Raw genomic sequence first — 57,671 nt, forward strand, 5'->3', positions numbered from 1 at the left:
CGGTATGCATAATTAAAGAAGTCCCATCTGCTTCTACCAATGCAAGCAAGTGGTTGTCTGCATTTTTCAATAACCCTGCTCGGTAAGGCTTGCAACCGAGGTTGAGTACAACAAGTTCACCTATCATTTTATGAAGTTGCTGATCGAGTGTACGGGAGAGTGACATGGACGAAGGTTGCATAGGGAAATGTTGTTTACTAAGGGAGTAGGGTGTGCTGTTAGTAGGTGAAGGAATAATATACTTCAGATGATTAATGGAAACATAGATAGAATGATATAACGGAGAGTAGAACATAAAGTAGTCATTCATAATATTTGTAATATAACCATGCAGTGTTTTCCCTCCGATGGATATTTCACTGAAACGTCCACGGGCGTTCATCAGCATTTTGCGGTAAGAGATGTTGGTGTGATCCATCTCGGGGTCAGGTGTTGGCACAATCATACTTGTATCATCTGCTGAGTGGACATGCATGGTTTGAACATGATGAAGTGGAATATAAACAAATCGCTGGTTTCCGTAGACTACAATCAGATCCTGGCCTACATCAATGATCTCACCCTGGATCGGTAGTTTACAGCCAGACAGCTCCAATTCGACGGATTTACCCAGCCAATGCGTAAGAAGTTCCACAGTATTCCTCCTCTCAATAGAGAATAGATGTCCAAATATATAGTGAAATTAGGCTAACAATTAGACTTATTGGTATCACAATAAAGGTAACTTTCATATACTGTTTCCAGGAGATTCGAATATGATGGGTCTTTAATATATACATCCAAATTAACGTTGCCAAGGTGCCAATAGGCGTCAGCAAGGCTCCGATATCACTTCCCAGAATGTTCGCAAGATATGCAAGATGCAGTTGAGATTCACTTAGTGGAAGATCTGTAACAGCAAAGGTCCCAATCATGACGGAGGGCAAATTGTTGAATAGATTGGAAAGCAGAGTGAGCATTAACCCCGACACAGCAATGATGCTGGCATTTCCTCCTTCTATTATAGGTTTCATCCACTGAATGATCCAAGCGGTCATGCCTGCGCGGTGAAGACTATCCACAATAACATAAATGCTGAAGGCAAAGAGTAGAATGTGCCAGGGCGTTTGTGTTATCACATCTTTGAGTCCAGTCCGGGTGCGATACCAACGCACAGCGAGCATGAGAATAACACCAGTGATTGCAACTACCTCCATGCGTATACCGACTTGCTCAGCTAGAAAATATCCTGCACGGATAAATACAACGATGCCTATACAGACACGGAACAGCCACCAGTCTACTTTATTCTCGGATTCAGTTGTCTGTAGCGGATGATATCCTGAACCTGATGAAGACTGCAGGGATATAGGGAAATGATGAATAACTTTGGGAATACTTCTGCGAAAATAATAGAACAGCAATACGGTCATCACCATAATCGCAAGCATGGATGGCACAAACATCATCTGAGTATAAGTATTGAGATTTAAGCCAACCATTTGCAAAGCAATCAGATTAGCCAGATTACTAAGTCCAATTGGCGCACTGGAAGCCGTAGCGATGAGGGCACCGGAGATCAGGTAGGGCAACTGTTGATGCATTTTCAGACGAAGTATAGAACAGATTCGAATAATAATCGGAGTTGTGATCAGAATACTGCCATCATTGTTGAAGAAGATGGTCATGAGAAAACAAAGTAATAGAATTAGCCAGAACAATCGAAAGCCGGAACCTCGTGCTTTCTCAATCATATTCAAAGCGATCCAGCGAAAGAAACCGATGCTATCTAGAATAATCGACATGACAATGGTAGAGAGAATTGTTACGGCTGCACCAGATACGATCCCGAAGATTCCAACAATGTGAGCATAGCTGCTCACTCCAGTTAAAATAAGAAGAAGGGCGCCAAGCGAGGTGGGTATAGATTCATTCAATCCGCCAGGACGCCACATCAGGAAAATGACAGTGATGATAAAGACCCCGAAGGTTAACCACAACTGGTAGTCAGGCATTTACTGTGATTCACCTCCCAGGGGGAGAAGTCCTGACGAAGCCTGAAGCAGATGTTCATGGGATGGAGTGGGCCTTCCTGGTGCAACGATCCAGTAAAAAGGCACACCAATCAAGATTAATGCGACGAAGATCAACATGATAATTCCCCCCTTTAAGCTGGTAGATAACTTAAGTTGTCAGTTTATTTCAGTTACTTCTTTTTACCGCCGGATTTGTTGCCACGGGACTGGTTGCCTTGATTGCCTCGCGACTTGTTACCACCAGATTTATTTCCTTGGGATTGGTTGCCTTGAACTCGTTGCCCCTGAGAACGATTGCCTTGGTTGCTCCGTGACTTGTTGCCGCCGGACTTATTACCCTGGGATTGGTTCCCTTGAGCTGCTTGGTTCCCTTGAGAACGGTTGCCACGAGACTGGTTGCCTTGAGCCGCCTGATTACCTTGGGCTGCTTGGTTCCCTTGACTTGTATTACTACTGTTATTGTTGTTGTTGTTGTTGTTGTTCCCACCACCACGTACGAGGGATACAGATTTCACATGTTGCATCGGAATACGAACAATCTCCTGATTTTTCAAAGTCATGATCAATTGGTTCTGGTTGGCATCGGCCAGGATGCCTTCCACTTTTTCAGGTCCTCCCCGGTTAATCTGAACACGGCGGAAGCGGAGTGCTTGCATAACGCCCAAAAACGTGTTGGAAGGAATAGGATTCCCCATGGCTGCATTTCGGTTACCACCGGAACGGCCTGTATCTGTTATGCTTTTTACATGTGATTCATTAACGTAGACAATTCCTTCTTTGCAGTTCATCGCCATGTAGTCCCAGCGTACGTCCGTAAGTGTACCTTGTACTGAATCAGGTCCTCCCCGGTTAATCTTAATCTCTCTTCCCAACAAACCTCTCATTCCTTGACCATTCATAGACATTGTGTTTGACCCCTTCCATGATATAAGTTCAGATGGACAAAAATGGTGGATGTGATTATGATCCCTTCCATTCGTCATTCGTGTCTGTCTGTAGTTTAAGCATATGTGACATGCCTCTTGGAGGGACTAGCCAGTTAACTATATTTATACCATTTCAGCTATAATCTATGAAAATGATGTAAATTTATAGATTAATAACCCTGTTATTCCGCATTATGACAAGTGAGTTTTGATGTGACAAGTATCAGCACTGTGCATTCGCCCGTACGACTTTCTGTGCATCTGCATAGGATGATGTAAGAGCCTACGGGCGAATCTTACAGGTACTCGAAAGGCGGATGGAAATGGCTCTACCTGTCTACCATATCAGCTTGTCTCCAACCGAATATCAACAGTTAACGTCCAATATATGGTCAGAGACGTTTGTGAACAGCACGATGCAGATGGACGGCAAGCCGTTTCCGATCCGGCTTCGATACCGTGGAGGACATACACGCGGTTATCCCAAAAAATCATTTGAGATTCGTACATCCAGCCGGACGTATCATTTTAATGCGGAGTATGATGATCCTTCGTTGTTGCGTAATGCACTTTCTTTTCGTTTTTTTGAGTCGATTCGTGTACCCGCACCGTCTACACAACACTGCGTACTCTATCTGAACGGGCAGCTTCTGGGTGTATACCTGAGGATCGAAGGAGTGAAATCCTTCTTTTTTCGCCAAAGGAAAATCCCTGTGCGCAGTATCTTCTATGCGGTGAATGATCATGCTGGTTTTACGATGAATTCGGATTCCTCTTCACAAAGTACCGATCTATTGTCAGGGTACAGCTTAATTCGTGGCAAAGATGTGGATCGCACAAGGCTACGTAACTTTATTCAGCAGTTGAACACAAAGTCCAGGCTGGAATTGTTTCGTTTTTTACAGTCGAGGGTGGATACAGACAATTATTTACGCTGGTTAAGTGGAGCTGTGCTTACAGGGAACTTCGATGGATTTCATCAGAATTACACATGGTATGAGAAAATCAAAAGTGGAAAATACGGCATCCTGCCTTGGGATTATGAGGGTACTTGGGGGAGGAACTGTTATGGAACACGAGTTGACCCCAATCTTGTTCGTATTCAGGGGTATAACAGACTTACCGGACGATTGCTGGCATTTCGCAGTTTCCGTCAACAATATAAGAAGCTGATGCGTCAGCATCTGATGAATGCTTTTACAGAGAAGCGAATTATGCCATTGGTGAATCGGTTACACAATGAGATTCGTGAAGATGTCAACAAAGATCCTTACATGAAATGGCCCATGGATGTATTTGCAGGTGAACCGGAAAGAATTCGCGAATATGTGGTGAAACGTCGGGAGCATCTAAGTGAAAAACTACGTCAGCTATAAGCACTTAACTAGCGTGGGGAAGGGAGACCTTCCTTTTTTTACTGCCAAAATGAAGAGAAGTTTATTGTATTGGGAAAAGTAGGGTAATAAGAATAGAAGCGGCATTGTAAAATACGCTATAATAACCATATGTGTACATAGAAATGATTACATATTGGACGCTGTGGAGAAAACAACATGTCTAATGGAGGCTCTGAGCTGGAACGTGTTATCGGTTTAGGGTGCTCCGAGCCGGAGGAATGCTTATGATCAAGCTGTTGTACTACTTGAAGAAGTACCGAGTTGCCGCGATTGCAGCCCTGGTCATGATGTTAATTGAGCTTGCGGTGGAGCTGGCTCAGCCTTATCTGATCTCCAAGATCATTGATAACGGGATTCAGCAGGGAGACCTTTCTGTCGTCTGGTTGTGGGGCGGTGTGCTGGTTGGCAGTGCTGTTGTGGCTTTTGCTGCCGGAATTGCGAGTTCGTTCTTTGCATCCCATGCAAGTCTGGGGTTCGGATACGATCTGCGGGAGAAGTTGTATGAGAAAGTGCAAACGTTCTCTTATGCGGTCTTTAACCGGTTCGCGACATCGTCCCTGATTACCCGATTAACGGGGGACGTGACCCAGGTTCAGGACACCGTCTTCATGAGTCTGCGCTTCATGACACGTGTGCCCCTGGTGGTGATTGGTAGCATGATTATGGCAGTGATCGTGAACCCGAGGTTGGGTCTGCTGCTGGTTGTCATGGTGCCTGTACTGCTCATTGTTGTAGTGTGGATGATCAAAAAGGCAGCGCTGCTGTTCCGCAATGTGCAGCGCAGACTGGATGCCGTCAATGGAGTCATCCAGGAGAATCTGACAGGCATTCGGCTGATCCGTGTCTTCGTACGGATGGGCCATGAGATCGAACGCTTTGCCGGATTCAGCGGCAAGCTGATGAAAGGCACAATCTCCGCGCTGCGCCTGACGGAGACCACGATGCCGTTCATGCTGCTGATGATGAACGTTTGTATCATCGCCGTGTTATGGTTTGGACGAGTCGACATTGCCTCCGGTAATGCAACCGTGGGTGAAGTGGTCGCCGTCATTAACTACCTGCTTCGCACAATTGGTGCCATGTCTGCGTTGTCATGGATTCTGGTAACCTTCTCCAGAGCAAGCGCTTCGGCGCAACGACTGAATGAAGTGTTTAATACGGAGGACACGTCGGAGACTGAACAGACGAAGTCGTTATCAACGTCTGCACCATCTGCTGGATCTATGAAATCTTCGCATTTTCCGCAATCTGTATACCCAGCAAAGAAACAGCGTGCTGTGCAGGGAGCGGTCGAATTCAGCAGTGTAGGCTTCAGTTATCCCAATAGTGAAATTACAGTACTGGATAACATCACATTCACGGCACAAGCGGGGGAGCGTATTGCCATTATGGGAGCAACTGGATCAGGCAAATCCTCGCTGGTACAGCTCATTCCGCGGTTATATACAGAGGATCAAGGAAAGGTACGGATTGATGGTGCCGATGCATCAGAGCTGGATCTGTCCATGCTGCGTGGTGCGATTGGTTATGTGCCTCAGGAGGTTGTCCTGTTTACCGGTTCCATCCGGGAGAATATTGCCTGGGGCCAGGAAGATGCTACCTTGGAGGAGATCGTGGAAGCCGCAAAGCGCGCGCAGATCCATGAAACGATTGAGAATTTACCAAACGGTTATGATACATTGCTGGGTCAACGGGGAGTGAATCTCTCCGGTGGACAGAAGCAGCGACTTTCCATTGCACGAGCACTGGTACGTAGACCAAGAATCCTGATTCTGGACGATAGCACAAGTGCGCTGGATGTAGCTACAGAAGGCAGACTGCTCGATGCGCTGGAGGAATTGTCGTGTACCACGTTTATCATCACCCAGAAGATCAGTTCAACCACTTCGGCGGACCTGATTCTGCTCCTTGATGATGGACAACTCATTGGGCAAGGGAAACATGAAGACCTGATGGAATCGTCAGAGCTGTATCGTCGAATCCATGAATCACAATACGGGGAGGGTGCACAGCATGTTCAAAGCATTCATTGAGCCTTTCCGTCAGCCGCCACCGCCGATTGATCCAGAGACGTTACGATCAGGTGGTGGTCGCAAACCCAAGGCACGGGCGAAGAACTGGTCAGGTACGCTAGGTCGTATCTGGACCTATCTGGCACGTCGCAAGGTTAAGCTGTCCATGGTACTGTTGATGGTGTTTGCCAGTTCCGCACTCGCTTTGCTTGGCCCTTACATGGTAGGGGTGGCCGTAGATGATTTCATCGCGGGGGAAGCCGGGGCAAGCTGGACTCGGTTTCTGATTGGATTAACCGCAGTGTATGTCTTGTTCTCTCTTACATCCTGGTTACAAAATATATGGATGATCGAAATTGCACAGGAAACTGTGTTCCGCATGCGGTATGATCTGTTCTCCCATCTGCACAAATTACCGATTCCATTCTTCGGTAAACGCCAGCAGGGGGAGATTATGAGCCGGGTGACCAATGATATCGAGAATGTCAGCGGTACGTTGAACAGCTCGGCGATCCAGATTTTTTCAAGTGTATTAACGCTGCTCGGAACGTTTGGGGTTATGCTCTGGCTCAGTCCGCTACTGACCCTGCTTACCTTTATCGTTGTGCCTCTGATGGCCATCGGCATGCGTTGGATTACGCGCAGAACGGGACCGCTCTTCAAGGAGCGGCAACGTAATCTGGGTGAACTTAACGGTTACATCGAAGAGACGTTATCCGGGCAGCGGATCATTAAGGCTTTCTCGCAAGAGGAGCGGGTGATTCGCGGTTTTGAGGAACGAAATACCCGCATCCGGATTTCCGGTTTCTGGGCACAGACGATCTCTGGTTTTATCCCGAAACTGATGAATGGATTGAACAACCTGAGCTTTGCGATTGTGGCGGGCATCGGTGGTATTCTGGCGATTCAGGGTTCGGTTACGGTCGGGGTAATTATAATCTTTGTGGAATATGCTCGCCAATTCACTCGTCCGCTCAATGATCTGGCAAACCAGTGGAATACGTTATTGTCCGCAATTGCGGGGGCTGAGCGCGTATTCGAGGTGCTGGACGAAGATGAGGAAGCGAAGGATGAAGGGGCAGCGGTATCTTTGGACAAGGTAGAGGGAGCCGTTCGTTTCGACAAAGTATCCTTTGGATACGATGAAGGACGTAACATTTTGCATGATATCAGCTTTGAAGCCAAACCGGGGGAGATGATTGCCCTTGTGGGCCCGACCGGAGCGGGGAAAACAACATTGATTCAGCTGTTATCCCGTTTCTATGATCCGACAGGTGGCACATTAACGGTAGATGGACGCGATATGACCACCATTCGGCGTGAAAATCTGCGGTCACATATGGCATTTGTACTACAAGATTCATTCCTGTTTCAGGGTACGATCCGGGAAAATATAAGATTTGGCCGTCTGGACGCAACGGATGAAGAGGTGGAAGCAGCCTCCCGGCTGGCGAATGCCCATTCCTTCATTGTGCGAATGAAGGACGGGTACGACAAAGTGCTCCAGGCCGACGGGAGCGGCATTAGTCAGGGGCAGAAGCAATTACTCGCCATTGCCCGGGCAATCTTGGCAGATCCATCCATACTCGTACTGGACGAAGCGACGAGCAGTATTGATACCGTCACGGAGATTAAAATCCAGGAAGGGTTACAACGTCTGATGCAAGGCCGTACCAGCTTTGTCATTGCCCATAGGCTGAACACGATCCGTCAGGCCGACCGAATTCTGGTGCTGAAGGATGGGCAGCTACTGGAGCAAGGCTCGCATGATGCATTGCTGGAACAAGGCGGTTTCTACAGCGAGCTGTATTACAGTCAGTTGCGTAAGAAAGCGCAATAGTCATTTTGGATAATAAGTGATATGTATTAGAAAAAAACTTGTAGGTATGTAAAAAGAGCAGGGATGAGGGCACGATGCTCCTCACTTCTGCTCTTTTTGCATATTTTATTGAATAAACGTGGGAAATGGAACTGTGATTGTATGTTAAAATAAGGATATATTGGAACAGGTCCGTTTTTGGAAGGTTGCCAGCGGTTTTGAAGCATGAGAATGAATTTTTACACGTATGCCTGTAGTCAGTCATGTGATGCATTAAAAGAGAGGAGGGCAATGCGGAATGGAATTCAAATTTGGGAATGCTGCTCTTCTTTTTCCCCCTTTACACATTACGATTATCGCACTCATTATTATTTTCATTCTAGTAAGGTGGAGCAAGCAATTAGAAACAAGACGTTTTACGGTTTTCTTTTACTTTTTGATTAGTACGTTCATTACTCCAATTTATTCTCAAAGTACAACAAATGGTGTCTTTGAGCTATGGATCCCCGCAGGGTTTATTTTGGTTTTCTTTTATTTGATTCGTAGCGAAAGAAATCATCCATCTAAAATGAAAGCGAGTATCTTAGGATTTTCAATAGCAATATATCAGTTAATCCTTCAATATGTCTGATAACGGGACAGGACAGGATAATTCAAATAAGAACAAGTAAGCAATAGGTTGAAAACAAAAGAGCAGATCCTGATCACAGGACCTGCTCTTTCTCATCTAACTTCCAATAACTTTCCAGTTATTCGCCTGTTCCACCGTTAATGGTTGGTGTCTGCGGATGTAATCCTCCACCAGTGCGGCCATATCAGTGGCACCTTCGTGCAGTACCTTTTTACCTGGATACATCGCATAATCCCCGCCGCCAGCAGCGCGGTAGCTGTTCATCACCACAGAGTATGTGCCATCCATATCCATGGGTTTGCCTTCACGTTCCAACTTCACAACTCGATTGCCGACAGGTTGGGAGATATCCAGTTCGTACTCTAGGCCAGCCCACATATCGTAATTATAATGTTGGGGTTTGGGTTCTATATAAGCCGGATTGACTGCCACCTCTCCAGAAGCATTCACTTCAAAGTAACGAGCCGTTTGTTCCAGTGCCTCCCGGATATCCTGACCACTCAGCTCCAGCACCGTCAGAGTATTAGGATAGATGAAGTTGGATAACACGTCCCGAACGGTGATGTGACTCCCGAAACCGCGAGCTTCTTCACTCAGCATGGCGGTATTGGAGAGCTGCGCTCCAGTCGCTTCCATCTGCACTTGATGCACAAAAGCAATGAATGGATGTGCCTTGAGTCGCAGAGCCGTAGCATTGGTGATGGATAAATCCCCAGCCACCTCGCCAATGGGTTGATCAAGCCATGCTTGTGCCTCAGTTTCCAGCTCTTCCGTCAGTTTCATGACGCTTGCATCAGGTTCAACCTCATGATGTTCATCCAGAAGTAACAACCGAGCCTTCTTATCTGTAATCTGCCACTTGCCGCCCGATGATTGTTCCAACTGAACGGATACATGCCCCGCACCATTTCCACTGAATCCCGGTTGAATGACGGTTACACCATGAATATTAGCGGTAAGCTGGCGATGCTGATGTCCGGTAAGCAACACATCGATGCCTTCGATGTCCCGGCAGATGGCATAGCCTTGATTTTCTCCAGTTAACCGTTCGGTGGGCTCGCCTGTCTCCAGATCACTCTCAAATCCGCCGTGATAACTGACAACCATTACATCTGGTTGTTCATGCTCATGGATATAGCTGACCCATGCACGAATCGTCTCCAAGGCATCAAGGAATTGTAACCCCTCAATATTTTTCGGATGCTCCCAGTTTGGGATGTAGTGCGTAGTTGCGCCCAACAGGGCAATTTTGACACCCGTAGACAATGTTTTGATTAGATACGGAGGACCGAAGGCAGGTACGTCTGGTTGCTCATCTTTTACAATATTGGCAGACAGCCAGGGGAAATTGGAAGCTTCAACTGCTCCGCGCAACAGATTCTGACCATAGTTAAACTCGTGATTGCCCATCACCGCAGCATCATAACCGAGTTCATTCAGTACTGTTATGAATGGATGTACTTCGTTTTTGGAAGCCTGTGAAGCTGCATAGGAGGCCAAGGGTGATCCTTGCAGCAGGTCCCCGTTATCCACCAGCATCAATTCAGGTGAACGTTCACGTTCCTTACGAATCAGGGAAGCCAGCAGGGCAAGTCCGGCTGGGCGGTATGCATTGGTATTGTAATGAATGGGACGGATGGCCCCGTGCAGATCACTGGTGAACAGAATGTCGAAGCTTGCCGTATGGTTTGTGGATGTCATTTTACAATCTCCTCTAATATATAAGTTCAGATATATGGAATTACCATAAAACGGAGAAGACAGAATAGGCTGAAGAACCGAAGTATATGCCGTTATCTCCGATGTTCTTCCTATATCTTCAACCATAATGAGCCTATTCTAACAGATACAAGTCCCGCTGACAGCCTGACAGGAAACTTTACAAAACTCCAAATTCCGTTTCACATCGCGCTAATATTTGGCAACTATAGTAGATAAGTACTGAAAAATAGAAACTCTTTGGAGGGTGTTCGTTTGAAGAAGTCTGCTTTATTTTTACCATTGTTGATTTTGGTTCTGTTTCTGAGTGCTTGTGGGTCTAGCAGTAGTACAACAGGTTCGGCTAACGGGGATAATTCGAGTTCGAATGCATCCGGTACGTCTACGGCAGAGACAGAGAAAGCTGTCGAAGGTTATGTGCCAACTGAATTGACGGTTCAATTTGTTCCTTCCCAGAACGCAGATACGCTTGAAGCCAAAGCGAAACCGCTGGAGAAGCTGCTTGGTGACAAACTGGGCATTCCGGTAAAAGTCAGCGTATCCACCGACTACAACACAATTATTGAAGCAATGGCTTCCAACAAAGTAGACGTAGGTTTCTTGCCTCCGACAGCTTATGTACTGGCTAAAGAAAAAGGCGCTGCGCAGGTTATTTTGCAAGCACAACGTTATGGTGTTAATGATGAGACTGGAGCTCCTACAGAGCAACTGGCGGATTCCTATAAATCCATGTTCATTGTAAAAAAAGATTCTCCGATTCAATCCATCGAGGACCTTAAAGGTAAAAAAGTCGCTTACCAAAACGTAACGTCTTCCGCAGGTTATGTATGGCCAGCAGGTCTGTTGCTGGACAGAGGGATTGATCCATTAAAAGATGTAACACCTGTAACGTTGAAAGGTCATGACCAAGGTGTTATCGCTGTATTGAACGGTGACGTTGATGCAGCAGCTATTTTCCAAGATGCCCGCAACACGGTAGCTAAAGACTATCCGACTGTATTTGAAGATACACGTGTACTGGCGTTCACTGAGCCTATTCCTAACGATACCATTGCCGTTCGTACAGACATGAATGCAGATTGGACTGCGAAGATCAAACAAGCCTTCATCGATATCGGTAAAGATACTGAAGGTCACCAGATCATCAAAGAAATCTATACGCATGAAGGTTATGTAGAGTCCGATGATAGCAAGTTTGAGATCGTTCGCCAGTATGGCGAAAAAGTGAAAGGTGAATAATTCTGATCCAAAAGTAGTTCGGGATCTGTTCACTTTGTAGTAGCTTTCTTGGATGGGAACAGCTTAATCGTAGCAATGGACAGGCCAGTTCAGCGTGATCTACGCTGCGCTGGCTTGTGCCATTATAGCAAGGACTCATGTATGGTTGATCATTATGAATGAAAGAAGGATATTGTCATGATTGAGCTTCATAACGTTACCAAAACTTACGCTAACGGCACCAAGGGCCTGGATAATATTAATCTGAAATTTGAGCAGGGTGAATTCATAGCTGTAGTGGGTCTGTCCGGTGCGGGTAAATCAACGCTCTTACGCTCCATTAACCGACTGCACGACATTAGTGAAGGCGAGATTCTGATTAACGGAAGTTCCATCACGAAGGCACAAGGCAAACGGCTACGCATGATCAGACGTGACATCGGTATGATCTTCCAGAGTTTCAATCTGGTGAAACGATCCAGTGTACTACGTAACGTACTCGCTGGGCGGGTTGGATATCATTCCACCATGCGTACCATTCTGGGTCGTTTTCCAAAAGAGGATATTGAACTGGCATTCACTGCGCTGGATCGTGTGAATATCTCGGAGAAAGCTTATTCCCGTGCAGATCAGTTGTCTGGTGGACAACAACAGCGTGTGGCTATTGCCCGTGTACTGGCACAGGAAGCAAAAATCATTCTGGCCGACGAACCGGTTGCTTCACTTGACCCGCTTACAACAAAGCAGGTCATGGATGACCTGAAACGCATTAATCAAGACCTTGGGATTACGACCATCGTCAACCTTCACTTTATTGATCTGGCGAGAGAGTATGCGACCCGTATTGTCGGATTGCGAGCAGGCGAGGTCGTATTCGACGGTCCGGTGGAAGAGGCAACGGATGAGCGCTTTGCAGAAATATACGGCAGACCGATTCTAGCTGACGAATTGTTGGACAAGCAGGCTGTGCATGAGCAGGGAGAAGTTGTGGTATGAAGGGGCAGTCCAACGTTCCACTTCAGAATTCAGGCGGAGTGGGGAAGGAACCTGGTTCCAGCCCGGCTCAGGTTGTGAATCGCCCAAAACCACCTGGGCGTACGAAACATTTGCTCACTTTAGTGATCATTCTGCTCCTTCTATGGGCCAGTGCCAAACAGACGGATGCCAGCTTTACGGAGTTGTTTGAAGGTTTTCCCAACATGTTGGATCTGCTAAAGGAAATGTTCCCACCCCGTTGGAGTTACTTTGATAATATCGTGCAAGGCATGCTGGAAACGATCCGAATGGCCCTGATTGGGACAACCATTGGTGCGATTATTGCGATTCCGGTCTCGATTATCTGTGCCGGTAATCTGATGCCAAGTCGCTGGATCTACTATCCGGCGCGCTTTCTGCTGAACCTGATTCGGACCGTGCCGGATCTGCTGCTTGCTGCTTTGTTCGTTGCTGTGTTTGGTTTGGGGCCAATCCCCGGAATCTTGGCACTGGCTGTGTTCTCGATAGGTCTGATTGCGAAGCTGACGTATGAGACGCTGGAAACCATTGATCAGGGGCCGCTGGAAGCGATGACGGCTGTTGGTATGAACCGGATTCAGCTCATTGTATATGGCGTGGTGCCGCAACTGGCTGCCCAGTTCACATCCTATGTGCTGTATGCCTTCGAAATTAATATACGTGCTGCTGCCATTCTGGGACTGGTGGGAGCCGGAGGAATCGGACTCTATTACGAGGCCACACTTGGATTCCTGGAGTATGACAAGACCAGCGTAATCATTCTGTTTACCCTTGTCATTGTTCTGGTCATTGATTATGTAAGTACTAAGCTGCGGGAGAAATTGCTATGATGAAAAATGAAACAAGCCGCATCCGGCCTAAACCACGGAAAAACCCGCTACGCTGGGTCATTGTGTTACTGTTAATCCTTATGTATGCCTGGGCGCTTGCCGGTGTACCGTTTACTGGTTTCAAGGAAACTGCCGCTCAGATTATGAAAGCCATTGTAGCCGGAATTTTCTCACCGGATTGGGATTTTGTATATTTGCCTGAAGGAGAAGACTTGCTGCGAGGATTGTTGGATACGCTGGCAATCTCTGTATTGGGTACCGTGATCTCAGCTGTGCTCTGTATTCCATTTGCCTTCTGGTCTGCCCGTAACATGAGTGGGCATCGTTCCATCTCGGGTGCAGGCAAAATGGTACTCAGCTTTATTCGCACGTTCCCTGAGATTATCATGGCCTTGTTGTTCATTAAGGCAGTAGGTCCCGGATCGTTTGCAGGGGTTCTCGCCCTTGGGTTACACTCCATCGGCATGTTGGGTAAATTATATGCGGATGAAGTTGAAAATATCGACTATGGCCCATCTGAGGCGCTGCTTGCCTCTGGAGCCAATCGCATGCAGCAGTTGTGGTTTGCCATCCTGCCGCAGGTTATGCCTGGCTTCCTGAACTATACGCTGTATCGTTTCGAGATTAATGTACGTTCCGCGACCATACTGGGTGTAATTGGAGCAGGGGGAATTGGTACACCACTGATCTTTGCATTGAGCACCCGGAACTGGCCGCGAGTAGGTATAATTCTGCTGGGTATTATCGTGATGATCACGATTATCGACTTGATCTCGGGGTATATTCGTAAGAAGCTGGTGTAGAGTTAATGTGGCGCTACGAATATATTAGATGATAAATTAAGATAAGTTGATAGCGTAAGAAGAGGGCTATTCGGTGCCAGAATATTGGCAGGGGATAGTCTTTTTTTGTGTCTGCAAATAAACAACGGTGCGTTCTTGTTGCTCTGCTAACCGTTAAGGAATAAGAGTGTTCAAAGAATATGCATCACAATGATTGAATTATTTTCCAAATACATGTAAGATTAATAGGTTTCTATATAAAGGGAATTAAGGATATTAATCAATACTCCTCTTAGATATCCATATTAAGAAGTGAGTTTTCAAAAGGAAGGTGACCTATGGAATTATTTCAATATATATGGATTGTATTTATGGTATTGATATTGCTGTACAGAATGATCTTTCAGAAGTTTAAAAAACATAACAGAGAAAATATTGGGCTCAGTGCAATCCTGATTATTTTCACGGGCAGCAGTTATACGTTTACACAGATGAACTTGATTTTTGTCATTAGTTTCATCGCCGTGGCGGCTTATTGTGCTGTATGGAACAGCATTCTATTTGTTAGAAATGGATATGAGCCTGAACGTTTGAAATGAACCCGTTCTGCATCGGCGATAAAGAATTTAAACAATGTAGCATAGCCTTGCGTGAGCTGGGCTAACGAACCTGAGAGTCCCTATTTTGCCTCACAAGGCATCACTGGAATTCTAACGAATCGTAGTGGCGCTATTTGTTGCGTTTTGCCCGAATTAACCTTTTGGCAAATGAAATGTAGTTAAATAGCGACGCTGAGGTTCGTCAGATTTTAAAATTTGTCCAAAATGGCCGAATAAGATCTGTCAGGTTCGTTAGCGCCTAGGAAGTGCAAAAATCTGGAAAGGCTGAAGCGGCATAACTATCATTAGTGCTGCAAGTGTCTACTTTCTGGGCAGAGGTTCTACATGTACGATTGTCAAAAAAAACGTGACTACTTCCCCCGTTTACCGACATATGTGCTTTCAACTAAAAAACCGAAACCAGGTTGCCCTGTGAATCAGGCAATGTTGGTTTCGGTTTTTTTTAGTTGCTTGGTTAAACGTTAGGCTTCTTTACTGAGACTTAGCTAGCCAAAGGCAATGCTTTAGTCACTTGAACCGTAATTGTCTCGGTGCTGGTTACGCCTGCAGCGTTGATTAGCTCAGCACGGTACGTGTACGTTCCGTTAGCGCGACCGGACAATTCAGTTGTAGCACTTTGGGAAGCTGGTGTTGCTGCGTTCAACGCTTGTGTATCAATCAATACATCATTCTCATAGAGACGGTATTCGGTTGCGTTTGTACCCCACCAGAGGTTCATGGATACGTTGTAGTTGCCGTCACCATCCCAGTTGTTTTGGGACAACGTAGCTTTGCCTGGAGCGGCATTGGTTACTTGTACCGTCAGCACGTCACTGCGTGTTGTGCCTTTGTCATTGGTCAGCTCAGCTACGTAGGTATACGTGCCGTTGGCTTTGCCTGTAATAGCTGTTTTGGAGGACTGAGCCGATGGTGAAGCCGCAGTCAACTTCTGCGTATCGATCAGAACGCCATTCTCATACAGTTTGTACTCAGAACCGTTTTCGCCCCACCAGAGGTTCATGCTTACGTTATACGAGCCTTCGAACAGGCCTGTGGTATATCCATTATCAGAAGAAAGCACCGGTTTACCCGGTGCCCCTTCAGCTGGAGTGGAAGGTGTTTCCCCTCCACCTTGATTTTCCGCAGGTACAAAATCATTCAAGCTTCTAGGTTTCAATTGATATACGTCTTTGAAAATAGCCGAAACGCCTGTGATATCGATTTTGTCACCAGCAGCATAAGGGAAGGAAGTCTCCGTCACACCTGTACGGGTGTCTACACGGATATGTGTGCTTGTTCCATCTGCTGCTACCGCGTCGAATTCAAAAGATCCAACTGGTGTAGCACTGATAATATTCTCAATCGTTACATTTTTCAATTGAACCAGTTGACCTTGGTTCGCATCTGTAATTGCAGTAACCTCGATTGGAGCAGGTACGGAAGCCGTACCTGTTTTCTCAATCGCAACGATATCGGTAAGCTCGAACTCGCTGTTATAGATGGTTGTTGCTGCCGTTACTTTCACTTTATCACCTGCATGGAAGCCGCTAGTATGCTGGAATACGTAGATTCCAGCAGTTTCATCTTGAAGATAGAAGGCTTGTCCACCAAATGCACCCGGCTCTGTCGTCACAACACCTTCGATAGTTACGGTAGTGCCAACGGCTTTGGTACGTGCTTCAGCAACTGTGATAGCTGCTGGAATCGGTCCTTCTTCTTCCGGAAGCTGTTCTGCTGGCACGTTGCCAACAGTCACGGCATTGGTGATCAGGTTGCTGCCATTCAGACGCAGACGCAAGCTGGCAGCGCCAGTTGTACCCGGTTTAATACGGACGTTCAGATCTTTGATCCCGCGACCTTGGCTGTCCGAGGTTACACTGAATGTGGAGCTATAGCCGTACGAAGTCGGCCAAGTACCACTTTCATTTTGGATCATGGCTACCTGGGTTCCGCCAGTCAGATAGATACCGGCACTATAACCGGATACGGTTGTGTTTGGAGCCATGTTCTCCACAACTACACGAATTTGGAAGTCTTCTGCATTGGGAAGGGTATCCTGTTTCACGAAGCTGTAAGCAGCGTTTGCGCTGGATGCAGGTCCACCGTAAGAACCAGCCTTAAACGTGGAACGATCATACCACTTGTATCCGGCAGCAGGTGCAGACCAAGGTTCAGCTTGTGGTTCTGTGGAAGCAGCCGGTTCTTCGAATGGCAGCAGCGCTGTAGCTGTGTCCAGTTCAAGTCCGTTCACTTCAGTTAGGCTTGTGTAGTTCTCTTGTGTAGCAAGCCAGTTTACGGTGTTCACGAGCAACACGGCATCATTGGCTTCTTTAAAACCGTCATATGTTGTTTTGCGTGTGCCTGTCTCTTCACGCAAGTATTTTGGTGATGCATCTTCTACTGGAGAGGAGTCACCGATGAAAGCAGCCTTACCTGCGCCCAGCTTGGATACAGCCACGTAAGGACCTTCTTCAATCCCGCCGCCGTTGTAGACACCTTGGTCCACCGCGTTATTCCATTTTGCGTTGGTTTTTGGCAGGTACACAATACCTTTTGCCTTTTCCGGATCGGTGATTGCAAGGGTTGAACCGGCGTGCATGGCTACAGCCGATACTCCTTCTGTGATGCCAAAGGCTTGATCTGCCGGTACAACGATATTGGCGTTGATATCGCCAAGTGCGTTATAGCGGAAACGTACGCCGAAGTTATCGGACAACCAGTCCGTGCTAGTTACATTTTGCATGGCATCCGAGTTACGCTCATCGGTGCTCATACCTTTGGCCGGATCTTCAAAAGCTCCCCGACGGTAGCCGTTGATGACTTCAGAGCCATCCCAGCGGTTTTTGTTACGGTCTGCATTATAGTGATCTCCAACAAAGAAAATGCTGCCGCCCGTTTCAACATATTGTTTCAGTGCTGCTTGTTCGGATGTTTTGAAAGGAATTTGAGGCTCTGCAATAACGAATACGTTATACTCTTTCAGATCATCATAGGTAAATGGAGTTGTCTTGCGAAGTTCTTTGACATAGTAACCATCATTCGCTAGTGCATTCCCGAAGTCGGAGAAACCTCCATCAATGACCCAGTCTGCAGCTCCAGCCGTTTGGCCGTGAGAGTTGTCGAACAATACTTTTTTACCTGCATTTTGGTTCACAACCTTTGCCTGGATGAACGGTGCCGGGTCTGTCGGTCCTTCCGCATGAACCGATGCATCTCCGTTCCATAATCCGACCTGAAGCGGCAAAGCCATGGACAATGCCAGGAGTGATTTTAAAAATACTCCTCGCATACCTGTTAATTTACCCAACCAAATCCCTCCCAAATATTAGTTGATTCATGAGTTCGTCCATATTCTACCACATGAAAATCTCACATAGTCATAACAATTTGTAAAAATTAACTCGATATTTGTAAAATTGGGTCTTTTGACATATCCATAGGTATTTCGGTCCCGTCATAATCCATTCATTTCTGCGTGTATATTGATTTTACGCAAATAAAAAGCCATCTCTTATGAGATGACTTTGGCCCGAATTCGATTGACGGCATGGAAGACAGAGGATTTAATCATGCCTTCACTGCGATTCACCAGCTCTGCCGTTTCCTTAATCGAGTATCCATGGATGAGGCGAAGTTCTAATATTTTACGATGTTCGGTGTTGTTAATATGGGAGACAAGATCATGAACACCTTCGCTAATTTCAAGGTGGGATGTATCGACGTGATGGGTAGGTACCTCCAGACGGCTGTCTCGTCTGAGTGTACGGGTCCGCCTGCGGAAGCTGTCCATCGCCAGGTTACGGGCAATGCGTTTGAGATAATAGAGAATGCGATCTTCAGGAATATCCACGGTAACGTTCATTAGTCGAATGAAACAATCCTGTGCCAGATCTTCTGCATCTTGCGGTTGTTTGACGATATGGGATAGATACCTTGTGATTTCTGATTTATAGTTGACATAAGCATCATTAATTTGTGTGCTGTTCATATGATGTGAATCCCCCTTGATACAGATCAGGCTTGGGTCCGGTCTGGTATGAGTCTCTTATGATCCAAGTATATCGGGAGGTTGTTTCCAAAAGGTTCAGAGTTGTATCGGAGTTGTAACATTTCGTGCTTCCCTCTATTCAAGCATACGGCTTGGGATACAAAATAAAGGCAGATGAAGGAAATTCATAGAGCAGGGAGATTACGAAAGTATCATGAGACAAAAAGAGATTTTAATTATTGAGGACGAGGAGTCCATTCGCGATATTTTGTCCTATTCGTTACGTAAGGAAGGATTTGAGATCAAGGAAGCAGCTACGGGAAAAGAGGGGCTGGATCTGCTTCGGGATTCGAAGCCGGATCTGATCCTGCTGGATCTGATGCTGCCAGATATGAGCGGTTTTGATGTGTGCAGGCAACTATCTGTGAACTCCAAGATACCTGTCATCATGATCACTGCGAAGTCGGACATGCTGGACAAGGTACTTGGCATGGAACTTGGGGCGGATGATTATATCACGAAGCCTTTTGATATCCGTGAGGTGGTTGCGCGCATTCGGGCGATTTTTCGCCGGATTGATCTGATCAGCGAGACACTGGAGAATCAGTCCTATGAGGTGGTAAGGCTAGGCAAACATATTGAGATCCGCAAGGATGAACGGGAAGTGTGGAAAGACGGGGAACGAGCCGGACTCACGAATAAGGAATATGACCTGTTGTTATTTCTCGTAACCCATCATCGTAAGGTGCATACACGTTCTGAACTGCTGGATAAGGTATGGGGATTTGATTTTGCAGGGGACACTCGAACGGTGGATATTCACGTGCAACGGATTCGCAAGAAATTGGATAGTGGTGTGCAAGGCATTTCGATGATTGAAACGGTATTCGGTGTGGGGTACAAGCTGAATATTCAGGTACAGACATGAAGTGGACGATCCAGTTCAAAATGGTGGTGTTATTCTCGGTCATTGTATTTATCGGATTCTCCGTCCTGCTGATTCTGTCCAATAAGGTAGCTCAAGAGAATATGTACCGGGAAGTGCATGAGGATATGGTGCAATCCAAAAGAAATCTGGACATCGCGCTGAATCAGTACTTCCTGATACATAACAAACGTATGAGCAGAGACTCGCTCGAAGCAGGCAGTCGCGAGCTCGCGGAGCAGATTGGATCAGCCGTTGGTGGGGAGATTATAGTATATCGCCCCGATGCTTCGCCATACGAATCTGTTGGCAGCGAGGTTAACGTTGCTAAGCGGTCTGACCATCCTGATGTGGAGGAAGCCGTACATTCTCGGATTGCTTACACCACAGTTGTGGACAAGGGTCGGGTCACAGCCAGTCTGTCCTTCCCGCTCCAGATGGATCAACAATTGATTGGAATCGTACAGATGAAGAAGGATTATACGGAATTGTTCAAACGCAACCTTCGTTTTCAAAATACGATCAAGTTTTTTGCAGCGGTTATTTTCGTATTTGTATTTATCGCATCCATCTTTATTTCCCGGAAAATTACACAACCCATCCGTGTACTCACGAAACGTTCTGCGGAAGTGGCCCAAGGAAGTCTGAATGCGGACATTCAGATTACAACCAAGGATGAAATCGGTGAATTGGCTTCAAGCTTCACCGTCATGATTGATCGGGTGCGGGAGCAGATTGATGTGATTGAGCGAGAGCGGGACGAAGTGAAGCAAGTACAGGCGAGAAGCAAAGTCTTTTTTGACAATGTGACGCATGAATTGAAGACACCCTTAACGACGATTCTGGGATACGCCCAGATTTTGCGGGATAACGGATTTACCGACCAGGACTTTTTTGACAAGGGTATGAATTATATCATCAAGGAAAGCCAGCGTCTCAACACGATGGTTGCGGATATTCTGGAGGTCTCGGTCTCCTCTGCGGTCATTCAGGCATACCGGTTCGAACGTATCGATATATCCGATATTATTCGTGAAGCTTGTGAGGACATGTCGATTAAGGCGAGCAAGTACAATATAGGCATTCACTATGAGCTGGAGGAACATCAGTATTTACAGGGAGATCGGGATAAGTTGAAGGAGGTCTTCCTCAACATCCTGGATAATTCGGTCAAGTACAGTGATGTGAACTCCATTATCGAAGTGCAATCCTTCCGGTTAGGTGATTCTATCGCCATTGTAATCCGTGATCAGGGGGAAGGGATCGGTGCTGAAGCGCTCCAACATGTATTTGAACCCTTTTACCAGGATAAAGGAATTAACAGGGCCGAGAAGGGCAGTGCCGGGCTGGGGTTGTCTATTGTGAAGAACATCGTTGAGCGTCATGGAGGAACAGTGGAGATGAAGAGCATCATGCGGGAAGGGACACAAGTGAATATCAGTCTTCCGGGGGAAATGAACGCATGAGACATCCTGGATTTTGGCGTAAAAACCGTGACAGATTGATGCTGTCAGGGTTGTTGATCGCATTTGTCAGCGGGATTTTTGGGATTGGGAGCCTGTTCAGTCTTGGAAATCTCAAACCAAGAACGGTGATTTTGCCAAGTGAGCAGTTCAACAGCCGTCTGGCACCACCACCGAGCAGTACGATTCAGATCGAGTCGGCTACCAAGATTCCAAATGATTTTGCGATCTTTGATTTTGAAGTGTTAGACCGGAATACGATTATATTTAATCAACCGGAATTTTCCTATTCAGGGCTCAAGCTGTCTCTCCTGCATCTGGATGATAAGGAAGTGAAGAACATTGCGGCTAATACGGATTACGGCGTAACGATCAGCCCGGATCACAAGAAAATCATTTACTCCCAGTATCGGGCAGGTCAGACGCAGAAGACAACGTATGAGTATATGATACAGAGCGGGGAACGTCGCAAGCTTCCGTATGACAACTCGTATTATCGAGTGTTTGTAGGGAACGAATCCTACATCGGTCAGGATGATCTGTTATTTAAACAAGTTGATCTGAGCCAGGGGACGAGTCATGTCATCTACACGTATGAAGAGCTGATGAGCATGTTCACAGGACCAAAACAAGGGAAAGGTTCGAGTGATACGTTTATCGTTATGGATGTGTTGCAGGTCAGTGAGGATCACCATCAGTTTTATATACTGGTGATGCTGAAAGACAAGTATGCTATCTATCGTGTATCGCTTGAGGATGAGCATGAAGTGAAGGCGTATGCTGCAATGGAAGACATTCAACAGTACAAGTTGCTGAAAAATGGTGACATGCTCATCCAGGGAACGATGAATAAGGTACAGGGGCTGTATCGATATCACGCAGCGGAGGAGCAGTATGATCTGTTATTACAAGGTTCAATCTGGAGCTTCGATCTGGATGCAGATGAATCCCGAATAGCTTACTTTTTCCCGATGGACAGTCAGAATCAGAAGAATGAGTTGCATGTTGCCTACCTGAATGACAGCAAGATTTCGTCGGATACGGTGATCTATCGCAATATTGATAACTTCATCAGTCTGAAATGGAATGACGATGAATTATTTGCTGTAAGCAGCTCAGTGGATAAAAGTGAAATGTACCGCTTTAGTTTCAGAGCCTGGTAAACTGCGGAAGGTATACGAATATAAGACCTTGGTCTGATGGAGCGATAGCTGCTCTGCGGACAAGGTCTTTTTGTTATGACATGTTACAAGTTGGATACAACTTCGGCCAGCCCGGATACATCTCCACCCTATAATGATAAGGGAATGTGTGACGCGAATCTATACATACAAGTTCAAAAAAACTGGTTTTCAGTACCGAGAAGATGGGACTTTTTGAACAACCTCTGTACATATTTAGCAAGTAGAAAGGAAGAAATGCAGTAATGCTTCAAGTTGAACAATTATCCCACTCGTTCCGCAATGGCCAGGGAACCGTGCCGGTGCTTCAGGATATCAACCTGACGATTGGGGAAGGCAAGATGGTAGCCCTGCTGGGCAGTTCTGGTTCGGGTAAATCCACACTGCTGAATCTGATGGCGGGGCTGATGAAACCGGATCAGGGCAAGATTCTAATTGCGGGACAAGATATTGTACGTTTCAGTGAAAATCGCCTGGCTGAGTTCAGGCGCAGTCATATCGGGTTTATTTTTCAATCCTATGAACTGCTGTCCAATCTTACGATCCGGGAAAATGTAGAATTACCCTTGGTGTTTATGGGGATAAGCCCTTCAAAACGCAAAGCAAAAGCATTGAAGCTGTTGGAACAGGTTGGACTGGGTGAAAAGGCAAGCTTGTTCCCGTCTCAGTTGTCGGGCGGCCAACAACAACGTGTCAGTATTGCACGTTCGCTCATTACCGAACCCTCGGTGATCTTTGCAGATGAGCCTACCGGGAATCTGGATACCGAGACGGAGGAAGAGATTATTACGATTTTGCAGCAGCTTAACCGGGATATGAATACAACCTTTGTCATTGTGACACATGAAGCAGAGGTCGCGGAGCAGATGCAAGTTGTGCTTACACTGCAACATGGAATACTGGTCGAAGAGGCTGTAAGGGAAGTTTGAGGCAAAAGGAGAGGAAATGTGAGAATACGGGATGTAGCACGTATGGCCTGGGGACAGATCATTCGCAGAAAAATGGTCACACTGCTGTGCATGATGGGGTTGTCCATCGGCTCTGCCGCCATGATCATTGCACTTAGCGTGGGGCAGTCCGTACAGACCTATAGCGAGAAAACATTGAACGACAATTACAAGATGGATGAAATTACGATTACGCCTAATGAGGGCATTCGTACCGGCAACGGCAAGGGGAATGGTCAGACATCGAAGTTTGAACGGGGAGCATTGACGTTGGAAAAGATTCAGATTATCCAAAGACTACCCCATGTTGTTGCCGTGGCTCCCATGTTAAAGCTGGATTCGCTGGAAATGGTGCTTCCGGATGGTCGCAGCACGTATGTTGAGGTCATTGGTACCCAGCTGGAGACCCTCGGTGGGTTTGGATACAAGTATGCTGAGGGGCGTGGGGCAGAGGATGGTCGTATGGCGGTAACCAGTTATGGGGCTGCATTTGGACTCGTGGACCCCAAAGTAACTCAGAAGTTATTTGAGCAGTTGAATGCTGATCCATATAACAACGAGCTTTTGGAACAGTTTACGGAAATGTCCGCCAAGCAGGATCAGCTGGTTCAGCAGCTGGTTCAGTTCCGGTATGAAGATTATACGAATGCGAGCAAAACCAAAATGAGTGGTTCTATACGTGTGTCTGGAGAGTTGACGAAGCCTTCCAACATGGATGAGATGAGCGCTCAAAACGATAAAAAAGTATATCTGCCGCTCGATACAGCTCGTGCATTGCAGGATGAGCTTGGATTACAGCAGGCCGACAGCAGTGCGGCCAAGCATCTTAACTCTGCCTTGGTGAAGGTTGAGGACAAACGTTATGTATCCCAGGTGGAAGAACAGATTAAAAAGCTGACGTTAAACACACAGAGTAATCTGTTCCAAGAGGAAGCGATGGCAGGTCAATTGGCGATGTACCAAAAAGCGGCATTGGGGATCGGTGGTTTTATCATGCTGCTGGCCTCATTATCCATTATTGTAGCGATGATTATGTCCACGCATCAGCGTCGTAAACAGATTGGTGTGATGAAGGTGCTGGGCGCAAATCTGTGGCAGATCCGTCAGATGTTTATTACGGAAGCAGCGATGCTTGGATTAATGGGTGGCGTGGCTGGTGTGGGGATTGCCTTTGCTGCCCTCGGCGGGGTGAACAGTCTGCTGGCGAGTCAGATGGCAGATCAGATGAATGGTCCGATGACCGTCGTTATTCAGCAGTCGGCTCTGCCACTTGGCATCGTTTTTGCTGTTCTGGTTGGCATTGTATCGGGTATATATCCGGCAATCAGCGCATCACGGACCAATGCATTAACTGTGATCAAATCAATGTAATTTTATCAGCGAAAGGGAAATTGGGCACATGAAGAAATGGATTAAAATTATCATCACCGTTGTACTTTTGGCAGGTGCAGGGTACTGGCTGTATGAAAAGTACAAGCCAAAACCGGAGGCGCCTATAGAGATTCCGCCCCCGATTACCTTTGATGTGACACAGGAAACGATGACGCAATCGATACAGGTGAAAGGGAAATCCGTATACACCGATCAGACGGAAATCTTCGCTCCGTATGCTTCCAACATCAAGCAGTGGCACGTGAAAAGTGGTGAGCAGGTGAGCAAAGGCGATATCCTGTTTACCCTCGATACTTCCACGTTACAAACGGAAGTAGAACAGTTGCAGAGTGATCTGGAGAAAGCCCAGCTGGAAAATAAGATGAATCAGGTTAGCCTGGATCAAGCGAATATGAGTGAGACGCTTGGCGTGACGGAAGAGGAGCGCAAGAAGGCATTTGCAGATCGGGAAGGTAAACGCCTGACGAATGAATTGAATCAAAAAGCGTTGGTCCTCAAGGAGAAGGAGATACAGAAAAAGCAGGCAGTTATAAGTAAGTCTGTTGTGTATGCTTCCGCTTCCGGTATATTTCAGATGAATGAAGAGGATAGCAAGACACGTGCGGTGACGGAAGGACAGCTGATCGGGTCCATTACAAACATCAGCAAACTGAAATTCATGACGATTGTTGGTGAGGAAGAAATGTTCAGGCTCAAGGTGGGCATGCCAGTTAAGGTGCGAATGACAGCGCAGAAAGACCTGCAATTCACCGGGAAGGTAAGTAAGGTGTCCAAATTCGCCCGCAAGAGTACCGATACGGACCTCAAGCAGGCTTCACAGTTTGACGTGGTCATTGATCTGAAGCCGGACGCCAGAATGTATGGAGGCGTGAGTCTGGAAGGCGATATCGAGACAATGCGGAAGGATAAAGTGACGGTAGTGTCCAGCCTCGCGATCATGCGGGATCAGACCGAGCCTTACGTACTGTTAGACAAGGGCAATGGACAGACAGAGCCGCTGACGATCCAGGCTGGAATGGAATCGGGGGACAAGACAGAAGTAGTTAGTGGCTTGAAACCGGGAGACATTGTCGTTTTGCCCTAAACGTAGGAATATAAGAACGAGACATTATATGTAGTGACTAGCTAGACGAGAGGGTTCATTCGGCATTGTAAAACACGAGGTTCATTGTGGCAGATTGCCAGGATGGACCTCGTGTGTCTTTTGGAGCAAGGGATGTCCAGAATCCTGCCTGAATTATGGAAAAAAATATAATAAAATTTATATAATTCAATTTACAGTAATATTTACATGACGTATAATCAGAATATAAGGAGGTGACACCGAACATCATGTTTGTAGATGGATAGGCGAAGACCTTTTTTTTAACTGTTTAAAGAAAGCGCTTACCCGATTTAGGATTCAGACATCCCGTAAGTCATTGTTCACACTTCTTCATGTCCAACACACGTTCAACCACACCCACCATATTATACTCATTCACATGATTCGCCCTCACACACCATTTGTTTGCTCAAGATTCCAGTCATACAACCATTTCTTTTGGAGGTGATACAACCAACTCATCCGAACGTTCTCTTCGTGCTAAGCATCATAATGACACAGAGGATCAGACATGAGTACAACCCAATCTAACTAAAGGAAAGGTGGAACTATGAAGACTAAATTGAAAACCAAATCGAGAGGTAAGAAGATCCTGCGCAAAGGTGTAAAGCAAATGTTGGCAGCAACGCTGCTCGCTGCGGGGATTTTCCCTGGATTGTCTCCAGGCTTGACTCAGGCGGCTGAAGCACATGTGGATAATCCATTTGTAGGGGCAACCGCCTATCTGAATCAGGACTATTCAGCTCTCGTGGATACGTCCATTGCACTAACCAACGATGCGTCGTTGAAGGCCAAGATGGAGACCGTCAAATCGTATCCAACCGCAGTATGGGTTGACCGGATTGCTGCAATCTATGGCGGTACGGACAACGCTGGTCGCAAAAGTGTAGAGCAACATCTTGATGCCGTTCTCGCTCAAAAGAAACCGGGTACACCGATCACCGCTTCATTTGTTATTTACAATCTGCCCGGACGGGATTGTCATGCACTTGCATCAAATGGTGAGCTTCCACTAACACAGGCGGCACTGCAGACCTATAAAACGGATTATATTGATGTGCTCGCAGATATCTTCGCAGATCCGAAGTATCAGGATATTCGCATTATTGCTGTCATTGAACCGGACAGTCTGCCTAACCTTGTGACCAACCTGAGTACACCAGCTTGTGGTCAAGCCAGCTCAACAGGTATCTATGAGGCGGGTGTGAAGTATGCATTGGACAAGCTGCACGCCATTCCAAATGTGTACAACTATCTGGATATCGGCCACTCCGGCTGGCTTGGATGGGATAACAACCGTTCTGCAGCAGTCGCGCTGTATACAAGTGTTGTGCAAGGAACAGCCGCAGGTCTGAGCAGTGCAGATGGCTTCATTACAAATACAGCGAACACTACACCGCTGGGGGAGCCGAACCTGTCTAACCCCGATCTCAATATCGGTGGACAACCGATTAAATCTGCCAAGTTTTATGAGTGGAATCCGTATTTTGACGAAACCGATTTCACTGCTGCGCTGTATGCCGATTTCGTACAAGCTGGCTGGCCAAGCAGCACAGGTTTCCTGATTGATACTAGCCGGAATGGGTGGGGCGGGGTAGACCGTCCAGCATCTGCTACGGGCAGCAACATCAACGATTATGTGAATTCCGGACGTGTAGATCGCCGGGAGCATCGGGGGAACTGGTGTAATGCCAGTGGCGCAGGTATTGGTGAAGCACCTAAGGCTGCACCAGGACCAGCGCATCTGGATGCTTATGTATGGGTGAAACCTCCGGGTGAATCCGATGGCTCCAGCTCCGAAATTCCGAATAACGAAGGCAAAGGTTTTGACCGGATGTGTGATCCAACCTTCACGACTCGGGATGGTGTATTAACAGGTGCATTGCCTAATGCTCCGGTATCGGGTCACTGGTTCCATGATCAATTCGTGGCACTGGTGAAAAACGCATTCCCTGTACTGCCTGCAAGTAACGGTGGAGGCAACCCTCCGGGCGGAACAACAGCTCCGGCAGCACCAGCAGCATTGACAGCTTCTGCCGGTAACGCTCAAGTCTCCTTGACGTGGACTGCTTCTACAGGGGCTACAAGTTATAGTGTGAAGCGGGCACTGAGTGCATCAGGTCCATTCACAACAGTTGCAGCTAATGTAAGTGGAACATCTTACAGCAACACCGGTCTGATCAATGGTACAACCTATTATTATGTGGTAACGGCAACAAATGCAGTAGGTGAAAGTGTTAACTCTGCAACAGCAACAGCTACACCTGTTGCAGGTGTAACGGCGCCAGCTGCACCGACTGCTCTCACAGCAACTGCAGGCAATGCACAGGTGAGCCTGACGTGGACCGCTTCTACAGGTGCAACAAGTTATGATGTGAAACGCGCGCTGAGTGCAACAGGTCCGTTCACAACGATCGCGGCGAATGTGAGTGGTACGTCCTACACGAACACTGCCCTCACGAACGGCACAACGTATCATTATGTGGTAAGTGCAGTGAATGCAGCAGGGCAAAGTGCCAATTCCGCTGTAGCTTCCGCGACACCTCAAAGTGTCGTTGTACCAACGAGTGATCTTGTCGTGCAATATCGTGCTGGAGATACCAATGCTCAAGATAGCCAGATCAAACCGTATTTCAACATCAAAAATCTGGGTAGTACTGCTGTGAATCTGAGTGATCTGAAGATCCGGTATTACTTCTCCAAAGAAGGCTCAGCTGCGATGGATTCTGCCATTGATTACGCTCAAGTTGGCGGAGCCAATATCCAGCGGACCTTCACAGACTCGTATGTGGAGCTGAGCTTCACATCTGGCGCTGGCAGCATTCAGGCTGGTGGACAGACTGGAGACATCCAGCTTCGCATGTACAAAACAGACTGGTCCAACTTTGACGAGACGAATGACTATTCCTTCGATCCAACGAAAACATCCTACCAGGATTGGAACAAGGTAACACTCCACCAAGGTGGAAACCTGGTATGGGGTATTGAGCCTTAAACTTTAATTGTAACTGTCTTAACCGCGATCCTCAGTGTGTTAGAGGATTGCGGTTTTTTGCTATGCATTCAAGAGTCATTCTAGATTGAAGTTCTCACATGAAACTGTATTTAGAATCGCTTGGAGATCCGTATTAGGATGTGAGAGCGGATGTATTAAGCTGGGCTGTCCTCTGGTCATGAAAATGATCAGGGGGAGGGGGCAGCCCTATTTCTTTTCTAACGAACAGAGGGCACGTTATTTAGTTGAATTGATGCATTTGAAAATTCTAACGAATCGTAGACACGCTACTCAGTTAATTTGGGTGGATTTTGCCCCGTTTAGACCCGATTTGGTCCAAATAAGGTTGCTGAGATTCGTTAGGATTCGTTGATGGAGTTTAACGCCCCAATAGGGTGTGTGAGATTCGTTAGAAAAAACTTGGCGGTGAGCTTAGATCATCCTTCCGACTGAAGCGTCATCGGGTTAATTTTCCCAAATGACTCCTAAAAACACTGATTATTGATCGTTTTGGACGGATATTTGCCTAGGGTCTGGCAGACAGGATGTCTATAATAGAACCCGATGGGCGGGATCACCTCGCTCGGATTGGAAAGAGAATGAAAGGGGGACCGCACTCCGGTAGTCGGGCAAGCTGATTTCTCTTTTTTAATTTTGTAAGCGTAATCATTATGGATTGGGATCTTTCGTTGAAGAAGGCCTGTATGGATTATCGAACGTCTAATCATCATCGACGTGTATATGCGTTACCCATTCTGTCTCAAGGAGCGTGAAGGTGGATGAACTCAGAAACAACAGCGCCGGTACATAAAGGATCGGTGTCAGGTCGGCAATCCGGTCGCAAGAAGGATCGTATGCCACTTGCAGCCAAGGTGCTCTCTTCGGCACTCAGCGTAGCTTTGCTCATTGGAGGAACAGCTGGCGTTACGGGAGCGGAAGCTTCCAACGGTAATGGGGCGACGGAGGCCAGCCTGCAATCACATAAAGGGGGCAGTCACGTGAAAGAGATTCAACTGGAATATCTGGATCGGGGTCTGGTGGCTGCTTCGACCTCTGAAGGTGTTTTTCTCAGTTGGAGATTGCTTGGTGACGAGGCCACAGGGTATAACGACAAAGGGCTGACAGGTACGGACTTTAACGTCTATCGTGATGGCAAAAAGATTGCTACTGTCACCGACAGCACCAACTATGTAGATGCCGCGGGTAAATCGTCTTCCCGTTATGAAGTGGCAGCGGTGAACAAGAAGGGCAAGGAGAGCAAACGCAGTGCATCCGTCAAACCTTGGGCGAACGGCTATGTGGATACTCCACTGCAAAAACCCGCCGATGGCGTGACGCCTGCCGGAGAAGCTTATACGTATTCCGCCAATGACATGAGCGTGGGGGATGTGGACGGGGATGGCCAGTATGAGTTTTTCGTCAAATGGGACCCTTCCAACGCCAAGGACGTATCGCAAAAAGGATACACGGGTAAAACCTATATCGACGCTTACACCCTGGACGGTCAGTTGTTGTACCGGATCGATCTTGGGGTCAATATCCGTGCAGGTGCTCATTATACACAGATGCTCGTTTACGATTTTGACGGGGATGGCAAGGCTGAGATGATGTTTAAGACCGCTCCGGGCACGAAGATTATCAAATATAACAAAAAAGGAAAAGTAACATCCGAGAAGTACATCACGCTTCCGAAGCAGGATCGCAAGGCAGGGTACTCGAACGAAGATGATTATCGCTTGAGTGCGGATGGGTACTACGATCACGTGGTGGATATGTTCAAAAACTGGCATAAACACGATGAGGTTGTGAAGGGGAACTGGCCTGCGACATTGGAAGAGGCTTTTGGAATCGAGAAAAAATATAATTACCCATTATCTCAGCAGGATGCCGAGAGCTTGGCCGACTACTTCATTGATGTATATGCGGTAGAACGCAGTAATCGAAATGAGCTGCGCAAGTTCGAAGGTTTTATCGTGGATGGACCGGAGTATGTTACGGTATTTGAAGGCAAATCGGGCAAAGAGCTGGAGACCATTCCATATGAACCCGAGCGTCATGATGATGGTCTGATGTGGGGCGATTATGCCATGGCACGGATTGAACCGGGGAATCGGGTGGACCGTTTCCTGGCAGGCGTGGCATATCTGGATGGTAAGAAACCATCTGCAATCTTTGCACGCGGATATTATACACGTTCAACGATGGTTGCCTACAATTGGGATGGCAAGAAACTAAAAAAGGAATGGAAAGTGGACAGCGGTTGGACACCGATGAAGAACCCATTCAATGACGGACCGCACGGCGTGGATGGTACAGATCCGCAGTATGGCTCCATCACAACTCAGGGAGCTCACTATTTCAGTGTGGCGGATGTGGATGGAGACGGCAAACAGGAGATTATCTATGGCTCCGCTACGATTGATCATGACGGCAGCGTGCTATACAGCTCAACAGACCTGATGCCTGCCGAGAGTGCTGCACCGGGAACCATTGCCCGTCTGGGTCATGGCGACGCACTTCATGTGGCAGATATCGATCCGGATCGTCCGGGACTTGAGATTTTCATGGTTCACGAGGGTGGTCCGTGGGCGCCATACGGCTATTCCCTGCGAGATGCGAAGACCGGAGAAGTGATCTATGGCGGGTACACGGGGAAAGATACCGGACGCGGCATGGTGGGTGATGTGGATCCGACTCGCCGTGGGCTGGAGACATGGGCTGTAGGATTATGGACAGCTACGGGTGAGAAAGTCAGTGATCAGGCGCCAGGCACAAATATGAATATCCGCTGGGCTGGTGATATGACGACACAGATCGTTGATGGTGCGATTGATGTTACACCAACCATCAAAGACTGGAATCGTGGCACGTTGCTGACGGCAACAGGCACATTGACCAACAATCACACCAAAGGTACACCTTCTCTCGTGGCTGATATCTTCGGGGATTGGCGGGAAGAGATGTTGGTGAGAACCACCGACAGTTCAGCGATTCGTATCTATCTGAGTACCGAGAAGACAGACCGCAAGCTGTACACGCTGATGCATGATGCGATGTATCGTGTGGGCATTGCCGGACAGAACAGTGGATACAACCAGCCTTCCTATCCGTCCTTCTACATGGCATCGGATATAGACTGGTCCAAAGTAACGCTGCCTAAGTTCTACACGCCAGGTAAGGGCGGAAAGTAAGCAGGCCGGATGAGCGATAGCTAGCAATAGCAACATCACATGTGTTCATGATCAGGCTGTAACCGTGACGCAGCGTCGTTAGTTTTAAGCGTTGGCATCGAAGCTTGGAAGCTCTGGAATTCCCATGTGTCTCGTCACATGGAGGTTTCAGAGCTTTTTTACATTTGGATCTGCGAAACAGACCTTGGCGAGTTCCCAGCCACCCATGTTACGTCATTCTTTTACATCGTTGGAGTCTAAATGCTCGGTAGTATTTATCAAATTAAATAATACAATGAGGCTTTTAACGAAGACAGTTTATATCCACCCGACAGAATTGTTACAATGGAGAAAAGTGAGGATCGATCGTTGCAGGAATGGAGGTATGGATATGAGCATCACGAAGCACTGGACAGGAAGCCTGTATCAGGATGCATTGCGAACTGAGGACTGCGGGCCGCGTTTCTACGCGTACTATTACAAACAGTGGGACAACTATCGTATGTCTTATCACCATCATGATTCCACAGAGATCATGTATATTATTTCGGGAATGTGCCGGGTGGATGTGCAGATGCCGGATGGGAGTTCGGAGCAGGCCGTTTTGAAAAAAGGGCAGTTCATTATGCTCGACGCAGGTGTCCCGCACCGTTTGCTGGTGGAAGATGGTGTCCCTTGCCGGATGCTCAATGTGGAGTTTGGTTTCTCCACCTCGTCTCCCGGACAGCTATCCATCCGCCAGCTTGCGCTGGAAGAGGAAGAAGTCCAAGCTTTACTCACTAATGCTTCGCCATATCTGGTATTGCCTGATCCGGAAGAGGTGTACCACATTATGAAAAGTCTGGTGTTGGAACTCGATCAACGCGGTCTGCTGGATCAAGGAAGATCAACCGTGCCGATGAAGATCATTCCGCCAGAGGAAAGGTTGCATCACCGCGAAGCCCGGAATCTAACGTCCCCGGAACAGGGCATGCTGGTGCGTACATTGTTCATCCAGTTGCTGGTTCGTATTGCGCGTCTGCGCGGAGAAATGAGTCGTAGTGCGACAGATCAGGCGGAGTTGTATGTCAAACGAACCATTGAATTCATGCATCACAATATGGATCGCAACATTCAGATGAAGGATATCGCGGCAGCCGTCAATCTGCATCCAGGCTATTTACATCGCATTTTTCGTCAGCACACGCAGCGCACACCTACCGACTACCTGACGATGCTTCGAATGGAGAAGGCCAAGATGCTGCTTCAGCAGACCAATATCCCGATTTCAGAGATTTCCGACTATGTCGGGGTAGGCAGTCGTCAGTATTTTCATATGTTGTTCAAAAAATATACAGGTCGTACACCGGTTGAATTTCGCTCCTCTATGGAACGACATGTCAGTCAGTACCCGCCGGATGAATGAGCCGATTGCAGTTATTTTGAATACAAATGGATTATTGGATCTAACGCATAAAAGTTAGGATTTTTGACAACAAGATCTTGAACAGGTCATGATTTTGATAACGCTTCCCTATTTGTGGTTGGTACAATGATTTCATGAAGAGAGTCATTAACCGAAGCGAAAGATTCGGATTTAGGGGAGGACATAGGCATGTCGTTTAAAGTGGCGTTTATCGGGGCAGGAAGTATCGGATTTACACGGGGATTGTTAAGGGATTTGCTCACGGTACCGGAGTTTAACAACATCGAGATTGCGTTCTGCGACATTAGCCAGCACAATCTGGACATGGTGACTGAGCTGTGTCAGCGGGATATCCGTGAGAATGGATTGAATATTCAGATTCAGCCGACAACGGATCGGAAAGAAGCGTTGAAAGGTGCGAAGTATGTACTGTGTACGATTCGTGTAGGGGGACTGGAAGCATTTGCAACCGATGTGGATATTCCACTGAAATATGGGGTAGACCAATGTGTCGGCGACACGTTGTGTGCAGGTGGCATTATGTATGGACAACGCGGAATCACTGAGATGTTGGATATCTGTAAAGATATTCGTGAACATAGCGCACCTGACGTGCTGCTCTTGAACTATTCCAATCCGATGGCGATGCTCACATGGGCCTGCAATAAGTATGGCGGTGTGCGGACGATCGGACTGTGTCATGGCGTACAGCATGGTCATCATCAGATTGCGGAAGCTTTTGGCTTGAAAAAGAGTGAAGTGGATATTGTCTGTGCCGGCATCAACCATCAGACCTGGTATATCCAGGCATCTCATGAAGGTAAAGACCTTACAGGTGATCTGCTCGAAGCCTTCGAGAAACATCCCGAGTACAGCCGCACTGAGAAAGTGCGGATCGATATGCTGCGCCGCTTCGGGTATTACAGCACGGAATCAAATGGTCATCTGAGTGAATATGTGCCGTGGTACCGCAAACGTCCTGAAGAGATTAACGAATGGATCGATCTGGGCAATTGGATTAACGGAGAGACAGGTGGGTATCTGCGGGTATGTACCGAGGGGCGCAACTGGTTTGAAACTGATTTTCCTAACTGGATGAAGGATGAACCGATGCAATTCATTCCGGAAAAACGGGGCGAGGAGCACGGTTCGTACATTATTGAAGGGCTGGAGACGGGACGTGTCTATCGTGGACATTTCAATACCGTTAATAATGGAGTAATCTCGAACCTTCCGGACGATGCGATTATTGAGGCACCGGGATATGTGGATCGCAACGGCATCTCTATGCCACATGTAGGCGATCTGCCCCTTGGCCCGGCTGCGGTATGTAATGTGAGTATTTCCGTGCAACGTCTTGCGGTTGAAGCAGCGGTCAACGGAGATGATAAATTACTTCGTCAGGCGTTCATGATGGACCCGCTCGTGGGTGCCGTATGTAATCCAAAAGAGATCTGGCAGATGGTCGACGAGATGCTGGTTGCACAGGCCCAGTGGTTGCCGCAGTACGAAGATGCGATTGCTGCCGCAGAAGAGAGACTTGCTGCTGGCGACCTGATTCCAACAAAGGAATATGAAGGAGCGGCAAGACTCAAAGTGAAAACCGTTGAAGAGATGCAGCAGGATCGCGATGCTGCCAACAAAAACGCGGGGGAATCGGATAAAGGGAAAGATCGCGAGAAAGTGCGGCAATAGTTGGAGGCAGGATGTACAACAACGAAATATAAACGGAATATGAAAATTAAGAAAAACGAATAAGAAATATAAAGAGTAAACGGGGCCCTCTCCAGTATTGGAGGGGCCCTTGTTTGGTTCTATTTTTACTCAACGACACGAACCACAAACGTAAAAGAAGTATCTCCCAGGCTGATCTGTGAATCTTGAGGTGAAGACCAGCGGACAAATGCTCCGTAATAATGTGTCCCTGGTTCCTTGGGAAGTTGGAAGGTCCCATCCGTAGAAGTAATGGATTGATTGCGGTTGTCCACATATTCAGAAATACTTATCTCATCAGGGAGGATATCTATACCCATGTCTATGGACAAATCCTCACCGACAAGAACTTGGACTGGACTGTTGCCTTCAAAATTTAGGCTAGCGTAATCAGCGCAGGTGCCTCCCCAGCAATAACTGCCCTGTATAGCAGGAATAGAGATGCCGCTTTCGCTCTGAATAGTTGGCGTAGGCAGTTTCTGAGGTAAGTGGGGCTCCGGTTGCTGAATCTGTTTTGATCCCATTTTGATTTCCTTTGTACTATTACTTGGAGTAGGATTACAGCCGGATAATATCAGTGAAGTTGTAAAGAGTACCAGCGAAGTAAATGTTTTCATAGTATTGAAGAATTTTATTTTACCCACCTCCCTAATATATTCCAGACGAGAAGCAAGAGAGGAATGTTGCTAATCAATGAGTGGGTACGGAGTTGAAGGAGCTACAGGAACTAAATTGGGATTTTCAATATGTGAGAAGCTGGTGGAACCGGCACCAGTGAAAGAGGCTTTTTCACAGATTGTTGACAATTAAACTGTAAGAAATAGAAGGAAATAGGCAAGAGACTCGACTCTTCTCCCATGCTATGTTATTATAAATCTCTGATAACGTGGTAACGAACTAAAGCGTTTGGGTTTTGGTTATAGACATGGAGGGGTTCGAGAGATGAGAAAAAAAGCGATTCTACTATTATTCATTAGTATATGTGTATTGATTGTGGCGGGTTGTTCCAGTTCCGCAAGCAAAGACGATAACACGATTGTTGTAGGAATTGATGACAAGTTTGCTCCAATGGGCTTCCGCGACGAGCAGAATGAAATTGTTGGTTTTGATATTGATTACGCAAGAGCTGCAGCGGAGAAAATGGGTAAAGAAATCACATTCCAGCCAATCGACTGGTCTTCCAAAGAGTCAGAGCTGAACAGTGGCCGTATCGACATGATCTGGAACGGGTACACCATTACGGATGAGCGTAAAGAGAAAGTACTCTTCACGAAGCCGTATCTGGAAAACAGTCAGGTAGCTATTACCTTGGCAGACTCGCCAATCACAAAGCTGGATGAACTTGATGGTAAAAATGTGGGATTGCAGGCGCTGTCCTCCGCGGCAGATGCATTGGCAGCAAGTCCGCTGAAGGATAAAGTCAAAGCTTCTGAATTTAAGGATAACGTGCTTGCACTGACGGATCTGAAGACAAAACGTCTGGATGCGGTCATCATTGATGAAGTGGTAGCGAGATACTACATGTCCAAAGAAGAGGGAACATTCAAACTGATGGATGAATCTCTTGCACCGGAACAATATGGCATTGGTATCAAAAAAGGCAATGAAGAGCTTCTGAATCAGCTGCAAAAAGCGCTGGATGAGTTGAATGCAGACGGAACAGCGGCTAAAATCTCCACTCAATGGTTGGGTGAAGATAAGGTTCTGAAATAGGCAGGTTATACACCTGATATATAGTTAGAAACAAAACAGACCCCGTATTCCATGCTGGAGCGATTTATGCCCCAGAGGAATGCGGGGTTAACAGATTAGAGGAGACAAAACAATGAGTTGGGATTATCTATCGACCATTTTAAAACCGATGTTAGAGGGTGCGCAGACCACCATTTTCATGTTCTTGCTGGCGATCGTGTTATCCGTACCGCTTGGATTTGCGGTCACGCTTGCGATGAGAAGCCAAATTAAACCACTGGCATGGATTGCCCATACGTATGTATATGTGATGCGAGGAACACCGCTACTGCTCCAAATTCTATTCTTCTGCTTCGGTTTACCATTGCTTCCGGTGATTGGAGAGTATCTGGTGTTTGATCGTTTTGTTGCGGCAGGGATTGCGTTCATCCTGAACTATGCGGCTTACTTTGCGGAAATCTTCAGGGGCGGACTGCTTTCCATTGATAAAGGGCAACATGAAGCGGCGAAAGTTCTGGGATTAACGAAGTGGCAGACAATGACCAAAGTTATCATCCCTCAGATGATTCGTGTAGTATTGCCCGCAACGGCCAATGAGTCCATTACGCTCATCAAGGATACGGCACTGCTCTATGCTGTTGCTGTACCAGAGCTGTTGTATTATGCACAAGCGGCGGTAAATCGCGACTTGCAGCTGATCCCTTTCTTCGTGGCAGCGGTTATGTATCTGCTCATGACACTCGTACTCACGGTGCTGTTCAAGGCACTGGAGAAGCGGTTTTCATTTGAATAAATTAAATCTGATCAATCAAAGGACTGTCTGCACATGACACATATAATAGAAGTAAATCAATTGAGAAAATCATTCGGCACACTTGATGTGCTGAAACAGGTATCTTTCAACGTGGAACCAGGCGAAGTAATTGCCGTCATCGGGCCTTCGGGTTCGGGGAAAAGTACGATGCTGCGCAGCCTGATTCATCTGGAGGATATTTCGGGTGGAACGATTCGCATTCAGGATCAGACGTTGGTTGATAATGGCCGTTACGCGGGTGCCGCAGATATTCGCAAGATGACGGATCGTATGGGTATGGTGTTCCAGCATTTCAACTTGTTCCCGCACCTGACTGTACAAGATAATCTGGAACTTGCACCGAAGACTTTGAAAAAAGAAAGCTCAAACGTCATTCGATACCGTAGCCTGGAATTACTCGGCAAAGTAGGGCTGTCGGACAAGGCTGATGTCTATCCAGCCAATCTGTCCGGTGGACAGAAACAGCGTGTTGCCATCGCTCGCGCACTGATGATGCAGCCGGACATTCTCCTGTTCGATGAGCCGACGTCGGCACTCGATCCGGAGCTGACCGGGGAAGTGCTACGCGTAATCAAACAGCTGGCACAGGAAAACATGACGATGATGATTGTTACGCATGAGATGGGCTTCGCCCGTGACGTTGCAGATCGTGTATTCTTCATGGATAACGGGGAGATCGCAGAGGCGGGGCCGCCAGAACAGATCTTCGGCAATCCGAGGCTCGCACGTACCCGGACGTTTTTGCAGCGGGTGGAAGTGGAAGGATAGAAGAAACTTCAAATCTAAGAAATGTCGATAGAACGCAATCCTATGAGTAATAAGGGATTGCGTTCTTTTTTTTGAAAATAATAGCTTATGTCCAAAGGTATATGTTCCAGAAAATCAGTACAAGGGTCAACAAAATATAAGTTGCTACATTCCAATGGGTTCGAATTCTAAATGTTGTATAACTCATGATTCCAAACAAAACGATGCTAAAACATAAAACAGCTACATTATTTTGATAAAAAGCAATAAGTACAAGCATCAAAATCATAAGTATATTTATGACTTTATCGATTTTCATCGTAGTGATCCCCCAAAGATATTCAGAAAAGTATTACAACTATAATAATATCTATATGTTAGAGGTATTCTTGATTTATATCATCACACGGATAAATGGTTCTTAAATTCAAATCCTTGAAGTACAATCTATAGGCTTATAGATCTAGATATGTGACCGGGATGATGGGGATAAAATAAATCTAAAAGTAAATTGTAATTAACATAATATGGGCATTGCTTTTCCTATTAATCGATTATAATGAACATACTTAAATAACAGGGAGGATTTACCTTGGAACATCGCGAAAATGATGTGGATCGTTATTATAATGACACATTGCCACCACCGCCTTATGTAGTACCAAAGACCAATAGTAAGTCGATTGTATCACTAGTTTTGGGGATTCTGTCCGTCACGATTCCTTACGTGGGTATTGTAATCGGCATCGTCGCGATTATATTTGCATCTTTAGCCTTCAAAGAGATCAGAGTTCGCATGGAGCAAGGCAGAGGATTAGCCATTGCTGGACTTGTTTGTGGAATCATCGGTACAGCGATGTATGTATTACTTATTTTGCTCGTACTACTGTTTAGTTTCGCTATCTCAAGTTCTGAAATTTACTCTACATACTAGAAATATGAAGTTAGCAAACTTAGATTGTAGCTAAAACTAAAAAAAGCGAAGGCGTACCTTAGCTCACACCTCTTGTTATCTAGAAGAGGGTGGGGCTTAGGTACATGCCTTTGCTTTTTATTTTACTTTTTACAGGTGAAGTGCGGCTTCACTGCTGACGGTTGCGTTCTCCATGGTGCGATGCCTCATGAAATACGTTAAGGATCCTCCAAGCCCAATCACGGCGAATATGCACAGAATACCAATCTGATCCCAAGCCACACCGAACTGTCCACTTGAGATAACTGCTTTATAACCTGTTACCGAATAGGTCATAGGCAGCCATGGGTTGAATACTTTCAGCCAATTGGGAATCAGTTCGAGCGGGAAGGTGCCAGCGCTGGTGGTGAGCTGGAAGATCAGCATCAGAATTGCAAGGAAACGACCCGGATTCTCCAGCCAAGTCACCAGTGCCTGAATGATGTACATGAAGCTTAGACTGGTAACAAAGCTGAACAAGAGGAACAACGGAACGCTCTGAACATCCAGACCCAAGCCGTATAAGACCAGCCATGAAGCAAGCAGGGACTGCACTGCACTCATGAGTGTGAAAGCTAGCGTTTTACTCACAAAACGATTCCAGCCACTTGCATCGCTAACCGTGCTGCCGCGTGTTGGCACAACCAATGTCGCAATCAATGCCCCGACAAACAGCCCGAGTGACAGGAAGTATGGCGAGAATCCTGTACCATAGTTAGGTACCTCATTATATTTATGCTCATCGACCTGAACAGGCTCTGCATACATGGTTACCAGCTCATCGGTCTTCTTCACACTCCCCGTCTGCTCAGCCGCTTCATTCAGCTTGGTGGCAAGTTCGCCAGAGCCGTCCGTTAGCTTAAGCGTACCTTCTTTTAACTGACCGGCGCCGTCATCGAGCTTATGTGAGCCATCTGCAAGGGTTGAGATTCCGTCTGTAAGCTGGCTTACACCCGCAACCAATTTACCTGCACCAGCATTCAATTGACCTGAACCATCCACAAGTTTGGCTCCGCCAGCGGCTGCTTCGGATAATTTGGAATTGAACTGTTTCAGCCCCGTTGCAAGCTTTTCTTGTCCGGTGGACAACTGCGTAGCACCTTGTACCAGTTGTTGTTCGCCCTGCACCAACTGGCTGCTGCCTTGATGCAGTTGTTGCTGTGCAGCATACAGGTTTTGGCTGCCTGCGACCAACTGCTGTCCGCCTTGATAGATCTGCTCGCTGCCAACGGCTACCACCTGACTGGCTGCCAGGAGTTGCTGCACAGCAGGACTTGCGGCAAGCTCGGGACTCGCTTCGGCCAATTGAGCAAGACCTTGTGCAACGGCCTTAGCACCCTCGCTAACTTTTCCACTGCCCTCAACAGAACTTTGCAGCCCAGCAGTCAGTTTTGCACTGCCTTCCTCGGAAGCCGCCAGTCCTGCATCCAGCTTGGCTGCGCCTTCCTGAGCGGATTGAAGGCCAGCCTGTAGCTGTTTGCCGCCTGTTTTAGCCTGGGTTGCTCCATCACTTAGCTTCGTGCCTGCTGCTGCCAATTGGGACAGCCCACTGGACAGGGCGCTTGCGCCAGTATGAAGATCACCTGTGCCTTGGGCGAGAGTGGACGTACCTTCTTTTAACGAAACTACGCCCGTTCGGAGTTTGTCGGTGCCATCCGCCAGTTTAGACAGGTTCTCCTTTAATGTAGCAGCACCCTCATCCAGCGTGATCACACCATCATGAATCTGACCTGCGCCATCCCCGGCATCTGCCAAACCGCCAGAGATTTTTTCGACCTGATCCAATAACGTTTCGGTATACGATTCTGTGACTTTGGCAGCGACTTTGGAGCGAATCTGTTTGACCGCTGTGCCGCCAATCTGACCCGCGAGGAAGTTGTACCCTTCATTGGGTTTGTAGATCAGGTCGGCCGGCTCGGGATGCTCATCCATCAGGGTTGTTGCTTTAGCGGAAAAGTCCTCCGGAATCAAAATCGTCATATAATACGTGTTGGCTTGCATACCTTGTTCTGCTTGTTCACGAGTCACGAATTGCCAGTCGAAATCATCACTTTTTTTCAATTCATCGACCAGATTCTGACCGACCTCCAGTGATTTGTCATTGTAGACTGCGCCCTGATCCGTGTTGACTACGGCGACAGGTAACTCATTCATTTTGCCATAGGGGTCCCAGAATGCGTTCAGGAACAGGCCACTATACAGCACCGGAATGAACAGTACAACGAGAATTGGAATAAATACTTTTGGTTTCTTGAAGGCGGACTTCAGATCCTGCCCAAATACGTGGAATGATTTCATCATGTTCTCTCCCTATCCTTACGCTAATCCGTTTGTTCTATCTCTATTATGTGTTGAATCTAGTGGCATGCCTTTCTCTATGTGGGGGATAAGCCATTCTTCAGAAAGAGGCCCACAAAATCCTTGATCTGATCCTTGTGCAACGTAGGATGCGCTTTGTTCCAATCCGAGGTTAAGGTGACATACAACTTCAGCAGGACAAAAGAAACCAGCTTGGGATCATCTCTGCGAATCTGCTCTAACTCCATGGCACGGCTCACCTGACGCTCCAGGTATTCGAGAATGGCTGTCTCCACTTTTTGCAAACCTTCCTTGGCCTGCGGTGTACCGAAATCGTTAACCTCCTGAAAGAGCTTGATCAACAGCTCATGTTCCTCCCGGTACTCCAACAAAGAATCCATACTCATATGCACGTTATCCAGAAAGGAGTTTTCTTCCTTCACCGTCTGCTCTGTAATCTGTCTCATATCCGCAATGATCGAGCGCAGAATCTCGCTGAACAGTTCTTCTTTATTTTCGAAAAAAGTATAGATCGTTCCCTTGCCCACATTGGCAAGTCTCGCAACCTGCTCCATCGTTGTGGCCTTATAGCCAAACAAGGCAAATGATTTCTCGGCAGAGTCCATCACCTGTTGCCTTCGATCTATCGTTTTCATCGCATATACACCTCCTTGTAGATTGAAAGGATAATAGTAAGGTAAATCCTTTATTGACCGATTTACTATTACGGTCAGTTGGTCGTTGATAACTGTAGCACTTGAACAGGGAAGGTGGATGTGATCTTTGTCATGGTATGGATGGGGGACGGACAGCGGATCAAGAGGGCAGGGGATTATTTCTCAAAATAAATTGTTGAAAATAAAAGGCATGTGTGATAACCATATTATTGGTCATCACACATGCCTTTGTGGACATAGCAGATATGTTAGATATCTTGTTATCTTTAATGTTCACGGCTCAAATATCAAATAGGATGGATTAATCGTGTATTCCTCCACCTGTGTTAGTAGCCCAGACAGGATACCATCCTTTAGCTATATTCTTTGTATTATACAAAACTAGATTTCCATCATTTTGCATGATTAGCAAGTCGCCCACAAGATTTTCAGGTACATTTCCCGGGCCATACCACGCATTGGCCCACGCCTGATTGTCGGATGTCCAGTAGGGAGTATTGCTATAGTCCGTCAATTTCAGTCTTCCGTTATACTGATCTATTATTAGCATGTTTATTCTTAGATCTTTGACGTTGGTATTCCATAACAGAGTTTTATTGCGCACATTTCTTAACTCAAGAACTCCAAAGCCATTTAGTCCCATTATATATGTATTGTTGTTTGAGACTAACCGCCCTGCAGTGTGCATGGTGTCAGAAACGGTAAGTCTTTCTTGAAAAGCAAATGTTGTTGAGGAAAAAGGGAGAAGTAGTAGGAACATAGCTAAACTAAGCAAAAATGTCTTTTTCATGATATCCTCTTTTCTGGTTTTATTTGCTAAATGTAGAGTAACTATATCATAGTAAAGTTTTAAAATATATCATTATTTCCATAAATAAAAATAAATTGAATTTATAGAGAATGAAACTTTCAACTCTTGCCCTGCGTCCAAAATCTAAGAGACAAATTCTAAATAAGAATGAGAGGAGGTCTACCTTGAAATATTTCTCCTACCTCCTGATGATGTGTCTTGTCCTAATGGGTTGTTCCGACGCCTCATTGGATAGCAACGATACAGCAGACCGGATTCAAAGAGAGGGACAGACGATGACGGCAACCAGACTATTGGGTGATTATGAATTCCGATTAATCGTCCAACAATCTGGTGATCAAGACTTCATTTTTCAACCGGGAATAAGGTATAGAGGACAAGATGCCAACCACGAGATTTTCCATTCGAAACAGCTTTTTGATATCGATCTTGAAATGGATGAAAAGACGATTCTCCCGCCTAGGTCGGGCACCAGTGAAGAATTGGCAACTAAATTAACGAAAGATAACTGGTATTCGGAAGAAGTTGAAATAACTCTCACACCAGAACAGGTTCAACAACTATCGAATGGTGAGGGCAATGTTGTACTAAATGCTGGTTTTCGATCCGAACAATCCGGCTACAATGAGAAGAAAAAGATCATTATAAATGCAGAAGAAATACTGTCTGTTAAATGATACCGGGAAGTATAGAACTAGAACCTACCCACCTACCCTGGTAACAACAAAAAACCAAGGTTTTGAGTGTAGTCACTCATGAGCCTTGGTTTTTTACTGTGTCGTATTCTTGTTATCTGTATCCTATTAATTCTATTCTGCGCGTACTTTAAAGAATGAGATCAGTTCTTGCAGTTGCTCGGATACAACCGAGAGCTCATCGGAGGCACTCACAATGGCTGCCATGGAGGCTTCCTGCTCATCAATTGACTGCTCAATTTGTTTACTGCTGCTTGCTGCCTTACTGACATTGGCAGACAGTTCATCGGCCGTGGCAGACATTTCCTGTGTGCTTGCCGAGATTTCTTCAGTAGAACTGGAGATATCCTGAATCTGGTTTGCAACTTTATTCGTAGCAGTCAGAATATTTTCGAAAAATACGCCAGTCTCTTGGGTAACTTCCAAGCCTTTGGTGACTTCCTTGGAACCCAACTGCATCGCCTCGGAAGACTGCATGATATCCCGCTGAATTTCTTCAATTAACTGTCGAATTTGCTTCGCTGATTCCTGCGATTGTTCTGCCAGGTTACGCACCTCGCCTGCAACCACGGCAAAACCTCTTCCTTCTTCACCCGCGCGGGCTGCCTCGATTGAAGCGTTAAGTGCAAGCAAGTTGGTTTGTCCAGCAATCTCCGTAATCACGTTAACAATGTTGCTAATCTGGTTCGAGTTATTCTCCAAAGACTGAATCGAGTTTGACGTATTTTGCACCGCACCCGAGATCAGGCGCATCTGCTCAATGACTTGTTGCATCACCACATTACCTGTGCTGGAGCGCTGCTCCATGCTGAGTGCTTCATCTGCCACATCGGCTGAGCTGCTGGCGATCGTCTGCACTACCGTTGACATCTCTGTCATGGCGCGTGCGTTCTCCACAGTGGCTTTGTCTTGTGATACCAGTCCAGTAGATATTTCTCGAATATTGGTGCTGATGGATTGAATGTTCACATTATTTTTCTCGGAAATGCCCAGTAGTTGTTTGGAAGATTCCGAGAGGTGATGTGAAGCATTCTGTACTTTATAGATGGTTGTATTGAAGCGATGGATCATCGCATTAAACTTCTCGTTGATGATACCCAGATCATCTCGCCCGGTATCGATGGTTACGTCCAGATTACCCGTGCTGACTTCTTCGATACCTTTCATCAGATTGCGGATCGGAAGCAACGTTCTTTTCAGCAAAATAAATTGCAACACCATGAACAGGATCAGGAAACCGACCAGGAACATCAAACCGTACGTAAGCAGTTTGTTCAGACCTTTTGGAACGGCACTTGCATCTACATCGAAGTAAAGAGCAGCGTACATGGAGCCATCTGCGTTATTAATCGGATAGATCAGAGTGGTCCAGGTTCCGTACTCATCCGTGTAGAAATCACTGAAGGCAGGCTTTCCGTCCTTTTTCATCTGTTCCAGCACTACGACGTTATTCTGAGGCAACGGGTACATGGCACCTGCGGGCAGGTTACCTTCCTCGAATGGTTCCAACAGGTTCGTTGGAATCGCGATGATGGACGTTCCGTTTCCTTGCTCAAGTTCCGAACCAAAAATGTACGCTTGCGCGATGTTTGGATAGAATTCATGGATGGAATCGAGATAAGCTTTCATTTCCAGCTGTACAGGACCGGAGTAGCTTTTTTCCTTAGCCGCTTCTGCCACCTTGGCAGTGTCGAGATCATCGTACCATTTCTGGGTGATGACGGTAGCCTGGTCGTGCAACTGTTCAACCAAGATATTTTTTTGCAATTGATACGCGGCAGTAATCAGGATTACACCGATCAACATGATGCTGCCGAATGAAATCACCAAATTTTTGATGAAGAAAGGCATGGTACTCCAGCGAAGCTTATTAAACAAGATGGTTCACTCCTTCTACGATTGTGACGAAGGACTTATCCTGGGGGTTGTACACGCTATGTAATTGTTGACTTAAAAACTGTGAAATCGTCCCTAAATAACCTATCTGATCAAATTCTCTTTTGTTTCTAAAAGCTTTTCGTAATGAGTTTTGCTATTCACGTATATGAACTCCAGGTAAGTTCTACTCTTCAGATATATCGTTATATAGGCATATTAATGTTAGATATTTGCAACAAAATAGGACTTATGAACCGGTTCCAAGGTTATAATTGCGCTTTTTTTCATTATGTTTCTTGTATATCCATGAAAATTTCATAGTGATACATACTATTTATTTTTGTGGTTTATCGCGTTTAAGATTCATTAAAGGTTCATCTCCTAACATGTTTACATAAGCCACAGTTGCTTAACAGAAACCAAGAAGGAGGATTCATTATTTGAATATTTTATTACGAAAAGCTGCAGTAACGGCATTATCCGTGACCATGGTAACGTCATCTTTTGGGCTGATCGGAAGTCCGAATGCAGCATATGCTGCAGAAAGTACAGCGACAACCACGAGTGCAGGCGTGACGCAAGCTTATGAATCGTTGTTCCAGACGGATAACGTCATTGATGTGAATGTAACGATTGATGATGCAGACTGGAAGAGCATGCTCGAAAGTCCGCTCGATAAGGATTATAAGAATGTTAGTGTGGAAGTGGATGGCAACAAGCTGGACAACGTCGGTTTCTCCACCAAGGGCAATCTGACCCTGAAAGCTGTAGCCTCAATGGAAGATTCGGACCGTTACAGCTTCAGACTGAAGTTTGATAAATACGACAAAACACAAACCCTGCTTGGACTGGATAAAATGGTACTAAACAATAACTACGCCGATCCGTCGTACATGCGTGAAGTTCTTCACTATGAAGCACTGCGCAGCATTGGCATGGATGTACCAATGACGAACTATGTTAATTTGTATGTTAACGGCGAGCTGGTGGGTTTCTATACTGGCGTTGAAGCAGTAGATGATAGCTATCTGGAGCGCAACTACGGTGAGGATTACGAAGAAGGCGTGCTCTATGATACGGATGAGAAGAGTTATCTTCAATATGAAGAGGGCAGTGACTACAGTACAATCACCAAAGACTTGGGTACAGATAAGGATAAAGCCAAACTCAAAACCTTCATCCAAACGTTGAACGAGATGCCAGAAGGTGAAAAAGGCGATATTGAAAGTGTACTGGACGTAGATTCAGCGCTTCAATATATTGCAGGCAACATGGTTTTTGGCAACTATGACAGTTATAACGGCGACAAAGGACACAACTACATGCTCTACAGTGATGCCGCTGGCAAGTTCACCGTTGTTCCTTGGGACTTTAACATGTCCTTCAACGGGTACTCGGGTGGAGGTGGACGTGGCACAACAACCGGATCAACCACGACCAACACCAACGCAACAAACGTATCTGTGGACGAGCCCGTACTGGGCATTAACATGGAAAATGTACCGATGATTAATAACCTGCTTGCTGTGCCGGAGTATAAGGAAAAATATTTAAGCTACGTCAATGAACTGACAGACTATATGGAAGGCATTCAGGATCGTATTACTGGCCTTGCCGATGAGATTCGTCCTTATGTGGAAGCAGATCCAACGAAGTTTTATACGACAGAACAGTTTGAATCCAACATCGCTTATTCTGCAAATGCAGACGCGGCAGGTGGTATGGGCGGTACACCACCAGAAGGATTTGAGGGAATGACACGACCTGAAGGCATGGAAGGTATGACGCCGCCGGAAGGTTTCGAAGGAATGACACCTCCAGATGGAACAACATCTCCAACTCAGCCGGGTGCTGCAACTGGAAATGGTGTAACAGATCCAACAACGAATACAGGAAATACTCAGACACGCCCTGGTGGTAACTTTGGCGGTGGGGGCGGAGGTATGGGCTCCATGGCAGCCGGGTCACTGACGACATTTGCACTGAACCGTCTTGCGAATCTGCAAGAGCAACTTGGACGTGAAGTAACGCCTTTGCCTGAGACTTCGGAAGAGACAGGTTCGAACACCTCATCCGGAACAACTGACAAAACCATTACCGTAACACTCGATGGTAAATCGATCACATTCCCGGATCAGGACCCGCTGCAGCAAAGTGGCCGAGTGATGGTGCCTGTGAACGCAATCCTCGAAGCAATGGGTGCAGAAGTGACTTGGGACAAAACGGCGAAGACGGTAACAGCTGTTCTGAATGATCAGACCCTTGTACTCAAGATCGGGAGCAGCGCCGTAACCGTAAATGGAGAGACACTCGAAATCGATGCACCAGCGATCATTCAAAACAGTCGCACACTCGTGCCTGTACGCTTCATCTCAGAAGGACTGGGACTTACCGTGGACTGGGATCAAACCGCTGCACAAGTAAGCCTTACATCCAAATAATGAATCATTATTGTAAAGAATATTGTTGTAGTCTTTGATCTTAAAAATGAGTCACATTTTCTTCCGTACAACAGGAGAAGATGTGACTCTTTATTTGATTGCATTAATATTCTAGTACATATTGTTATCTGAACTTTGAGCGTTTTTCTGCATTTTTCCACTCTACTAAGTTCCATTCCTCAGGGTATTCTTACACATTTACGGAGAATACGTAAAAGATTAGATTTCAGCAGGCTATTTTTGTGATAAAAGTCACTGAAACATTATAAATATTGTGAACACTCCTACCGATAAGACTATAGTGATATTCGAAACAGAATCGAAATTGGCTTGAATATCCCCACAATTACATAGGGAAAAGGGTGGCTCACACACATGCGAAGCATGAGCATCGGTACCAAAATTAGTTTGATCGTTATCAGTATATTTATCGTCTTCTCCTCAGCCGTGGCGGTAAGTGTAATCATGGAGATGAGACAGGGGATTACGACATTTGCTACAGAGAAAGCGAAGCGTGATTTGGAGATGGCGAATCATATCATTACATATAAGCATCCAGGAGATTGGGCCATTAAGGACGGACAATTATTCAAGGGAGATACCGCGCTGGATGGCAACTTTGAACTGGTGGATGAGATTGGAGAAGCATCCGGGGACACGGTGACGATCTTCCGAGGTGACGAACGTGTTGCTACGAATGTTATGGTGGACGGGGAGCGCGCTGTCGGCACGAAGGTATCGGACGAGGTCGCCCAGACCGTTTTGCAGCAAGGGGAAAAATACTTCGGTGAAGCCGTGGTTGTAGGCCAGAAATATCAGACGGCCTATGAACCAATCAAGAACGCATCCGGAGAGATTATCGGAATTTTCTATGTTGGCGCTTCTCAATCGTTAATTGATGTGATTATCTCTTCATTCCTCAAGACATTCCTGATCGTATTCCTGCTTGCGATGTTGGTCGCAATTACCCTGATCCTGCTGTACGTTCGCAGGGTGAGAGTAAGAATCGAACGGGTATCCGTAGCGATTAAACGTGCGGGGACGGGCGATTTCACACAGCCAGTTGTGGACAACGTCCAAGACGAGATTGGTATGCTGGGCACGGGATACAATGAGATGAGAAGTAATCTCCAGGTCATCATTCAAGGCGGACTTCAAGCTGCGGAGAAAGCAGAGCATTCGACCGGGCTGCTACTGAAGATTGCAGACCAAACGTCCAAAGAATCGGCGCAGATTGCATCCTCCGTTGAACAAGTCGCACAAGGAGCCGAGAGTCAGACAATTAGTACGGAAGAAAATCTGCAGGCCATGGAAGAAGTGGCGATAGCCGTACAACGTATGGCGGACAAGGCCTCCAGCATCTCGGACTCTGCTTTGTATTCACGCAAACAGGCAGAAACCGGAGGTGAAGCGGTGCAACTTACCGTTCAGCAGATGTCTACCATTGAATCTTCCGTTACCACAACAGATGAAGTCATTCGTATGCTGGAAGGGAAGTCGGCACAGATTAGCCAGATGGTTTCCGCCATTCATGAGATTGCAAATCAAACGAATCTGCTTGCCCTCAATGCATCCATTGAAGCAGCAAGAGCAGGGGAGCAGGGCAGAGGATTTGCCGTCGTATCTACCGAGGTTCGTAAACTGGCTGAACAAGCCGGACACTCTTCAGATCGTATTGAAGAACTGGTCGAAGCCATGGAACAAGATATGCAGCAATCGCTATCGGCCATGTCGAGAGTGAAGGACGAAGTACAGAAAGGACTGCGATTGACCCGGGAAACGGAGCAAAACTTCAGCCTGATCCGGGATACAAACATGCGTATGGCTACAGAGATTGAGGACATGGCTGCGACAAGTGAAGAGATGTCCGCAGGCGTGGAGCAGATTGTGGCTTCTGTGCATGAGATCGCTCGCCATGCGCAGACGGCTAGTACCAATTCACAACAGGCAGCGGGTTCTGTCCATGAACAGCTCAAGTCGGTAGAGCAGATCAAGGCATCTGCGGCTATTTTGTCTGATGTGTCCACAGAGTTGCAGACCTCACTTAGTCCGTTTAAGATTTGATATCTGTTACAATAGGGAAAAGGAGGGACTTTATATGGCCCCTGATAAAACAAAACTTTTCCCGAATGAGAATATCCGTACGGTATGTTACATTCAAAACCTGCCGCCGCGTTCCAACGTGGACATCGGTGATTATACGTATTATAGCGATAATACAAATCCGCCAGAGCAGTTCTATGACCGGATACAGCATCATTATGACTTTATTGGTGATCGCCTGGTCATCGGCAATTTCTGTGCAATTGCGGAAGGTGTGACATTCATTATGAATGGCGCGAATCATCGGATGGAGGGCATGACGACGTATCCGTTCAACATTTTTGGTGGAGGATGGGAGCGTGTGACACCTACACTGGAACAACTTCCATATAAGGGTGACACGGTACTGGGGAACGATGTATGGCTTGGACAAAATGTAACGATCATGCCTGGTATCACGATTGGAGACGGGGCAATCGTTGCCTCCAATTCAACCGTTGTTAAGGACATTGAACCCTATACGATTGTTGGTGGTAATCCAGCCAAGACTGTTAAAAAGCGTTTTAATGAAGAGACGATTGCACTGCTACTGGAATTGAAGTGGTGGGATCAGGACGAGGAATGGCTGGATACGCATTTGGAACGTCTTGTTTCTACATATGATCTACAGATCTTGCGCGAACTTCTGAACAGCAAATAGGATGGTTGTGCATTGTGCATAAAAGACAAAAAAAGCTGGTTCCTGACAGAGCCGGCTTCCAAGCAAATCAGGCCCTGGACCGTTTTGAGCGGATCAGGGCCTCTTGTTGTCCAAGATGAAATGTTAATTTAGCGGGTGGGTGGTCGTAGGTTGCAATCAGACTGTACTGATGGGGGTTTTAAATGAGTATGAGCTTCTGCATGATCCGAGTTTGTCTGTTTGCCTGAGTAAAAGTTAATGATATCATCAACGGTAGTAAACACGACATTTAAATCCATATTATCATTGTGTGTTTGAATAAAAACCTCTTTTCAATGGGTTGTTACGTTTGTTACGTGGTTTAATTTAAAGCTTCTTTCATGCTTAAGCCTGCTGTGAATACAGGAACTTTACCTGCAGGTAGTTGAATTTCCTTGCCTGTTCTCCGACTTTTTCCTGTTCTTGCCTCACGCTTCTGTACTTCGAATTTCCCAAATCCAACCACTTGAACTTCTTTACCTTCTTTGAGAGCTTCGAGAATCGAATCCAGTACAACGGTTACAGCTTTTTCAGCATTCTTCTTGGAGAAACCGCCAGCCTTGGCTACTTCTGTGATCAATTGTTCTTTATCCATGGGGAATACCTCGCTTTCATTCTTGGGATGTGGAAACTTTGCTGTGACACATATGAGTAAATAAAAAGCTGCCTTATTAATAAGGCAGCTTTCATATAATTAAAGTTTAGTAACGTTCTCAGCTTGTGGTCCACGGTTACCTTGAGTTACTTCAAATTGAACGCGTTGACCTTCGTCCAAAGATTTGTAACCTTCACCTTGAATTGCACTGAAATGAACGAATACGTCTGTTCCTTCTTCAGTTTCGATAAAGCCGAATCCTTTATCCGCGTTGAACCATTTCACTGTACCTGTTTGCATGTGATTCCTCCAAAAAATAAGTTTTTAGCCGATCATTATGACGAGTATAATTTAAAATTGACACTCACCTGGTGCATTTAAACCACGAACTTGATGTCCGCTAATGTATCGATTAATATGATAATACCATGTCCGCTAATATAAGTCAAGATTTGGAGGTATTTTCTAATGAATCAGTCATCAGGGGTTTCGGTGCAGCGGGAACCGACAGTAGAGGAATTCATACATATGCTTGCTAATGAGGGAGAATTGCATCCCAAAACCGTGAAGGAATATGCAAGTGATCTGAAGCACTTTATCGAATGGTACAAGGAAAGCACGATGCTCAGCGAAGAGTTTTCACCGCGAATCGAAGACGTAGATACATCCACTTTAGTCAGTTATCGTGAAGATGCTCACAAAGTTATGTTATTGAAACCAGCCACCATTAACCGGAGATTGATTACGCTGAAGCGTTTTTTCAAATGGGCAGTCTTGGAATCCAGGCTCGGTCATGACCCTTCCAAACCATTAAAATTCATTCCGGAAGACAAAGTAAGTCCACGCCGAATGACATTGGAAGAAGAGCAGGCATTCCTCGCGGCAGTGGAGTATGGTAATTCACTTCGTGATCAGACCATCCTGACCCTTATGTTTCACACAGGTTTGCGAACGATGGAGGTATGCAACCTCAAGCCTCATAATATCGAACTTGGTAGACGAAGCGGTCACCTGACAGTGAGCGCCGATAAACGCAACGTGCAACGTAAGATCCCTTTGAATATGCAGTGTGTTGTCATGTTGAATCAGTACTTATCTGATCTTGCTCCCGATCGTGCGTATCTTTTTCCTTCAGAGAAGACAAATGATCGTTTAACGGAGAGAGCACTGCGCCACCTGATTAAAAAAGTAATGATAACAGCAGGGCTGGAAGGACTGAGTTCACACGACCTGCGTCATCGTTTTGGTTACGCCATGGCTGAGCATACGCCACTGCACCGTTTGGCCGAGATAATGGGACACACCAACCCAGATACAACAATGATTTATTTTAAAGCATTAAGTACGAATCATCGTAAAGAACAAGAATGAAGTCTGAATTATAATCACAATCAGAACACCTCTTATTTAGAAGTACTTCGAAATTTTCCGTGTTTGTATTACTTTAACCTACCTTTAGCATTCATATACGATCCTTCACATTTCACTTAGGCACTGCCCAACAGGGTTGCCTTACCTCTAACAAAGAAAGCGATTACATATTCCTGATAATATTGTATATTATGATGGCAACCTTGGAACAGATCAACATGGTCCTGTGCATTTTGCTTCAATTCGGTGACAGAAAGAAATCAAATGGATCACAATGCTACATATATATTCGTTGATAGGGCATAAGGCCGGCATCAAAAGGGAGGAATCCAAACATGTACCGGGTACTGCTGGTGGATGATGAAGAAGATGTGCGTGAAGGACTTGTTGTAGAGGTCGATTGGGAAGCGCTCGATCTGCGGATTGTCGGTTTGGCTGAGAATGGGCGGGAAGCATTGGAGATGGCGGAGCGGGTGGAGCCGGATATTGTGGTGACCGATATCAGCATGCCATTCATGAATGGTCTGGAACTCGCGCAAAGATTGAGGAAGCGTAATCCACTCGTGAAGGTGGTCATTTTGACTGGATATGATGAATTTGATTATGCAAGGCAAGCCATCTCGTTAAGTGTGGATGAATATCTGCTGAAGCCGTTCTCGGCAGGGCATCTCACCGAACTGCTCACAAGATTGCGCGCCCAGATGGCTGCTGAAGTGGCTGAGCGTGAAGATGTACAGCAGCTGCGGGAGCACTATCATACCAGTGTGCCTTTATTACAGGCAGATCTGATGGCGACCTTGCTCCATCGGCAGAAATCCTCGACATATATTCATAGTAAAGCCAAACAATGCGGATTGGATCTGACAGGAGAACGTTATGGTGTGTCCGTATTGACACTGCATATGGATGGAGATGTGCAGAAGGAGAAGTCTGAGGGAGTATTCAGCGAGCCCCCACAGCGACATAACAAAACAACATCCGAGGTAGCGGATCAATCTGAGATATTCGTTCCCGGAGGTTCCTTACGTCAATCTGAGGATACTGAACTGAAACGCTTTGCTGCACTTAACATTGCGGCAGAAGTTTGGGCGGAGCATGGGGCTGGTCATGCCTTTATGCATCAGGAGACGATTGTTCTGCTCTATGTGGATCGTACGGGCGTTACAGATGGTGCGAAGCGGCAACAGAAGGCTTTGGAAAATGTGATGCGCAGCATCAACCACTATTTACGTATCCCGGCTACGGTAGGATCGGGTCAGATGGTGGATACACTCGCGGATGTGAATCATGCCTATGAAGATGCCCTACTGGCATTGGATTATCGGCTTGTGCCCGGGACGGATTCAATCATATACATTGCGGACGTAGAGCGACAGACGGCGGGCAAGCTGCGATTCGACGAGTTGAAGCAGCAGACGCTGACACGTTGCTTGAAGGCAGGTACACAAGCGGAGCTGGAGGAAGCACTTGCGATCATTTTCCGGGAAATTACAGTGGAACACGGGCGAAGTGATATTCAGCTCTATTTAATTGAAGTATTAACAACAGTATGGAAGGCAGCACAGGCATCAGGAGAAGCGATGGAAGACATCTTTGGTGCAGGGTTCCAGTTGTATGCGGATTTGTTCCGACTGCCGGGACTTACTGAGGCACAGAAGAAGGTACAGGAGGTCTGTCTACTCGTGCAACATCGCATTGCCAGCGGTCGCCAGCATGTATACAAAGATATTGTCGAGCAGGCGTTAGTCTTCACCAAAGTGCATTATGCCGACCCGGACCTGTCCATTCAAAAGGTGTGCGGGCATTTGCATATCAGCTCCGGTTATTTTTGCGGCATTTTCAAAAAAGAAGTGCAACTTACCTTCCTGCAGTACCTGATGCAGATCCGAATGGAGGCAGCGCGTGAACTGCTTCGCTCGACAGAGCTGAAGTCGTTTGAGATTGCGGAGCAGGTTGGCTTTGCTGAACCCAATTACTTCAGTTTTTGTTTCAAAAAACATATTGGTGTCTCGCCCAAAGAATATCGTAAACAGGCTTCACAGACAGCTAGTGAAGGTTCGATCCGATGAAGTTGTTGTCCAGATGGGTGAAGTCCATGGGACCTCAATTACGCTCTCGTCTGCGTTCGTCCAGAGTCAGCAGTATCCGGTTTATTATTACGTGGTCCTTTTCCGTCTTCATCGTCTTGGTGCTGACCATCATGGCGATGCTTCTGCATGACAAGTTCACGCAGGCTGCCGAGCGAAGTGCGGAACTCACGACGAGACAGATTGTGGATCAGGTTAGTTATAATCTGGAGGATTACGTCCGCAGTATGTCGCATCTGTACCGTGCCATTGAGGAACATATGCTGCGTGACGGGACATGGGAAGGGGAACTGGTGGACAAACAGCTTGACACACTGCTCAGCAGTCGTGAAGATATCATCTCGATTACTCTGCTTGATTCCACGGGGAAATTGCTCAAGAACCGACCTACAGCCGAATTAAAAACCAGCGCCCATGTGACACAGCAAGGGTGGTTTCAGTCTGCGCTTCGTGTGCCGGATCACCTGAGTTTCTCGTTACCTCATATTCAGAACATGTACACAGGCCCATATAAATGGGTCGTTTCCATGAGCAAAGGCATAACGATACGGCAAAATGGTCAGGATCGGCAGGTTATTTTGCTGGTCGATATCAATTTCAAACAGATGGATGAACTGAGCCGTCGGGTCAGTCTGGGGCAACGAGGATACGTGTATATCATCGATGAGAGTGCGGGCAATATCGTGTACCATCCGCAGCAGCAATTGATGTATATGGGACTCAAAAGCGAGAATATCGAACAGGCTTTGGTGGCTTCCGGCAGTTACGAAGATGAAGCAGATGGACAGAAAAGGCTGAATACCGTGAAGTCCGTTGCCAATATCGGGTGGAAAATCGTCGGTGTTGCTTATCTGGATGAGATTATGACCACTCGCCAGGAAGTGAACGGATATCTCATTCGTGTATTGGTCGTTGTACTGGTACTGGTCATTCTGGTCTCGCTGTTCTTATCCTCCAGTCTTACTCGCCCAATCCGGCGAATGGAGCGCAAGATGAAGGCCGTGGAGCGCGGGGATTTCAACGTGGAGTTGCCTATTGAAGGGCCGCTGGAGGTGGAACGACTATCCCGTCGCTTTAACCTGATGGTCAATAAAATCCGAACCTTGATGGATGAGATCATCCATGAACAGGAACAGAAGCGACGTCTGGAGCTGGAAGCCTTGCAGGCCCAGATCAATCCGCATTTTTTGTACAATACGCTGAATTCCGTGGTTCGCATGGTAGGCATGAGCCGTAATGAGGAAGTGATCACGATGATCACGTCTCTTTCGCGCCTGTTCCGCATCAGTCTCAGTCAAGGTAAAACGATTATCACGATCAGGGAAGAGCTGGAGCATGCGCAGCATTATTTGACGATCCAACAGATGAGGTTTAAGCGCAAATTCAACTTTACCATCCATGCAGATGAGACGCTCCTGGAATGCCTTACATTAAAGCTGGTGCTTCAACCCCTGATTGAAAACGCCATTGTTCATGGCATCGAGTACCACATGGACGAAGGAAGTATTGAGGTCGATGTTTATCGTGAGGACAACAAGCTGGTGTTTCGCATTACAGATAATGGGGTCGGCATGACGGAAGAACAGATGTCGGGTTTATTAAGTGGTCGTCCTGTGGTCAAAAGCGGTGCAGGCTCCGGCGTAGCGGTACGCAACGTCCATGACCGAATTCGGCTTTATTATGGGGAGGGGTTCGGACTTGAATTTGCAAGTGAGTTGGAAGAAGGCACCACGGTCTGGGTTCAGATTCCCATTCAATCGCAGCAGAAGGAGGGCGAGCCTGATGCCAGACAATAAGGAGAATAGGAGCGATATCCACAGCCAAAGAGTTGTAGGGTCATACATTCGTACGTTTTGGAAAAAGGTTGCTGCGAGCTTCCCTGGAATCCGGAAATGTCGGTTAGTAACCCAGACAGCTGCAAGCTGCTGTCTGCTCATATGCAGCGCCTGTGGCTTATCGAGTCCCAATGCTACGGCAGTACCGCCACGTATCGCGCTAATTACGCCAGCTGGGACAGGGGAACTTGCGGAAGCCATCCGGCTTGGTGCCGAAGCGGCTGCCAAAGAGAACGGAGCCGAACTGATTACCGTGGAAGCATACCCTTCCGATGGTGATGTGTACACACCTGCCATTCTGGACTCTGCTGGAAGTCAGATGCAGGTCAAACAGGCAAATATCAATAGCCAAACGTTGTCTCGCAGTGCGCGAGAGCAGGCTCAAGTGGAGGCCGCCGCATCGGCTCTGAAGCAGGGGGCTTCAGCTCTATTGGTTGATCCCCTAAGTAAGAAGGCCCTTAGTGACATCATTCAGGAGGCACAGACAACAAATTCCGATGGAGCCATCATTCCGGTCATTGTGCTTAACGATGAATTTCCCGTGAAAGGAATCACCAGCGTCATCTCCATGGATAATGTTGAGGCGGGAAGACAGGCCGGCCAGGCTATGGCGGAGCTTCTGGAAGGGAAAGGGCATGTGGCTTTATTGGGCCCCGATCCTCTTAATTCTGGTCTTATTCAGAGAGAGCAGGGAGTTATGGAAGCCTTGTTACAGTATCCTGATATTCAAGTGGAACCCAAATCGATATGTAATACACGAGATGGATGTTG

The 57,671-nt window shown here is 46.7% G+C and carries 45 protein-coding genes (2 of these 45 cut by a window edge); 31 read left to right on the plus strand and 14 right to left on the minus strand.

Translation table 11 applies throughout. The features are described from left to right. The 4 genes in view from MHI12_RS05150 to MHI12_RS05165 are tightly spaced (at most 53 nt apart) and all read right to left on the minus strand, a layout consistent with a single transcriptional unit that may run on beyond the window. Window positions 1-634, minus strand: the 5' portion of a protein-coding gene (locus MHI12_RS05150) for a DUF2642 domain-containing protein (protein ID WP_253505938.1). It extends 29 nt beyond the left edge of the window; only the first 634 of its 663 coding nucleotides appear in the window; the start codon lies at window positions 632-634; its stop codon lies off the left edge, out of view. 13 nt (window positions 635-647) lie between these two features. Further along, window positions 648-1,994: an arsenic transporter gene (locus MHI12_RS05155; protein ID WP_253505941.1), complete on the minus strand. Its 1,347-nt coding sequence runs from the start codon at window positions 1,992-1,994 to the stop codon at window positions 648-650. After that, window positions 1,995-2,132, minus strand: a complete 138-nt coding sequence (locus MHI12_RS05160; protein ID WP_253505942.1) for a hypothetical protein — start codon at window positions 2,130-2,132, stop codon at window positions 1,995-1,997. Between the two features lie 53 nt (window positions 2,133-2,185). Further along, complete coding sequence (locus MHI12_RS05165) at window positions 2,186-2,920, minus strand: hypothetical protein (RefSeq protein WP_405171751.1); 735 nt, start codon at window positions 2,918-2,920, stop codon at window positions 2,186-2,188. A 344-nt stretch (window positions 2,921-3,264) separates the two neighbouring features. On the opposite strand from MHI12_RS05165, the gene MHI12_RS05170 reads away from it, so the two are divergent. The 4 genes from MHI12_RS05170 to MHI12_RS05185 all read left to right on the plus strand — a co-directional run bounded on the left by MHI12_RS05170 (window position 3,265) and on the right by MHI12_RS05185 (window position 8,800). Further along, window positions 3,265-4,317 carry a CotH kinase family protein gene (locus tag MHI12_RS05170; RefSeq protein WP_405171752.1) on the plus strand — a complete coding sequence of 351 codons (1,053 nt, stop codon included), beginning with the start codon at window positions 3,265-3,267 and terminating at the stop codon, window positions 4,315-4,317. A 245-nt stretch (window positions 4,318-4,562) separates the two neighbouring features. Then, the gene (locus MHI12_RS05175) at window positions 4,563-6,371 is read left to right on the plus strand and encodes an ABC transporter ATP-binding protein (RefSeq protein ID WP_341006301.1); all 1,809 of its coding nucleotides are present in this window, start codon (window positions 4,563-4,565) and stop codon (window positions 6,369-6,371) included. Next, window positions 6,352-8,190, plus strand: coding sequence for an ABC transporter ATP-binding protein (locus tag MHI12_RS05180; protein ID WP_405171753.1), 1,839 nt, complete (start codon window positions 6,352-6,354; stop codon window positions 8,188-8,190). The genes MHI12_RS05175 and MHI12_RS05180 overlap by 20 nt, the downstream gene beginning before the upstream one ends. Window positions 8,191-8,467: 277 nt before the next feature. Continuing rightward, a complete protein-coding gene (locus MHI12_RS05185) occupies window positions 8,468-8,800 on the plus strand; it encodes a hypothetical protein (RefSeq protein ID WP_405171754.1) in 333 nt (110 codons plus the stop codon). A gap of 96 nt (window positions 8,801-8,896) precedes the next feature. Here the strand turns inward: MHI12_RS05185 and MHI12_RS05190 are convergent, their stop codons facing one another. After that, window positions 8,897-10,501, minus strand: a complete 1,605-nt coding sequence (locus tag MHI12_RS05190) for a bifunctional metallophosphatase/5'-nucleotidase (protein WP_405171755.1) — start codon at window positions 10,499-10,501, stop codon at window positions 8,897-8,899. 258 nt (window positions 10,502-10,759) lie between these two features. Here MHI12_RS05190 and MHI12_RS05195 point away from each other — a divergent pair, with 258 nt between their 5' ends. The 5 genes from MHI12_RS05195 to MHI12_RS05215 all read left to right on the plus strand — a co-directional run bounded on the left by MHI12_RS05195 (window position 10,760) and on the right by MHI12_RS05215 (window position 14,962). Further along, the gene (locus MHI12_RS05195; RefSeq protein WP_405171756.1) at window positions 10,760-11,758 is read left to right on the plus strand and encodes a phosphate/phosphite/phosphonate ABC transporter substrate-binding protein; all 999 of its coding nucleotides are present in this window, start codon (window positions 10,760-10,762) and stop codon (window positions 11,756-11,758) included. Window positions 11,759-11,935: 177 nt separating this feature from the next. After that, entirely contained in the window at window positions 11,936-12,733 is a 798-nt protein-coding gene (gene phnC / locus MHI12_RS05200; RefSeq protein WP_062837418.1) for a phosphonate ABC transporter ATP-binding protein, read from the plus strand. Next, complete coding sequence (phnE, locus tag MHI12_RS05205) at window positions 12,730-13,581, plus strand: phosphonate ABC transporter, permease protein PhnE (RefSeq protein ID WP_036672541.1); 852 nt, start codon at window positions 12,730-12,732, stop codon at window positions 13,579-13,581. Before phnC ends, phnE (MHI12_RS05205) begins: the two co-directional genes overlap by 4 nt. Continuing rightward, a complete protein-coding gene (gene phnE / locus MHI12_RS05210) occupies window positions 13,578-14,384 on the plus strand; it encodes a phosphonate ABC transporter, permease protein PhnE (protein ID WP_341006305.1) in 807 nt (268 codons plus the stop codon). The genes phnE (MHI12_RS05205) and phnE (MHI12_RS05210) overlap by 4 nt, the downstream gene beginning before the upstream one ends. Window positions 14,385-14,701: 317 nt before the next feature. After that, window positions 14,702-14,962, plus strand: coding sequence for a hypothetical protein (locus tag MHI12_RS05215; RefSeq protein WP_405171757.1), 261 nt, complete (start codon window positions 14,702-14,704; stop codon window positions 14,960-14,962). Window positions 14,963-15,464: 502 nt separating this feature from the next. Here MHI12_RS05215 and MHI12_RS05220 read toward each other — a convergent pair. Further along, window positions 15,465-18,251, minus strand: coding sequence for a DUF5689 domain-containing protein (locus MHI12_RS05220; protein WP_405172934.1), 2,787 nt, complete (start codon window positions 18,249-18,251; stop codon window positions 15,465-15,467). Window positions 18,252-18,473: 222 nt separating this feature from the next. Next, window positions 18,474-18,950 (minus strand): RNA polymerase sigma factor, encoded by a 477-nt coding sequence (locus tag MHI12_RS05225; RefSeq protein ID WP_076253376.1) that lies wholly within the window; start codon window positions 18,948-18,950, stop codon window positions 18,474-18,476. Between the two features lie 214 nt (window positions 18,951-19,164). Between MHI12_RS05225 and MHI12_RS05230 the strand changes: the two genes are divergently transcribed. From MHI12_RS05230 to MHI12_RS05275, 10 genes are all read left to right on the plus strand, one after another. After that, complete coding sequence (locus MHI12_RS05230) at window positions 19,165-19,878, plus strand: response regulator transcription factor (RefSeq protein WP_036606313.1); 714 nt, start codon at window positions 19,165-19,167, stop codon at window positions 19,876-19,878. Next, window positions 19,875-21,341 carry a sensor histidine kinase gene (locus MHI12_RS05235; protein ID WP_405171758.1) on the plus strand — a complete coding sequence of 489 codons (1,467 nt, stop codon included), beginning with the start codon at window positions 19,875-19,877 and terminating at the stop codon, window positions 21,339-21,341. Before MHI12_RS05230 ends, MHI12_RS05235 begins: the two co-directional genes overlap by 4 nt. Further along, on the plus strand, window positions 21,338-22,501 hold the full coding sequence (locus MHI12_RS05240) for a hypothetical protein (protein WP_405171759.1): 1,164 nt from the start codon (window positions 21,338-21,340) through the stop codon (window positions 22,499-22,501). The genes MHI12_RS05235 and MHI12_RS05240 overlap by 4 nt, the downstream gene beginning before the upstream one ends. Before the next feature lie 263 nt (window positions 22,502-22,764). Next, window positions 22,765-23,448 carry an ABC transporter ATP-binding protein gene (locus MHI12_RS05245; RefSeq protein ID WP_405171760.1) on the plus strand — a complete coding sequence of 228 codons (684 nt, stop codon included), beginning with the start codon at window positions 22,765-22,767 and terminating at the stop codon, window positions 23,446-23,448. A gap of 18 nt (window positions 23,449-23,466) precedes the next feature. Beyond that, a complete protein-coding gene (locus tag MHI12_RS05250) occupies window positions 23,467-24,837 on the plus strand; it encodes an ABC transporter permease (RefSeq protein ID WP_341006310.1) in 1,371 nt (456 codons plus the stop codon). A gap of 28 nt (window positions 24,838-24,865) precedes the next feature. Next, entirely contained in the window at window positions 24,866-25,942 is a 1,077-nt protein-coding gene (locus tag MHI12_RS05255) for an efflux RND transporter periplasmic adaptor subunit (RefSeq protein ID WP_405171761.1), read from the plus strand. A gap of 571 nt (window positions 25,943-26,513) precedes the next feature. Then, window positions 26,514-28,958, plus strand: coding sequence for a glycoside hydrolase family 6 protein (locus MHI12_RS05260; protein WP_405171762.1), 2,445 nt, complete (start codon window positions 26,514-26,516; stop codon window positions 28,956-28,958). Between the two features lie 854 nt (window positions 28,959-29,812). Next, a complete protein-coding gene (locus MHI12_RS05265) occupies window positions 29,813-32,149 on the plus strand; it encodes a rhamnogalacturonan lyase (RefSeq protein ID WP_405172935.1) in 2,337 nt (778 codons plus the stop codon). 370 nt (window positions 32,150-32,519) lie between these two features. Next, window positions 32,520-33,533: an AraC family transcriptional regulator gene (locus tag MHI12_RS05270; protein ID WP_405171763.1), complete on the plus strand. Its 1,014-nt coding sequence runs from the start codon at window positions 32,520-32,522 to the stop codon at window positions 33,531-33,533. A gap of 189 nt (window positions 33,534-33,722) precedes the next feature. Continuing rightward, on the plus strand, window positions 33,723-35,228 hold the full coding sequence (locus tag MHI12_RS05275) for an alpha-glucosidase/alpha-galactosidase (protein ID WP_405171764.1): 1,506 nt from the start codon (window positions 33,723-33,725) through the stop codon (window positions 35,226-35,228). A 125-nt stretch (window positions 35,229-35,353) separates the two neighbouring features. Here MHI12_RS05275 and MHI12_RS05280 read toward each other — a convergent pair whose 3' ends face one another. Then, on the minus strand, window positions 35,354-35,770 hold the full coding sequence (locus tag MHI12_RS05280) for a hypothetical protein (protein ID WP_405171765.1): 417 nt from the start codon (window positions 35,768-35,770) through the stop codon (window positions 35,354-35,356). A gap of 418 nt (window positions 35,771-36,188) precedes the next feature. Here MHI12_RS05280 and MHI12_RS05285 point away from each other — a divergent pair, with 418 nt between their 5' ends. The 4 genes from MHI12_RS05285 to MHI12_RS05300 all read left to right on the plus strand — a co-directional run bounded on the left by MHI12_RS05285 (window position 36,189) and on the right by MHI12_RS05300 (window position 39,433). After that, window positions 36,189-36,959, plus strand: coding sequence for an amino acid ABC transporter substrate-binding protein (locus MHI12_RS05285; RefSeq protein WP_036606344.1), 771 nt, complete (start codon window positions 36,189-36,191; stop codon window positions 36,957-36,959). A 112-nt stretch (window positions 36,960-37,071) separates the two neighbouring features. Then, a complete protein-coding gene (locus MHI12_RS05290; protein WP_105600918.1) occupies window positions 37,072-37,731 on the plus strand; it encodes an amino acid ABC transporter permease in 660 nt (219 codons plus the stop codon). A 33-nt stretch (window positions 37,732-37,764) separates the two neighbouring features. Continuing rightward, window positions 37,765-38,520, plus strand: coding sequence for an amino acid ABC transporter ATP-binding protein (locus MHI12_RS05295; protein WP_405171766.1), 756 nt, complete (start codon window positions 37,765-37,767; stop codon window positions 38,518-38,520). Window positions 38,521-39,091: 571 nt separating this feature from the next. Beyond that, entirely contained in the window at window positions 39,092-39,433 is a 342-nt protein-coding gene (locus MHI12_RS05300; protein WP_341006321.1) for a DUF4190 domain-containing protein, read from the plus strand. Between the two features lie 129 nt (window positions 39,434-39,562). Here MHI12_RS05300 and MHI12_RS05305 read toward each other — a convergent pair whose 3' ends face one another. The 3 genes from MHI12_RS05305 to MHI12_RS05315 form a co-directional block, all read right to left on the minus strand. Beyond that, window positions 39,563-41,749, minus strand: a complete 2,187-nt coding sequence (locus MHI12_RS05305; protein ID WP_405172936.1) for a YhgE/Pip family protein — start codon at window positions 41,747-41,749, stop codon at window positions 39,563-39,565. A gap of 77 nt (window positions 41,750-41,826) precedes the next feature. Further along, on the minus strand, window positions 41,827-42,405 hold the full coding sequence (locus MHI12_RS05310; RefSeq protein ID WP_264934565.1) for a TetR/AcrR family transcriptional regulator: 579 nt from the start codon (window positions 42,403-42,405) through the stop codon (window positions 41,827-41,829). A gap of 322 nt (window positions 42,406-42,727) precedes the next feature. Continuing rightward, complete coding sequence (locus MHI12_RS05315; RefSeq protein WP_405171767.1) at window positions 42,728-43,216, minus strand: hypothetical protein; 489 nt, start codon at window positions 43,214-43,216, stop codon at window positions 42,728-42,730. A gap of 185 nt (window positions 43,217-43,401) precedes the next feature. Between MHI12_RS05315 and MHI12_RS05320 the strand changes: the two genes are divergently transcribed. Next, window positions 43,402-43,914, plus strand: coding sequence for a hypothetical protein (locus MHI12_RS05320; RefSeq protein WP_405171768.1), 513 nt, complete (start codon window positions 43,402-43,404; stop codon window positions 43,912-43,914). Between the two features lie 132 nt (window positions 43,915-44,046). Here the strand turns inward: MHI12_RS05320 and MHI12_RS05325 are convergent, their stop codons facing one another. Further along, on the minus strand, window positions 44,047-45,783 hold the full coding sequence (locus MHI12_RS05325; protein ID WP_405172937.1) for a methyl-accepting chemotaxis protein: 1,737 nt from the start codon (window positions 45,781-45,783) through the stop codon (window positions 44,047-44,049). 467 nt (window positions 45,784-46,250) lie between these two features. Between MHI12_RS05325 and MHI12_RS05330 the strand changes: the two genes are divergently transcribed. The 3 genes from MHI12_RS05330 (at window position 46,251) to MHI12_RS05340 (ending at window position 50,994) form a co-directional block, all read left to right on the plus strand. Continuing rightward, on the plus strand, window positions 46,251-48,251 hold the full coding sequence (locus tag MHI12_RS05330) for a CotH kinase family protein (RefSeq protein ID WP_405171769.1): 2,001 nt from the start codon (window positions 46,251-46,253) through the stop codon (window positions 48,249-48,251). Window positions 48,252-48,626: 375 nt separating this feature from the next. Continuing rightward, window positions 48,627-50,315, plus strand: coding sequence for a methyl-accepting chemotaxis protein (locus MHI12_RS05335; protein WP_405171770.1), 1,689 nt, complete (start codon window positions 48,627-48,629; stop codon window positions 50,313-50,315). 34 nt (window positions 50,316-50,349) lie between these two features. After that, entirely contained in the window at window positions 50,350-50,994 is a 645-nt protein-coding gene (locus MHI12_RS05340; RefSeq protein WP_341006327.1) for a Vat family streptogramin A O-acetyltransferase, read from the plus strand. 340 nt (window positions 50,995-51,334) lie between these two features. Here the strand turns inward: MHI12_RS05340 and MHI12_RS05345 are convergent, their stop codons facing one another. Next, window positions 51,335-51,607, minus strand: a complete 273-nt coding sequence (locus MHI12_RS05345; RefSeq protein WP_074093765.1) for an HU family DNA-binding protein — start codon at window positions 51,605-51,607, stop codon at window positions 51,335-51,337. A gap of 99 nt (window positions 51,608-51,706) precedes the next feature. Next, window positions 51,707-51,907 (minus strand): cold-shock protein, encoded by a 201-nt coding sequence (locus tag MHI12_RS05350; protein WP_017690333.1) that lies wholly within the window; start codon window positions 51,905-51,907, stop codon window positions 51,707-51,709. Window positions 51,908-52,075: 168 nt separating this feature from the next. On the opposite strand from MHI12_RS05350, the gene MHI12_RS05355 reads away from it, so the two are divergent. From MHI12_RS05355 to MHI12_RS05370, 4 genes are all read left to right on the plus strand, one after another. Continuing rightward, window positions 52,076-52,978 carry a tyrosine-type recombinase/integrase gene (locus MHI12_RS05355; RefSeq protein WP_405171771.1) on the plus strand — a complete coding sequence of 301 codons (903 nt, stop codon included), beginning with the start codon at window positions 52,076-52,078 and terminating at the stop codon, window positions 52,976-52,978. Between the two features lie 335 nt (window positions 52,979-53,313). Next, window positions 53,314-55,047 carry a response regulator gene (locus MHI12_RS05360; RefSeq protein ID WP_405171772.1) on the plus strand — a complete coding sequence of 578 codons (1,734 nt, stop codon included), beginning with the start codon at window positions 53,314-53,316 and terminating at the stop codon, window positions 55,045-55,047. Beyond that, window positions 55,044-56,861 carry a sensor histidine kinase gene (locus tag MHI12_RS05365; RefSeq protein ID WP_405171773.1) on the plus strand — a complete coding sequence of 606 codons (1,818 nt, stop codon included), beginning with the start codon at window positions 55,044-55,046 and terminating at the stop codon, window positions 56,859-56,861. Before MHI12_RS05360 ends, MHI12_RS05365 begins: the two co-directional genes overlap by 4 nt. Continuing rightward, window positions 56,848-57,671, plus strand: the 5' portion of a protein-coding gene (locus MHI12_RS05370; protein WP_405171774.1) for a substrate-binding domain-containing protein. It continues 355 nt past the right edge of the window; only the first 824 of its 1,179 coding nucleotides appear in the window; the start codon lies at window positions 56,848-56,850; the stop codon falls past the right edge of the window. The genes MHI12_RS05365 and MHI12_RS05370 overlap by 14 nt, the downstream gene beginning before the upstream one ends.

It is taken from the genome of Paenibacillus sp. FSL H8-0280 (genome assembly GCF_045040665.1).
GTDB classification, from domain to species: domain Bacteria; phylum Bacillota; class Bacilli; order Paenibacillales; family Paenibacillaceae; genus Paenibacillus; species Paenibacillus xylanexedens_A.

What these genes read in the sequence shown, in the direction of transcription:
- MHI12_RS05215 (WP_405171757.1), top strand. Translation starts at nt 14,702, where the DNA reads ATGGAATTATTTCAATATATATGGATTGTATTTATGGTATTGATATTG.
- MHI12_RS05180 (WP_405171753.1), top strand. Translation starts at nt 6,352, where the DNA reads ATGTTCAAAGCATTCATTGAGCCTTTCCGTCAGCCGCCACCGCCGATT.
- MHI12_RS05275 (WP_405171764.1), top strand. Translation starts at nt 33,723, where the DNA reads ATGTCGTTTAAAGTGGCGTTTATCGGGGCAGGAAGTATCGGATTTACA.
- MHI12_RS05220 (WP_405172934.1), bottom strand. Translation starts at nt 18,251, where the DNA reads ATGCGAGGAGTATTTTTAAAATCACTCCTGGCATTGTCCATGGCTTTG.
- MHI12_RS05260 (WP_405171762.1), top strand. Translation starts at nt 26,514, where the DNA reads ATGAAGACTAAATTGAAAACCAAATCGAGAGGTAAGAAGATCCTGCGC.
- MHI12_RS05305 (WP_405172936.1), bottom strand. Translation starts at nt 41,749, where the DNA reads ATGAAATCATTCCACGTATTTGGGCAGGATCTGAAGTCCGCCTTCAAG.
- phnE (WP_341006305.1), top strand. Translation starts at nt 13,578, where the DNA reads ATGATGAAAAATGAAACAAGCCGCATCCGGCCTAAACCACGGAAAAAC.
- MHI12_RS05255 (WP_405171761.1), top strand. Translation starts at nt 24,866, where the DNA reads ATGAAGAAATGGATTAAAATTATCATCACCGTTGTACTTTTGGCAGGT.
- MHI12_RS05190 (WP_405171755.1), bottom strand. Translation starts at nt 10,501, where the DNA reads ATGACATCCACAAACCATACGGCAAGCTTCGACATTCTGTTCACCAGT.
- MHI12_RS05160 (WP_253505942.1), bottom strand. Translation starts at nt 2,132, where the DNA reads ATGTTGATCTTCGTCGCATTAATCTTGATTGGTGTGCCTTTTTACTGG.
- MHI12_RS05355 (WP_405171771.1), top strand. Translation starts at nt 52,076, where the DNA reads ATGAATCAGTCATCAGGGGTTTCGGTGCAGCGGGAACCGACAGTAGAG.
- MHI12_RS05350 (WP_017690333.1), bottom strand. Translation starts at nt 51,907, where the DNA reads ATGCAAACAGGTACAGTGAAATGGTTCAACGCGGATAAAGGATTCGGC.
- MHI12_RS05225 (WP_076253376.1), bottom strand. Translation starts at nt 18,950, where the DNA reads ATGAACAGCACACAAATTAATGATGCTTATGTCAACTATAAATCAGAA.
- MHI12_RS05345 (WP_074093765.1), bottom strand. Translation starts at nt 51,607, where the DNA reads ATGGATAAAGAACAATTGATCACAGAAGTAGCCAAGGCTGGCGGTTTC.
- MHI12_RS05165 (WP_405171751.1), bottom strand. Translation starts at nt 2,920, where the DNA reads ATGTCTATGAATGGTCAAGGAATGAGAGGTTTGTTGGGAAGAGAGATT.
- MHI12_RS05285 (WP_036606344.1), top strand. Translation starts at nt 36,189, where the DNA reads ATGAGAAAAAAAGCGATTCTACTATTATTCATTAGTATATGTGTATTG.
- MHI12_RS05325 (WP_405172937.1), bottom strand. Translation starts at nt 45,783, where the DNA reads ATGCCTTTCTTCATCAAAAATTTGGTGATTTCATTCGGCAGCATCATG.
- MHI12_RS05245 (WP_405171760.1), top strand. Translation starts at nt 22,765, where the DNA reads ATGCTTCAAGTTGAACAATTATCCCACTCGTTCCGCAATGGCCAGGGA.
- MHI12_RS05280 (WP_405171765.1), bottom strand. Translation starts at nt 35,770, where the DNA reads ATGGGATCAAAACAGATTCAGCAACCGGAGCCCCACTTACCTCAGAAA.
- MHI12_RS05335 (WP_405171770.1), top strand. Translation starts at nt 48,627, where the DNA reads ATGCGAAGCATGAGCATCGGTACCAAAATTAGTTTGATCGTTATCAGT.
- phnE (WP_036672541.1), top strand. Translation starts at nt 12,730, where the DNA reads ATGAAGGGGCAGTCCAACGTTCCACTTCAGAATTCAGGCGGAGTGGGG.
- MHI12_RS05170 (WP_405171752.1), top strand. Translation starts at nt 3,265, where the DNA reads ATGGCTCTACCTGTCTACCATATCAGCTTGTCTCCAACCGAATATCAA.
- MHI12_RS05340 (WP_341006327.1), top strand. Translation starts at nt 50,350, where the DNA reads ATGGCCCCTGATAAAACAAAACTTTTCCCGAATGAGAATATCCGTACG.
- MHI12_RS05295 (WP_405171766.1), top strand. Translation starts at nt 37,765, where the DNA reads ATGACACATATAATAGAAGTAAATCAATTGAGAAAATCATTCGGCACA.
- MHI12_RS05310 (WP_264934565.1), bottom strand. Translation starts at nt 42,405, where the DNA reads ATGAAAACGATAGATCGAAGGCAACAGGTGATGGACTCTGCCGAGAAA.
- MHI12_RS05360 (WP_405171772.1), top strand. Translation starts at nt 53,314, where the DNA reads ATGTACCGGGTACTGCTGGTGGATGATGAAGAAGATGTGCGTGAAGGA.
- MHI12_RS05315 (WP_405171767.1), bottom strand. Translation starts at nt 43,216, where the DNA reads ATGAAAAAGACATTTTTGCTTAGTTTAGCTATGTTCCTACTACTTCTC.
- MHI12_RS05235 (WP_405171758.1), top strand. Translation starts at nt 19,875, where the DNA reads ATGAAGTGGACGATCCAGTTCAAAATGGTGGTGTTATTCTCGGTCATT.
- MHI12_RS05270 (WP_405171763.1), top strand. Translation starts at nt 32,520, where the DNA reads ATGAGCATCACGAAGCACTGGACAGGAAGCCTGTATCAGGATGCATTG.
- MHI12_RS05185 (WP_405171754.1), top strand. Translation starts at nt 8,468, where the DNA reads ATGGAATTCAAATTTGGGAATGCTGCTCTTCTTTTTCCCCCTTTACAC.
- MHI12_RS05155 (WP_253505941.1), bottom strand. Translation starts at nt 1,994, where the DNA reads ATGCCTGACTACCAGTTGTGGTTAACCTTCGGGGTCTTTATCATCACT.
- MHI12_RS05265 (WP_405172935.1), top strand. Translation starts at nt 29,813, where the DNA reads ATGCCACTTGCAGCCAAGGTGCTCTCTTCGGCACTCAGCGTAGCTTTG.
- MHI12_RS05240 (WP_405171759.1), top strand. Translation starts at nt 21,338, where the DNA reads ATGAGACATCCTGGATTTTGGCGTAAAAACCGTGACAGATTGATGCTG.
- MHI12_RS05290 (WP_105600918.1), top strand. Translation starts at nt 37,072, where the DNA reads ATGAGTTGGGATTATCTATCGACCATTTTAAAACCGATGTTAGAGGGT.
- MHI12_RS05230 (WP_036606313.1), top strand. Translation starts at nt 19,165, where the DNA reads ATGAGACAAAAAGAGATTTTAATTATTGAGGACGAGGAGTCCATTCGC.
- MHI12_RS05175 (WP_341006301.1), top strand. Translation starts at nt 4,563, where the DNA reads ATGATCAAGCTGTTGTACTACTTGAAGAAGTACCGAGTTGCCGCGATT.
- phnC (WP_062837418.1), top strand. Translation starts at nt 11,936, where the DNA reads ATGATTGAGCTTCATAACGTTACCAAAACTTACGCTAACGGCACCAAG.
- MHI12_RS05365 (WP_405171773.1), top strand. Translation starts at nt 55,044, where the DNA reads ATGAAGTTGTTGTCCAGATGGGTGAAGTCCATGGGACCTCAATTACGC.